At 44.8% G+C, this 57,671-nt stretch carries 57 protein-coding genes (1 of these 57 running past the window's edge); 28 read left to right on the top strand and 29 right to left on the bottom strand.

The annotated features are described in order from the left end of the window. The 11 genes from HMPREF1536_RS16745 to HMPREF1536_RS16695 form a co-directional block, all read right to left on the bottom strand. A protein-coding gene (locus HMPREF1536_RS16745; RefSeq protein ID WP_028727583.1) for an HU family DNA-binding protein crosses the window boundary here: on the bottom strand, positions 1 to 215 show its 5' portion. It extends 58 nt beyond the left edge of the window; only the first 215 of its 273 coding nucleotides appear in the window; the start codon lies at positions 213 to 215; its stop codon lies off the left edge, out of view. 59 nt (positions 216 to 274) lie between these two features. After that, a complete protein-coding gene (locus tag HMPREF1536_RS16740) occupies positions 275 to 3,301 on the bottom strand; it encodes a BACON domain-containing protein (protein ID WP_028727584.1) in 3,027 nt (1,008 codons plus the stop codon). 15 nt (positions 3,302 to 3,316) lie between these two features. Further along, complete coding sequence (locus HMPREF1536_RS16735) at positions 3,317 to 4,477, bottom strand: BF2992 family fimbrillin-A clan protein (RefSeq protein WP_028727585.1); 1,161 nt, start codon at positions 4,475 to 4,477, stop codon at positions 3,317 to 3,319. A 30-nt stretch (positions 4,478 to 4,507) separates the two neighbouring features. Further along, positions 4,508 to 5,644: a fimbrillin family protein gene (locus HMPREF1536_RS16730; protein WP_028727586.1), complete on the bottom strand. Its 1,137-nt coding sequence runs from the start codon at positions 5,642 to 5,644 to the stop codon at positions 4,508 to 4,510. Between the two features lie 21 nt (positions 5,645 to 5,665). Continuing rightward, positions 5,666 to 6,985 carry a fimbrillin family protein gene (locus tag HMPREF1536_RS16725; protein WP_181988925.1) on the bottom strand — a complete coding sequence of 440 codons (1,320 nt, stop codon included), beginning with the start codon at positions 6,983 to 6,985 and terminating at the stop codon, positions 5,666 to 5,668. Between the two features lie 53 nt (positions 6,986 to 7,038). Continuing rightward, a complete protein-coding gene (locus HMPREF1536_RS16720; RefSeq protein ID WP_028727588.1) occupies positions 7,039 to 8,007 on the bottom strand; it encodes a fimbrillin family protein in 969 nt (322 codons plus the stop codon). A 12-nt stretch (positions 8,008 to 8,019) separates the two neighbouring features. Further along, positions 8,020 to 8,973 (bottom strand): fimbrillin family protein, encoded by a 954-nt coding sequence (locus HMPREF1536_RS16715; protein ID WP_028727589.1) that lies wholly within the window; start codon positions 8,971 to 8,973, stop codon positions 8,020 to 8,022. A gap of 32 nt (positions 8,974 to 9,005) precedes the next feature. Next, the gene (locus HMPREF1536_RS16710) at positions 9,006 to 10,412 is read right to left on the bottom strand and encodes a DUF3575 domain-containing protein (protein ID WP_225607914.1); all 1,407 of its coding nucleotides are present in this window, start codon (positions 10,410 to 10,412) and stop codon (positions 9,006 to 9,008) included. Positions 10,413 to 10,875: 463 nt separating this feature from the next. Then, positions 10,876 to 11,790 carry a tyrosine-type recombinase/integrase gene (locus tag HMPREF1536_RS16705; RefSeq protein ID WP_028727591.1) on the bottom strand — a complete coding sequence of 305 codons (915 nt, stop codon included), beginning with the start codon at positions 11,788 to 11,790 and terminating at the stop codon, positions 10,876 to 10,878. A 642-nt stretch (positions 11,791 to 12,432) separates the two neighbouring features. Next, on the bottom strand, positions 12,433 to 12,840 hold the full coding sequence (locus HMPREF1536_RS16700; RefSeq protein WP_044192086.1) for a DoxX family membrane protein: 408 nt from the start codon (positions 12,838 to 12,840) through the stop codon (positions 12,433 to 12,435). Between the two features lie 96 nt (positions 12,841 to 12,936). After that, positions 12,937 to 13,596, bottom strand: coding sequence for a hypothetical protein (locus HMPREF1536_RS16695; protein WP_028727592.1), 660 nt, complete (start codon positions 13,594 to 13,596; stop codon positions 12,937 to 12,939). Between the two features lie 193 nt (positions 13,597 to 13,789). On the opposite strand from HMPREF1536_RS16695, the gene HMPREF1536_RS16690 reads away from it, so the two are divergent. Further along, complete coding sequence (locus HMPREF1536_RS16690; protein WP_028727593.1) at positions 13,790 to 14,269, top strand: YdeI/OmpD-associated family protein; 480 nt, start codon at positions 13,790 to 13,792, stop codon at positions 14,267 to 14,269. 22 nt (positions 14,270 to 14,291) lie between these two features. Here the strand turns inward: HMPREF1536_RS16690 and HMPREF1536_RS16685 are convergent, their stop codons facing one another. Next, the gene (locus HMPREF1536_RS16685) at positions 14,292 to 16,673 is read right to left on the bottom strand and encodes an ABC transporter permease (RefSeq protein ID WP_028727594.1); all 2,382 of its coding nucleotides are present in this window, start codon (positions 16,671 to 16,673) and stop codon (positions 14,292 to 14,294) included. 12 nt (positions 16,674 to 16,685) lie between these two features. Then, positions 16,686 to 17,384, bottom strand: coding sequence for an ABC transporter ATP-binding protein (locus HMPREF1536_RS16680; RefSeq protein WP_028727595.1), 699 nt, complete (start codon positions 17,382 to 17,384; stop codon positions 16,686 to 16,688). 213 nt (positions 17,385 to 17,597) lie between these two features. On the opposite strand from HMPREF1536_RS16680, the gene HMPREF1536_RS16675 reads away from it, so the two are divergent. Further along, on the top strand, positions 17,598 to 18,950 hold the full coding sequence (locus HMPREF1536_RS16675) for a sigma-54-dependent transcriptional regulator (protein WP_028727596.1): 1,353 nt from the start codon (positions 17,598 to 17,600) through the stop codon (positions 18,948 to 18,950). Further along, positions 18,947 to 20,167, top strand: a complete 1,221-nt coding sequence (locus HMPREF1536_RS16670) for a sensor histidine kinase (RefSeq protein WP_028727597.1) — start codon at positions 18,947 to 18,949, stop codon at positions 20,165 to 20,167. The genes HMPREF1536_RS16675 and HMPREF1536_RS16670 overlap by 4 nt, the downstream gene beginning before the upstream one ends. A 59-nt stretch (positions 20,168 to 20,226) precedes the next feature. Here HMPREF1536_RS16670 and rpmA read toward each other — a convergent pair whose 3' ends face one another. The 6 genes from rpmA to HMPREF1536_RS16640 form a co-directional block, all read right to left on the bottom strand. Next, complete coding sequence (gene rpmA / locus HMPREF1536_RS16665) at positions 20,227 to 20,493, bottom strand: 50S ribosomal protein L27 (RefSeq protein WP_028727598.1); 267 nt, start codon at positions 20,491 to 20,493, stop codon at positions 20,227 to 20,229. A 22-nt stretch (positions 20,494 to 20,515) separates the two neighbouring features. Further along, on the bottom strand, positions 20,516 to 20,833 hold the full coding sequence (gene rplU, locus HMPREF1536_RS16660; protein ID WP_007657805.1) for a 50S ribosomal protein L21: 318 nt from the start codon (positions 20,831 to 20,833) through the stop codon (positions 20,516 to 20,518). 138 nt (positions 20,834 to 20,971) lie between these two features. Continuing rightward, a complete protein-coding gene (locus HMPREF1536_RS16655) occupies positions 20,972 to 21,553 on the bottom strand; it encodes a Maf-like protein (RefSeq protein WP_028727599.1) in 582 nt (193 codons plus the stop codon). A gap of 16 nt (positions 21,554 to 21,569) precedes the next feature. Continuing rightward, complete coding sequence (locus HMPREF1536_RS16650) at positions 21,570 to 22,091, bottom strand: KdsC family phosphatase (protein WP_028727600.1); 522 nt, start codon at positions 22,089 to 22,091, stop codon at positions 21,570 to 21,572. Then, positions 22,084 to 22,851 (bottom strand): Rossmann-like and DUF2520 domain-containing protein, encoded by a 768-nt coding sequence (locus tag HMPREF1536_RS16645; RefSeq protein ID WP_028727601.1) that lies wholly within the window; start codon positions 22,849 to 22,851, stop codon positions 22,084 to 22,086. The genes HMPREF1536_RS16650 and HMPREF1536_RS16645 overlap by 8 nt, the downstream gene beginning before the upstream one ends. Next, positions 22,848 to 23,402: a nitroreductase family protein gene (locus HMPREF1536_RS16640; protein ID WP_028727602.1), complete on the bottom strand. Its 555-nt coding sequence runs from the start codon at positions 23,400 to 23,402 to the stop codon at positions 22,848 to 22,850. Before HMPREF1536_RS16640 ends, HMPREF1536_RS16645 begins: the two co-directional genes overlap by 4 nt. Positions 23,403 to 23,545: 143 nt before the next feature. Between HMPREF1536_RS16640 and HMPREF1536_RS16635 the strand changes: the two genes are divergently transcribed. From HMPREF1536_RS16635 to HMPREF1536_RS16610, 6 genes are all read left to right on the top strand, one after another. Then, entirely contained in the window at positions 23,546 to 25,954 is a 2,409-nt protein-coding gene (locus tag HMPREF1536_RS16635; protein ID WP_028727603.1) for a TonB-dependent receptor, read from the top strand. Positions 25,955 to 26,142: 188 nt separating this feature from the next. Continuing rightward, the gene (gene mce, locus HMPREF1536_RS16630) at positions 26,143 to 26,550 is read left to right on the top strand and encodes a methylmalonyl-CoA epimerase (RefSeq protein ID WP_028727604.1); all 408 of its coding nucleotides are present in this window, start codon (positions 26,143 to 26,145) and stop codon (positions 26,548 to 26,550) included. A 38-nt stretch (positions 26,551 to 26,588) separates the two neighbouring features. Next, positions 26,589 to 28,142, top strand: a complete 1,554-nt coding sequence (locus HMPREF1536_RS16625) for an acyl-CoA carboxylase subunit beta (protein ID WP_028727605.1) — start codon at positions 26,589 to 26,591, stop codon at positions 28,140 to 28,142. Between the two features lie 22 nt (positions 28,143 to 28,164). Continuing rightward, on the top strand, positions 28,165 to 29,049 hold the full coding sequence (locus tag HMPREF1536_RS16620; RefSeq protein WP_028727606.1) for a lamin tail domain-containing protein: 885 nt from the start codon (positions 28,165 to 28,167) through the stop codon (positions 29,047 to 29,049). A 22-nt stretch (positions 29,050 to 29,071) separates the two neighbouring features. Continuing rightward, positions 29,072 to 29,503 carry a biotin/lipoyl-containing protein gene (locus HMPREF1536_RS16615; RefSeq protein WP_028727607.1) on the top strand — a complete coding sequence of 144 codons (432 nt, stop codon included), beginning with the start codon at positions 29,072 to 29,074 and terminating at the stop codon, positions 29,501 to 29,503. A 4-nt stretch (positions 29,504 to 29,507) separates the two neighbouring features. Beyond that, positions 29,508 to 30,668 carry a sodium ion-translocating decarboxylase subunit beta gene (locus HMPREF1536_RS16610; RefSeq protein ID WP_028727608.1) on the top strand — a complete coding sequence of 387 codons (1,161 nt, stop codon included), beginning with the start codon at positions 29,508 to 29,510 and terminating at the stop codon, positions 30,666 to 30,668. 75 nt (positions 30,669 to 30,743) lie between these two features. Here HMPREF1536_RS16610 and HMPREF1536_RS27935 read toward each other — a convergent pair whose 3' ends face one another. From HMPREF1536_RS27935 to HMPREF1536_RS16590, 5 genes are all read right to left on the bottom strand, one after another. After that, a complete protein-coding gene (locus HMPREF1536_RS27935; protein WP_167331499.1) occupies positions 30,744 to 30,884 on the bottom strand; it encodes a hypothetical protein in 141 nt (46 codons plus the stop codon). Positions 30,885 to 30,962: 78 nt separating this feature from the next. Further along, positions 30,963 to 31,532 (bottom strand): Crp/Fnr family transcriptional regulator, encoded by a 570-nt coding sequence (locus HMPREF1536_RS26690; protein ID WP_028727609.1) that lies wholly within the window; start codon positions 31,530 to 31,532, stop codon positions 30,963 to 30,965. 399 nt (positions 31,533 to 31,931) lie between these two features. Further along, positions 31,932 to 32,537: a Crp/Fnr family transcriptional regulator gene (locus tag HMPREF1536_RS16600; protein WP_028727610.1), complete on the bottom strand. Its 606-nt coding sequence runs from the start codon at positions 32,535 to 32,537 to the stop codon at positions 31,932 to 31,934. Positions 32,538 to 32,767: 230 nt separating this feature from the next. Next, entirely contained in the window at positions 32,768 to 33,184 is a 417-nt protein-coding gene (locus HMPREF1536_RS16595; protein ID WP_028727611.1) for an anti-sigma factor, read from the bottom strand. Next, positions 33,171 to 34,103, bottom strand: coding sequence for a hypothetical protein (locus HMPREF1536_RS16590; protein WP_150115630.1), 933 nt, complete (start codon positions 34,101 to 34,103; stop codon positions 33,171 to 33,173). Before HMPREF1536_RS16590 ends, HMPREF1536_RS16595 begins: the two co-directional genes overlap by 14 nt. A 465-nt stretch (positions 34,104 to 34,568) precedes the next feature. Between HMPREF1536_RS16590 and HMPREF1536_RS16585 the strand changes: the two genes are divergently transcribed. The 7 genes from HMPREF1536_RS16585 to HMPREF1536_RS16555 all read left to right on the top strand — a co-directional run bounded on the left by HMPREF1536_RS16585 (position 34,569) and on the right by HMPREF1536_RS16555 (position 41,416). After that, positions 34,569 to 35,126 (top strand): hypothetical protein, encoded by a 558-nt coding sequence (locus HMPREF1536_RS16585; protein ID WP_028727613.1) that lies wholly within the window; start codon positions 34,569 to 34,571, stop codon positions 35,124 to 35,126. 21 nt (positions 35,127 to 35,147) lie between these two features. Then, positions 35,148 to 36,503 carry a hypothetical protein gene (locus HMPREF1536_RS16580; protein ID WP_052349820.1) on the top strand — a complete coding sequence of 452 codons (1,356 nt, stop codon included), beginning with the start codon at positions 35,148 to 35,150 and terminating at the stop codon, positions 36,501 to 36,503. A 183-nt stretch (positions 36,504 to 36,686) separates the two neighbouring features. After that, positions 36,687 to 37,460: a DUF5683 domain-containing protein gene (locus HMPREF1536_RS26685; RefSeq protein ID WP_052349821.1), complete on the top strand. Its 774-nt coding sequence runs from the start codon at positions 36,687 to 36,689 to the stop codon at positions 37,458 to 37,460. A gap of 24 nt (positions 37,461 to 37,484) precedes the next feature. Further along, positions 37,485 to 38,846 carry a carboxypeptidase regulatory-like domain-containing protein gene (locus tag HMPREF1536_RS16570; protein WP_028727614.1) on the top strand — a complete coding sequence of 454 codons (1,362 nt, stop codon included), beginning with the start codon at positions 37,485 to 37,487 and terminating at the stop codon, positions 38,844 to 38,846. A gap of 77 nt (positions 38,847 to 38,923) precedes the next feature. Beyond that, positions 38,924 to 40,348, top strand: a complete 1,425-nt coding sequence (locus HMPREF1536_RS16565) for a hypothetical protein (protein ID WP_150115628.1) — start codon at positions 38,924 to 38,926, stop codon at positions 40,346 to 40,348. A 123-nt stretch (positions 40,349 to 40,471) separates the two neighbouring features. Then, positions 40,472 to 41,008 carry a porin family protein gene (locus tag HMPREF1536_RS26680; RefSeq protein WP_052349822.1) on the top strand — a complete coding sequence of 179 codons (537 nt, stop codon included), beginning with the start codon at positions 40,472 to 40,474 and terminating at the stop codon, positions 41,006 to 41,008. A 12-nt stretch (positions 41,009 to 41,020) separates the two neighbouring features. Continuing rightward, entirely contained in the window at positions 41,021 to 41,416 is a 396-nt protein-coding gene (locus HMPREF1536_RS16555) for a hypothetical protein (RefSeq protein ID WP_028727616.1), read from the top strand. Positions 41,417 to 41,578: 162 nt separating this feature from the next. Here the strand turns inward: HMPREF1536_RS16555 and HMPREF1536_RS16550 are convergent, their stop codons facing one another. Both HMPREF1536_RS16550 and HMPREF1536_RS16545 read right to left on the bottom strand, forming a co-directional pair. After that, positions 41,579 to 43,660, bottom strand: coding sequence for a BT4734/BF3469 family protein (locus tag HMPREF1536_RS16550; RefSeq protein WP_028727617.1), 2,082 nt, complete (start codon positions 43,658 to 43,660; stop codon positions 41,579 to 41,581). Then, a complete protein-coding gene (locus HMPREF1536_RS16545; protein ID WP_028727618.1) occupies positions 43,657 to 44,046 on the bottom strand; it encodes an HU family DNA-binding protein in 390 nt (129 codons plus the stop codon). Before HMPREF1536_RS16545 ends, HMPREF1536_RS16550 begins: the two co-directional genes overlap by 4 nt. Before the next feature lie 457 nt (positions 44,047 to 44,503). On the opposite strand from HMPREF1536_RS16545, the gene HMPREF1536_RS16540 reads away from it, so the two are divergent. Genes HMPREF1536_RS16540 through HMPREF1536_RS16530 form a run of 3 tightly spaced genes read left to right on the top strand, consistent with a single transcriptional unit; the run spans position 44,504 to position 47,445 of the window. After that, a complete protein-coding gene (locus tag HMPREF1536_RS16540) occupies positions 44,504 to 45,616 on the top strand; it encodes an SPFH domain-containing protein (RefSeq protein ID WP_028727619.1) in 1,113 nt (370 codons plus the stop codon). A 22-nt stretch (positions 45,617 to 45,638) separates the two neighbouring features. Next, positions 45,639 to 46,316 carry a hypothetical protein gene (locus tag HMPREF1536_RS16535; RefSeq protein ID WP_028727620.1) on the top strand — a complete coding sequence of 226 codons (678 nt, stop codon included), beginning with the start codon at positions 45,639 to 45,641 and terminating at the stop codon, positions 46,314 to 46,316. Positions 46,317 to 46,344: 28 nt separating this feature from the next. Next, complete coding sequence (locus tag HMPREF1536_RS16530) at positions 46,345 to 47,445, top strand: hypothetical protein (protein ID WP_028727621.1); 1,101 nt, start codon at positions 46,345 to 46,347, stop codon at positions 47,443 to 47,445. A gap of 109 nt (positions 47,446 to 47,554) precedes the next feature. On the opposite strand, the gene tsaB is transcribed toward HMPREF1536_RS16530, so the two are convergent. Further along, positions 47,555 to 48,250, bottom strand: coding sequence for a tRNA (adenosine(37)-N6)-threonylcarbamoyltransferase complex dimerization subunit type 1 TsaB (tsaB, locus tag HMPREF1536_RS16525; RefSeq protein ID WP_028727622.1), 696 nt, complete (start codon positions 48,248 to 48,250; stop codon positions 47,555 to 47,557). Positions 48,251 to 48,461: 211 nt separating this feature from the next. Between tsaB and HMPREF1536_RS16520 the strand changes: the two genes are divergently transcribed. The 7 genes from HMPREF1536_RS16520 to HMPREF1536_RS16490 all read left to right on the top strand — a co-directional run bounded on the left by HMPREF1536_RS16520 (position 48,462) and on the right by HMPREF1536_RS16490 (position 54,830). Further along, the gene (locus tag HMPREF1536_RS16520; RefSeq protein ID WP_028727623.1) at positions 48,462 to 49,334 is read left to right on the top strand and encodes a YicC/YloC family endoribonuclease; all 873 of its coding nucleotides are present in this window, start codon (positions 48,462 to 48,464) and stop codon (positions 49,332 to 49,334) included. Position 49,335: 1 nt separating this feature from the next. Beyond that, the gene (gmk, locus tag HMPREF1536_RS16515; protein WP_028727624.1) at positions 49,336 to 49,905 is read left to right on the top strand and encodes a guanylate kinase; all 570 of its coding nucleotides are present in this window, start codon (positions 49,336 to 49,338) and stop codon (positions 49,903 to 49,905) included. Further along, positions 49,902 to 50,081: a hypothetical protein gene (locus HMPREF1536_RS16510; protein WP_028727625.1), complete on the top strand. Its 180-nt coding sequence runs from the start codon at positions 49,902 to 49,904 to the stop codon at positions 50,079 to 50,081. Before gmk ends, HMPREF1536_RS16510 begins: the two co-directional genes overlap by 4 nt. Then, a complete protein-coding gene (gene nadD, locus HMPREF1536_RS16505; RefSeq protein WP_028727626.1) occupies positions 50,063 to 50,662 on the top strand; it encodes a nicotinate (nicotinamide) nucleotide adenylyltransferase in 600 nt (199 codons plus the stop codon). The genes HMPREF1536_RS16510 and nadD overlap by 19 nt, the downstream gene beginning before the upstream one ends. An 83-nt stretch (positions 50,663 to 50,745) precedes the next feature. Further along, a complete protein-coding gene (gene lysS, locus HMPREF1536_RS16500) occupies positions 50,746 to 52,476 on the top strand; it encodes a lysine--tRNA ligase (protein WP_028727627.1) in 1,731 nt (576 codons plus the stop codon). Between the two features lie 12 nt (positions 52,477 to 52,488). Beyond that, complete coding sequence (locus HMPREF1536_RS16495; protein WP_028727628.1) at positions 52,489 to 53,484, top strand: NAD(P)H-dependent glycerol-3-phosphate dehydrogenase; 996 nt, start codon at positions 52,489 to 52,491, stop codon at positions 53,482 to 53,484. Positions 53,485 to 53,486: 2 nt separating this feature from the next. After that, positions 53,487 to 54,830 (top strand): glucose-6-phosphate isomerase, encoded by a 1,344-nt coding sequence (locus HMPREF1536_RS16490; protein WP_028727629.1) that lies wholly within the window; start codon positions 53,487 to 53,489, stop codon positions 54,828 to 54,830. Between the two features lie 87 nt (positions 54,831 to 54,917). Here the strand turns inward: HMPREF1536_RS16490 and HMPREF1536_RS16485 are convergent, their stop codons facing one another. After that, a complete protein-coding gene (locus HMPREF1536_RS16485; RefSeq protein WP_147337516.1) occupies positions 54,918 to 55,523 on the bottom strand; it encodes a hypothetical protein in 606 nt (201 codons plus the stop codon). 119 nt (positions 55,524 to 55,642) lie between these two features. Between HMPREF1536_RS16485 and HMPREF1536_RS16480 the strand changes: the two genes are divergently transcribed. Next, positions 55,643 to 56,371 (top strand): inorganic diphosphatase, encoded by a 729-nt coding sequence (locus HMPREF1536_RS16480; RefSeq protein WP_028727631.1) that lies wholly within the window; start codon positions 55,643 to 55,645, stop codon positions 56,369 to 56,371. A 57-nt stretch (positions 56,372 to 56,428) separates the two neighbouring features. On the opposite strand, the gene HMPREF1536_RS16475 is transcribed toward HMPREF1536_RS16480, so the two are convergent. Further along, positions 56,429 to 57,316, bottom strand: coding sequence for a sugar phosphate isomerase/epimerase family protein (locus HMPREF1536_RS16475; RefSeq protein WP_028727632.1), 888 nt, complete (start codon positions 57,314 to 57,316; stop codon positions 56,429 to 56,431). Between the two features lie 154 nt (positions 57,317 to 57,470). On the opposite strand from HMPREF1536_RS16475, the gene HMPREF1536_RS16470 reads away from it, so the two are divergent. After that, positions 57,471 to 57,671 (top strand): phage integrase SAM-like domain-containing protein (locus tag HMPREF1536_RS16470; protein ID WP_199884260.1); only part of this gene is annotated, 201 nt, incomplete at its 3' end.

Raw genomic sequence — 57,671 nt, 5'->3', positions numbered from 1 at the left:
GCCTCTATCACACAGGGAGTACCTGTATGGGGATTACGCCCTCCCCGCCGCTTCTGCTGCCAGGGCTCAAAGCTTCCAAATCCCTGGAGCATGATGGCCTCATGCCCCAATGTTTCTTTCAGTATATCCTGAAAAGCATTGACAAACTGCCGGGACTGACTCTGAGAAACATTCATCTTTACTGCTAATTCGTTTACTAATTCAATTTTGTTCATAATTCATTTTCTTTGATTTTTGATAAATAATTTCTGTTCCTTTATATTATAGCAATTTCTTACCTGAAGCGGTTCTGGAGATCACGGACGCAGCGAACACTGCCACCGTTGTTCGAGGTCTTGGTGAAGAAGAATCTGCTAGCATCAAAGTAGTGTATGCACCGATTATTACCATCACCTTTGTAGACCGAACTACTCCAGTACCATCTCTCGAACCCGCTGGCACCCTCTGAGCTCTCTATTTCCTCTTTGTTATTATAGATAGCACGTAACTCTATCAAAGTAGGTAAACGCCAACCGGTACCATCCTCATCCAATTCAGAACAATAACTTTGCTGTACAGAATAAATACTAGTACCAGTTTTTTGCCCCTTTTGTATTTGTATAGAATAAGAACCTGTCATTGTAGGAGACTCGGATAAATTGACATCCGTGATACCATGAGAGGGCGCTGTATCTGTTCCATCAGCATCAAACGGAGGATGTGTTGTCCAAGTGTATTTATCTCCACTCATTTGAGTATAATAATCCTGTAATAAATTCTGATCGATTGTTACAATAAACCCAGTCAGAGCAGCCGCCTGATTAACCTCCACTGTTTTTGAATGATCACCACCGGGTACAGCAATAGTAAATGTAACAGAACGGGCACCAAACGAATTCGCAGTAGCTGTAAACGTCAAAGTCTGCTTTGTATTCCCAATTTCAGATGATATAATATCAGGTGTAATACCATCAGTCGTCACAGATGGGCTCACTGTCCAAGGCAAACCGTTTGTGCCTTCCACCTCTACTGTGCCAGAACCGCCTGTTTTTTCAAACGACAATTCCGTTGGGAACACGGTAAATGTAGACCCCGATCGCTTTACAGCCACTGTTTTCTCTATATTCCCTGCTTTTACTGTTATATCACCCGACAATTCCGTACTATTGAGATTCATTCCACTCGCTGTATATCCTACAGTCTGACTACTGCCATTCGTTGTTCCCGGAGTCGAGCCTGTCAGGGATAACCAATCAGGGGTGGTAATAGAAAAGGGTAATCCTGAAGTTCCTTTAAACGTCAATATTCCACTGGCGTCAGCCGTTGCAGCCAATGTAACAGGACTGCCTGAAGCAGTCAGCGACGAAGCTTTCTGGCTTACCGTTATTTTCGCAGTCGGCCCCGTGGATGGGTCTCCCGCACGGACTGTTATTTCATCACTTCGGGACTCGGCATTCGGATTTACCGGCACATTATAATTTATATTCTCGGCAGAACCGGTTGTCGGGCCACCGGAACTTTCAGCTAAGGTAATCCAACTGCCATCCGTTACGCTGGCCGCCCAGTTCAATCCGGCGGTAGCCGTAAAGGAAGAGGTCAGACCGTTAGCAGCCTCGGCATTTACCTCTTTTGAAGAACCCGTTACGGTAGAACCCGCCTGGGTAACATTGATATCTTGTTTCAATCCGGTATAACTCACATTCCCCACCGATGCCCCGGCTTTTACCGTTATTTTTCCTATACGCTCCGTTGCCGACGGGTTACTGGTTTTCGCCCTGACAACCAGCGTTTGTGCCTCTGCCGGAGCTTCAGCACCCGATGTAGCCGGATTTGCCGTTGCCCAATCCAACCATTCTCCGTCACTTAAAGCAGCCGACCATTGCAAGCCACTCGTTGCTGTAAAGGAAGAAGAGCCTTCCGAGCCAGAGGCAGCCTCCAGAGATATATCCTCCCCTTTTGTCAAGGTCGAGCCACTTTGCGTAAGGGTGATATCCTGATCCACACCGTTCACTTTCAAAGAAAACGTCACACTTCTATCCTCCGCTTCCGGATTGGCGGATGCAGCCTGAAAAATCACCTTATAGGGGCCATGATAAGAAAACGTGGCACCGGCCGAAACAGCAGTTCCGTCTAATAAAGCCGACAACCACTGGGGCATATCGAAACTCCACGGTTGACCCGGACGGGCTGTGATCTGTACCTCTTTTGTTCCACCTTTCTCCGCCGGCATCTTTCCCTCGTCAACGATAATGGGAGGTATTTTTCCCACCGTGATACGTTCGTCGGAAACATCGATACCAACCAGGGTGACACTCATCGTATAATGTGAGTTGCGTATAATATCATAATTATTCATACTACTGCCCGGATAGAACCGGAAGGTAACCTCCTCATACCTCACCCCGCCCTGCACTGCCGTTCCGGTCAGTTCGATACAGGTTGCATTCGTTACACCGGTACCGGTCTTTTTCTTTTCCGAGTCGACAGCATCCGGGCCACTGACCGTTCCTGCCATGTTTTCAGGCAGATACCAGTAGATCGTTGCTCCATCGGCACTGGCCGTTCCACTATACGTGCCATAACTAAGGCCGGATAATTGTGTTGTCGGAGCTGTTACCTGCGATTTATCAGGGACGGATCTCAGCGCCACCGAGATCGGAGTAAACGTAAACCCCTCTCCCATTGAATAAGTAAACGTGATCTTGGCCAGGAGACGGGTCAGCTCCACTTCGATATCTTTCATACCGGTGGCAACCACCTTCCCCTCCCACATGCCTACCATCCGGCATAAGTTATCATTCGGTAAGCCTTCATCGGTAAAAGTATAGGGTAACGCATGTATTTTTAATGTAGCTTCATCGACTATTTCACCCAGGTCGCCCGCGTTAGATATGAAATACACATGGCTATTGCTCTCGTCCTGAATCTGTTTCAGTTTCAGGTTAACCGTAGTGCCGGTCATCGATTCGAAGTATTGGTTGAACAGACGCACCCCCGTTGTTGCATTATACTGCCCGACCCATAGGTTGGCGATCAGGTTTTCCCGGTCGGCCTCCAGTGCCGTTGTTGCACGTGTCTGTAGCGTATCAGCCACACCGGCTACCGCCAGTGTATCCGACTCGACCGTGCCGTTGGGGGTAAAAATTATGCTACGGGTAACGGGAGTCCGGCTAGCCAGCACGTTCAGGTTGAACCCGGCCTCCACCTCCTTCAAGGCATGAGGCGGAATATCCTCTTCTTCCACCTCCGTCTCAGTGCAGCCACCAGCAACAGTAAGAAGCAGCCACACCAGCAACCATATCGTTTCATTCGTCCGTCTCATTGTATTTCATTTTATTTATTCCTCCGCTCCTACATTGCCATTCCCACTCCAATCGATGTCATCCCATTGGGCCACCGTTATAGTCGTTCCTATACCTTCGTTGATATCCGGATCGGTAGGGGACTGGTCGGAACCTCCTACACCGGAGTCCGTAAAAGTGATCGTATTCCAGTTGAGCACCTTCATCAACAGGGAACTTTCGTTGTTCTTTACCTCAAGGGTGAAGATATAGCGCTTACCGGCATCGAAAGTAATATGCTGATCGATCGTAGCCCGCAAAGTAGCCGTTTCCTGATTCCTGACTACGGTTATCTCCACATCGAACGCCTTATTGTCTTTGGGAAGGACAACCCCTTTCGTCTTATTCAGCCCCATTCCGTCAGGGTCGGATGCAGCCTCCACCGATTCAAATTCTCCACTTTCAAACGTCACGGTTGCCTCACTGCCCGTGCTGCCGCCGGTAGGTGTTATCCCCGTATCTTCTCCGGCCAGTAGGCTCGCTCCCGAAGAAGATATCCCACTAACCGCCAGCTTCGTCCCGTATAACGTATTAAAAGGAAGCGCATTCTCCGGCAAAGGAGCCACATTGAACACTACCAACGCACATTTCCGGCAAAAAGTAGCCAAAGTCACCAACCGGGAAGTGGCCGATATGGTTACGCCACGAACAAAAGAGGTCATCACATCCTCTTTATGGGGAATATCGGTTATCTGATAGGTATCGTCTATGCCTTTTGCCAATATCCGTGCAGGTGAAACGGCATAGAAGTCGTACATACCTCCCTTCACTGTCAAACCATTGGCTTTCCCTTCTATCTTTTTGCCTGTCGCATCGACCAGGCAGGGCGACAACAAACCGTCGGCTCCGACCACATAGGTAGCCTCAAATGAAGGAGCCGATGCGGAGAATAAGACCGGTTCTTGTACACTTTCCACACTTCCTCTGAAGTAAGCTCCGATCCGTACCGTCGTACCTTTGGGAAGCGGCGTAGGGACAGCAGTCTCTCCTGTACGGGTCAAAAGCTCCGGCACTCCCAGATCGGGTTTGCCGAAGCTGAGGGTTACCGGCCGGCTCTCCTCCGGTACGATCTCCTCCACCGGCCCCGCCGTACACCCCGCCAGCAGGCCACCGGCCAGTACCCCCAACAGAAACACTTCTACTCGACTCCGTTTCATCTTATTTCGTTTTGCTCTTTAATTGGCACATTATTCCATCGGCACCTCAGTAGTCCCTCCTTCATTCCAACCGGCTACTACCACATTGGCTATTTCGATTCCCTGCGGGGACATGCCGATGTTGTAGATGTAATTATTTCCCTTTTCCCAGTTTACCGTAAAGGTTCCGGGAGCATCGGTATCTCCGGTGGGCGACATGGTGAAGATACGCTCATCTTCGAGCGTCAGCTCCAGGGTGACATCGTCGGCCACTGCCGGGATCACCAGACCGAATGCCAGTACCGGAATGCCGGCCACATCGGCCGGTTCACTCACACCGGTTCCTATGGTACGCATATCGCCACCGGCCGTAAACGACAGTTCACCTGCAACGACCACCGTATCACCCAGTTCACCCGTAAAGAGGTTCAGTGTAGCAGCGGCGGACTTTTTCAATCCCCCACTGCTTTTCAGCACCACCTTTTTCACCTTACATCCGGCAAAAGCCGTACCGCCTTCTTTTTCCACCACACGGAAACTGACCTTCGCCAGCGCATGATTCATCAGGAGCGACACGGCCGGATTCCAACGATCCACCTCTGTTGGAACTTGGCAATACAGGTAATCAGCCTGATCGGTATCCCACTCCACACTGCCGGTAACCTCCGCTGCTCCAGCAGCAGGTACAGTAAATTTGAACGTCTGCCGGTCGAGCACCTCCACGTTACCCATTACAGGTACCTTTAGTATACCCGATAACGACACACTCTTTTCCGCCGGAGCATAAGCATACACCGTTCCTTTCACAGATGACAACAGAAGGGCCTCTTGTCCGGCTGCCGGCTCCCAAGCCGCCGGAGTAGCCGCCGCATTGTAAATAAACTGTACTGTCGTATTCCCGCTGTCATAGGCACTGACTGTCCCACTCCCGTCCTTCTTCGTAACACAAAGTCCCACCTTTGTGAGCGGATTAGGATTTGTACCGGCTATATCGTCACCCGGGCCTCCCGTGGCAATACTTCTCGACTCCACCTCTACCGACAAGCCCAGGTTCTTTACCCCGAGGGGAACCTCCGCTCCGCCTTTACCATCGTCCCCACCGCCACCCACGGAGATCATTGCTTCCGTACAGGCATTGGCCAGCAGAAGAAAGACGGCTGTCGAAAATGTATAGATGAACTGTTTCATGGGCTTTGTTTTTGAGAATAATTAAAGAGGTATTTCAGGTTGCTCCTTGTCTTCCCACTGTTTTACACTTACATCCACAACCGTCAGCTTAGTACGACTGGCCGAGAAGGTATAGATATAATTCAAACCGGCTGCCCAGGTGTTACCCGGCAGAGTGATGGTATAGTCAACTGCAGGCTCAGCACCTTTCTGCAAAGTAATCACTACATCAATCTGATCATCTCCAAAACCGTCGATCGGATAGACAACAGCACTGACTGTTTTAGAAACGGTCTTACCGTTTGTTGAGGTTGGAGTGGTTCCCGTCGGGATAAAAGCATGTTCACCTTCGGCTTCGCCCTCCTTGAGCTGTCTCATCAGTATATAATCGGTTATCATACGAGCCATAGAGGTAGTGGTAGTCGTTTCTGTGATCGCTCCGTCTTTCAAGGCCATCTTACCGTCTCCGGTTTTGAACAGATTGGAGCTACCGGCATGATTCTTAATCTCGAACTTCGTGAATTTCACGTCACTGTCGCTTAGATTTCCGCCGTCGTAAACACGGAAGGAAACCATCGCCATCGCATGTTTCATATCCAGGTTAATTTCGTAACCGGGGTTGGTGGTACTGGTATTATCCCCGTGACCCGGAGCAACAAGCGGCTGGCCGTCGGCACGTCCGTTATTTACGTTACGCCCATTCGTTCCGGCAAAATAGAGATAATCATTTTCGGTAGATGAGGACAGATTAACCAAGTCGTCAACATTTACTGCAACCCATGCGTTTGCGCCATTCCACTTTTTCTTCGCATTGTTAGTCGAAGCATCGACCGTTTCTCCCGTGGCAGGAACGGTTACAGGGATTTTAAGGCTGGATTCATTGCTGATGCCTGCTAGGCCATTTGCCGCATCCGCTTTATACGGATAATAAGCATACACCTTTCCAATCTCTTTTGTCAGATAATACGGGACTTCTTTCGTTGCCTCATACGTGCCACCTCTCTCCGTGATTGAAATCCAATTGGCTCCCGCTTCATCCCCCATATACCATACATGATGTTTTGCGGTAGCATCGTCAGGAGTATACCAGCCGGTTACATCGCTGTTGGTTATCAGCACGCCTATACCAGACGCAGTGGCATAGTCGGTATAAGTAATAACCTCACCGTTTACCACCGATTTACTAACCGATCTGGCTCCGGCCTCCACCTTCAGATTTGCCGCAACACCTAATGCGACCGGATCGTCATCACCATCCGGCTCCGGATCTATTGCAGTCTCTGTTTCCGAACAGCCTATCGCTGCCAGGAGGGCTATCAGCATGCCCCACATAGTCACAGTCTTTTTCATTTTTGTTTTCATTTTGATTGATCTTTATTGTTATTACTTTTATCTTGACGCAATTTCTATGGATTCTAAATCGGCCATTCGCCGGCATCATGTTCTGTCCAGGCCTCTACACGGACAGAGGATATCCGTACCACACCGTTTCCGCTGAAAAAAAGCGAGACGACATGACGCCTGCCGGGTTGAAAGCCGCCTTCCACCGTGACGGATACAGGGGTTACAGTTTCCACTTCATTTCCCCGGCCGTCTTTTGTTGTCGTGATCTGCAAATGCAATGGATGTTCCGCCGTACCGTCGTCCACCGGAGAAACCGGAAGCAGGATATACCCCTGGGGGTCGGGAAGTTCCTCTCCTTCCGCAACCTGAGGAACCGTCAAATCGGCGACATCCTGCACGAGGAGATCCTGTATTTCGCCTTCGGAAGAAATATCCGCCAGCGACGGAGATTCGAGCCGGCAATCCAGCTCCTGCCGCGTATGTACCCCCACTACCTCCATCTTCGTGACCGCTCCCCACAACTCCGCCCGGTCGCCGTAACAGGCCCATGCGACCTGCGTCAGCAGATGGCGGAACGTACAGGTGTGTACCGGCTCATATATGCTGCCCGAAAGGCAGCCTGTAGCCATTATATCCGTCTTTCCGTCTACAGTAAACGTCGCCTTCCCTGTTTGCAGATCTAGCATACCGTCTCCTACCGGGTAATACCCATGTAAATGGATCATTCGCCCGTCCGGCGGATACCATTGGGGCTCGTCAAACACGATCAGCCGGGAACCGGCACCTCCCTCACGTACCGCTTTACAGACACTCCACGCACCATAACTGTCCGCAGATGCTGCTGTTTCATCCTGCCGGGCAAAGCCAACTTCCAATTCTCCTTCGTAGCCGGAGCCGATCACCCCGCGGGTGGACAGGCCGATCATCCCTTCCAATCGAACCGCCGGTTCAGGTTCAGGCAACTGCACAGGATTACCGTCCGAGCAGGCGGCAAGGGCCGACAACAGGAAAACGGAGGCTATTTGTATCAATTTATTCATCGCTGTTCGTTTTTACTGTGGAGTCACAACCACACTGCCCCTGTTACCCGACACCCATTCGGCGATGCCGGCTTCCGCCAGTATCTTACCGTCTTCCGTAAAAGTGAGTGTAACCAGGTGCGATTGTCCGGCTTTGACGCCATTGCTAATGTTATTTATAGCAAGAGCCTGCGTCCTTTCCCGCCCCTTATACGTCGCTGTTATTTCCAGGTCGATGGCCGCTGCCTCCGTTCCCATATTTGGAACCGGAAAAAGCATCAGGTAACCGATCAGCGGGTTTGTCGCGGTAGCGACTGAAACGGCTTCCGGACAGTTCTTTACTGTCAGTGTTTGATTCTGTAAACCGGTAGCTGTCAACTTAGCCCCATTCGTTTTATCCAGCGACAGGGTCAATGCGGTGTACGCATTCGTTACTTTTATAGAAGTAACCCCCGTCCACTGGGTGACGGCGCCTGCAGAGCCTATGCATTTGAATTGCAGCTGGGTAAGCAGGTGCTGAAAAGTAAGTGAGGTAAATTTCTGATCCAGTGAACCCGTCTGCACCTCCGTTGCCATAATGTCCTCTCCACCCGTTATCGTATAGTTTACGCTCACCGGATTTGAAGTAGTGCTTCCCAACGCCTTGCGGGGATAATAACCGATCAGGGCCGATTGGACGTTCCCCGACAGATAGTTTTGTTCCGGATTAAAGGTAATGGATGTCTTGCCCACACCGCCGGTGCGAACGGCTTCGATGGCCGGACTTTCCCAGTCGGAAGCTGTAGCCGAATGATCGATGCGGGCGAACGACACATCCAGGTTTTCGGCATAACCGGCATCGATCACCGTGCGGGTGGTTTGTCCGATACCGGCGGTGATACGGATCGCTTCCCCGCTGTCTGCCACCACCGGGGCTTCCAAGTTGGTACAACCGGCCAGAAAAGCGGCGGCCAACAGGCTTGCCTGTAAAATCTCAGTTGTTCTCATATTATACCAGTGTTACATTATTACTCTCTTTCTTATCTGATCTGAAAACGATACACCAGGCAGACTTTCAGGCCGGCCATAAAGCCCGTTGAGACAAAACGGGCCTCCAGATAATTCCTGTCGTCTATCTTATCGTAACGGTATTTCTTTCCGTCCGAAACCGAACGGTAGCCTGTCCTCACATTCACTTCGGCACAGAAGCCCCTGCCCAAAGGAACCAGGCAACCCACGGAAGCACCCATCGACCAGAAACGACCGGTACGGCCATAGACCACTTCTGTATCCGGATCAATCGCGCTGCCGCGCACATCAAAATCACCGTATTCACCGAACAGTCCGGTGGTAAGCCACGTAAACCTGCCGGAGCGCAACGGCCAAAGGCGGGGTTCGACTGATAATTCGGACACCGACCAGCGGTCGCGCGTTTTATTCTTGTAGGCAAAATTGGAATACATGCCCGATACCACCACCGACCAACGGCCGGCAAAATACCATTCCACCTCCAGGTTAGGCATAAACGAGCCGGAGTGTATCTTCGTTTCGCCTGCTCCCAAGAGGACGGAAGGTACTACCCCGAACCAGGGAAGCAGGTTGGTCTTGATCGACATATAGGCAGGTGACCCTGTGCGCTCGTTTTCTACCACCGGCATTTCCTTCATCGGCTTCTCTTCCGCTGTATTCTCTTCAGTAGCCGGCTTCTTTCTGACCAGCCGTACCGTTTCGCGCGTCGTCACGACTACCGACGACGGGATATTTCCTCCCAATGTATCCACAACCGAAGCCAGGCAGTAGTCTTCCAGCTCCGAAGGATCGAACAGCGGATCGTCGATACGATAGACCACACGGTCGTAACCTCCCGCCTCGCCCCGCCGGAACAGATCGACATAAGGGATGGCTCCATATTTGGTTAATGCTTCCCTGACGGCTTTCGGATAGCGGCTTTCGCTATACCGGATGGACGTATTGGCAAACCAGGGTAACGGTGATTCCACCAGATAGACATGTACCCGGTCGCGGTAACTGCCGCTACGGTCGATATAAAATGCCACGCATTCACCCCAGATATCCAACCGGGTTTTCAGATAGGCACGGATACGGTTCGCACGGAGCGACGCTTCGTTGACTACGGCATCTTCTCCCGCATCGTAAGCGTTTACATGCGAGATGATAAGCAGATGGCAACTACTGTTCAACAACCGGTTTCGGAAAGCAGAGAGCAACAGCCCCATCCGTTCCAACTGGTAGGCGTTATCGCCGTAATCAGCCAGGAACATATCGTTCATTTCCTTAAAAGAGAATAAAAAAGATTCCGCTTTCGTATAAGAGGTGGTCTGTGCATTTGCCACCGGAAAGAAAAGCACGGAAAGCAGGAACAGGCAAAGTGTCGTTCGCTTTACTTCCTTGATCCTTTCAGATATTTGCCGGTTCATCCTATACATACCCTATCTTCTCTTGATAATCAGTTTTTTCAATTTTTGCCTCCCTTATTTTATAAATAAGGGAAAGCCGTTAGAAAACACCTTCGAAGAAGAAGGATTTTAGCCTTAGAAATGGCAAAAAACACAGGATTGGAATCTTTTTAAGATACTTTTTCAGGGAAAATAAAGAACTTCAGTAATCAATTTTTTCTAACAGATATTAAAGAGATGGCATTCCCAGCCCCCTTTATGCCTACATCTCAAAAAATCAGGTTGTAAGACTATAAAGCAAGCTCGTGTGTAAATATACATTAAAACAATGTGCATTTTTTAATAAAATGCGGGAAAAGCCTTGTTTATTAGTAGGAATCTATCTATGTTTGCATAGTAGTCTACCTCATTTCATCATTCAGAGAGATTATAACGGTCTGTGTTTGAGATAGAAATACAGCCTTTTACCTTATTTATAAAATAAGGATATTCCCTACGCTCTCATCATAGCCTCCACTCCTTCCGTCACCACATGAATTGCTTCCGTCATCTTATCAAGATCAAAGGCGGACAGATAAATACAGGTTGTTTTTTCCGAGGTATGCCCCAGCGCCTGGCTGATGATGGCGATCGGCACTCCCCGGTGGTAGGCCTCCGAGGCCCAGGCATGACGGAACACATAGGTGGTAAGCACATCCAGCAGTTCCAAGTCGAGACAGATTTGTTTAAGGTACTGGTTTTCCATAGCCAGACAATGCTTATACTGTTCGTGGGTAGCATCCTCCGGCAAGACAGGAAAAAGATAATGCGTATCCGTACAGCTATACCGGTCTATCAGCAACCGCATCCCGGGATTCACCTCCATCCGGATCAGCACACCCGTTTTTTGCCGGTGATAGGCCAGTACCTTACCGCCATCTTCCAGATTAGCCTCCGTAAGATGCGCAATATCGACAAAAGGAATACCGCAAGCCAAAAACGAGAACAGGGCCATATCGACAGCGAGTTGTTTACGGGGCTCCTCTTTCAGATCGAGCAAAGCCAGTTTCTTGATCACTTCGGTCGATACAGCCCTTTTCACCGTCTCCTCCCGCTTCAAACGAATACCGGCAAACGGCGATTCCACCGGACGGCCTTTCCATCCCATGCAAGCACGGTTATACATGGCGCGCAGGTTACTGATATAACTGTTTACGCTATTTGTCCTGAGCCCTTTTTCCTTCAGCCATTTCAGAAAGGCATGTACCTTCTGTGGCGTAACATCCTTTAGTGAAAGTTCACCTCCGCCCATGAAAGATTCAAAATGGTTCCGTACAGTCCTGTACAGGTCTGCCGTACTTTCATCGCCTGCAGAGCGTTTCTCCTGTTCCTGCCAGCGCATTTGTTTACTAAAATCCTTATGTTTCATAACTTTTCCCCATTTTTAAGAAGGGTAAAGTTACAACAATTGCCGGGAGATAAAGGTTACCTGCTACAAATACAGAAAGATATCGATAACCCCTTTTTACTTTCATAAAGTCTTATATTTCGGATTGCAAATAACAGTCATTTTCCTTAAAAAGGATATTACAGAAAAATATATGACCATTTTCCCTCCTTTTTGTTTCCCTTCCCCAGATTCATCACAATGATTTTTAAAATCATCACAATAGTTTGCTACAGTCATTGTAATAACTCCGGACAGTTATTGCAATAAATCCCGGAGATCATCACGATCATTTTTTTAACATTGCGAAAAAAGAGGAATAAACACCCTCAAATACCCGATCCTTACAACCAAAAACCATCTGTACATGGCTGAAAGTCCCATCAGTGCATCCATTTTCAGAGTGACATATTGCAAGCTATTATAACTTATTTCCATCATTCTCTCTGAAATCATCACAATAACTTTTTTCTCACTTATCCAAAGTCAGCCCTCACCCGCTTTCCTTACTCTTTTCGTCACTTCTCAACTTCGTATATAGCGAAAAGAATCAACCCCTTATCTCTTTGCCTTCAAATAGAGCAAGGAAATAAGGGGTTGATTAACAATATGACAATTAACTATTTATTTGCTATTCTTATAGAGTAAAAATGAACATGCAGATGCCGTAAACACACTATAGTCCAATGGGGCTTTTATACTTGAAAAGAACATCATTGAGAAAGCAAACGTTAGTAATAGAATACCACTGAGAAGAGCTACTATACGTTTCTGGTAACCGATTATCAGTAACACCCCGAGAACAACTTCTGCAATAGTAACCGACCAAGCTAATAACGGTAAAACTTGTTTCGAAATCCACGGAACTAAAACTCCCGTATACGCAATAAAGTTTCCCATATTCCCCCACACTACATTTTCATTTCCCAATACAGGAGTCCACCATCCGAAACGATCAGCAACCGCTGACAAAAAACTCATAGCAATAGCTATGCGTGCAAACAAAACAAAATAATCTGTTTTTATATTCATATCAAACTACGCATTATGTAAACCGGGAGATAATCCATTTAATAATTTAACACAATGGATATATAGAATGTTTCGTATACTCCTTTCTTCTTCCACTTACTCCGTCTTTATCACCGGATTAGCCCCTTTCAAATTACTCAATGATAAATCTCTTATTACATTCAAAAGACGTTTAAAGCGCCCAATCTCAAAAGAGCTATAATACATATTTCGAAAAAAATGAAGAATAATTAGAATAGCTACCATAGAAAGAGTTAAAACAATTTTATATGGCCATGATAATTCATCTAAAGCACTATCATACAAAACTATAAGAATACCAAATACTGAGAATGTAATTGAATAAGATAAGATACTGCTCTTTTCTTTACAATCATCAATCAGCCTCTCATAAAATCTATCATTATCTGCTATATTTGATGACAAAAAATGTTCTTCCTTTAAATAATTAAGCAACTCTTTCTTTTTATAATCGTATAACAAATATTCAATACTATCCTCAACAACAAAAATCTTACCAAAATCCTTTATCCTAATTATACAAGAAAAATAAGCAACCAATAAGACTAAGATTAAGATAGATAACCATAGAGATTCCCAAAACACCAAAATCAGCGTTAAAATAAAGAATACTATGAGAGGCATTACCAATGCCCAAAAAGGACTTTCTCTAACAGTTATCCCCTTTCTCTTTTTCAACTCACTTAAAGACAGCGTTTTGGTGAAAAAATCACAAATAACTTTACTTTCACTCATAATACATCAGATTTAAATTAATACAGCCAAAATACATTAATTTATTTTATGACGATTCTTTTTATTAATATTTTTTCTCTAATGAACTAAATTTATCTCCATTCAACAGATACTAGCGTAGACCTTATAGCTACTGACATACAGTTGTCACCTTAATGGTATATATTTGCAATTTAAATAGTAATATTGCAGGATGAAAACAGAAAAGCCATTAGTAGATAAAGAGTATGTATTAGAAAAAACGGAAGGAAAAGGAGCTTGGACATTTGTCGAAATCCCGGAAATACCTATGCCTAAGACTCCTTTCGGGATGTTGAAAGTAAAAGGAAAGATAGATGATCATGAGTTTTCCAATGTACATCTGATGCCTATGGGAAACGGACATCTGGGTCTGGCTGTCAAGTCGGAAGTAAGGAAGAAAATTAAAAAACAAGCTCCTGATACAGTACACATTACGCTATACGAAGATAAAACACCATTGATAATTCCCGAAGAACTATTATTGTGCATGGAAAATGAGGATGGCCTCTTAGAGAAATTTGAAAAATATAAACATGGTCAAAAAAAAGCATTTATAGATTGGATTAATTCTGCAAAAACAGAACAAACCAAAGCCAACCGCATTGCCAAAACGATAACAATGATACAGAAGAATGAGATGATTTTGAAGTAAAAGTAAACGGGATTAATCCCGTTTACTCCGTTTTTATCGACTTCACCGGATTGGCCAGAGCCGCCTTTAGCGACTGTAAGCTGACTGTCAGCAGGGCAATCAGGGTAATCAGTAAGGCTACTCCTGCAAAAATATCCCAGCTAAGTGTTATCCGGTAAGCATAATCTTTCAGGTAATGATTGGCGGCATATAATGAGATAGGAATACCTATCACAAAAGAGATCAGTAAAAGTACCATATATGCTTTGCCCAATAAGAACAGTATATCGATTATCTTAGCTCCCAACACTTTGCGGACACCGATCTCTTTAGTCCTCTGTTCGGCAGAGAAAGCACTTAAGCCCAATAACCCTAAACAGGAAATAAAAATGGCCAAAGCAGCAAACAAGGCCGACAGTTTTTCCACCAGATGCTCTTCTTCAAACATGCGGTCGAAACGGTCTGTCATAAAGTTCGGTTCAAAAGCATGATAAGGCGTAAAAGAACGTAATACAGTCTGTATCCGGCCTATCGCTTCATACCTATTGATATCCGGTTTCAGGCGGATAAACAAAAAACTGGTTCTCTGGGGTGCATAGCTAAATAATACCGGGCCGGGTTGAATGGCATAAAGATCTTCGAATACAAAATCTTTCATAATGCCGACTATCTCCCATTTATTATCCGGTGACTGGCCGAGTTTTCCTCCCACACGACCTTCTTTCCCCATCCTTTTTGCCAGGGTTTCATTGATAAGAACGCCTCTGCTTCCTCTACTATTTTTCTTAGCCGGATCAATATCCGTTCCATCGATCAGCTTTATCCCGGCAGCATCAACCAGACCGTCCGAAACGAAATTGAAAAAAACAGATGTATCGTCATCCGGATCTTTCCCATTCCAATACCAGGGATTTGTTCCTAAATAAGCCTTTAAAAGCGGACTGCTTGAAAAACCGCAACTTTCAACCAAACCGGTATTTATCAGTTCATTCCGTACAGACGAAGAGGAATTACATAGTTCCGTCGTAACAGGGAAACTAACCAGGTTTTCTTTTTTCATTCCAATATCACGGTTTTGTGCCAATTGTATCTGAAGATAGATAACCAAAGTGGTACAAATCAAAATAAATGCCATCGTAAACTGAAAAACAACCAATCCCTGACGAATCCAGACAGCACTCCCCGTCTTGGTTACTTTCTGCATTTTCAATGTGGTCAACGGATTGAAAGAAGATAAAAACAATGCCGGATAACTACCGGCCAGGAAAGTACAGAACAAACCGATCGCCACCAACCCAAGCAAAATTGTCGGATTGAAAATACTGAAAGTTAATTGGGTTCCTATAAACTCGTTAAAGAAAGGCAGGCTCAACCAGATCAGCCCGATCGACAGCAGGAGAGCGATTCCAGTAATCATTCCCGATTCAACCAAAAATTGCCTGATCAGGTATTTCCGTTTAGTCCCGAATGTTTTTCTGACCCCGACCTCCAGTGCCCGTTTCTGCGAACGCGCTGTCGAAAGATTCATAAAATTGATACAGGCGATACACAGGATAAGTATACCGATAAGAAAGAAAAGGGAAACGGTTTTAATATATCCGCCACCGGTTTCCACACCATTGACAAACTGCCCGTACAATAGTTTTTTGTTGAGCGGATACAGGAATATGTGTAAAGAATTATAGTCTCCACCCTCTTTCCGGTAAGCCAACCCTTTCAACTTCTCATTCAATTGGTTCAGATCCACATCGGGTTGCAGTTCAACATATGTTTGTAGCCAGGAATAACCCCAGCCATTCAAATCGAAATTTTTACTCTGAGCCAACTCCTCGACGCGGAAAGGAATCAACCATTCAAACTGAAAGGAAGTATTACGCGGCATATCTTCAAACACCCCTGTCACCTGATATATGACTCCCTCATTGAGTAAGCCTTTTCCTATGGGATCTTCCTCTCCATATATCTTCCGGGCCATCGAACGGCTGAGAACGATGGCCTGCTGAGGTTCAAAGACCGAATGCATATCACCGCTTAAAAACTTCACACCGATCATATCGAAAAGAGTGGAATCGGCGTATGCTCCTTTTTCTTCGAAAGAACTGGTTGTATTTTCAGGTATAAAAATCAGTGTTTCATCATTATACCTTGCACAGCTTTTCACCTCGGGAAACTCGTCATCCAGTGTTTTCTTCAACGGATTATTCGTTTCAAAATAAGTTTCACATTCTCCCGAAGCGGAAAAATAGTGGAGTGCACCGACATATATATTCCGGGAATTGGGAATCGCCTTATTGAAATTCACTTTACTTTCCACCCAAAGAAAAATAAGTGTAGCCGATGTGATACCGATTGCCAGTCCGACAATGTTCAGCAGGCTGTATATTTTATTCCGGAAAATAATCCGGAGAGATTTACGTATATTCATGGGGGCAATATTTTAGTTTGTTGTGTAAGCCAATTCTTTCAGAAAATTTTCTGTCACAGGTTTCCCATCCAGCATGTGAACGATCCGGTGGCTGTAACGGGCATCATGTTCGCTATGAGTCACCATAACGATTGTGGTGCCTGCATCATTGAGGGCAGTTAGCAGATCCATGATCTCCAGACCATTGCGGCTGTCCAGGTTACCGGTCGGCTCATCTGCCAGAATAAGTTTCGGATCGTTCACAATAGCCCGGGCAATAGCTACACGTTGCTGCTGACCACCGGAAAGCTGGGATGGGAAATAATTACGGCGATGACTCAGTAAAACGCTTTTCAATGCCTTTTCCACTTTCATTTTCCGCAAGGACGCTTTCATTCCACCATTCTCTAGGGGCAATTCAATATTCTCAAATACAGTAAGCTCTTCGATCAGGTTGAAATTCTGGAAAACAAATCCTATATTCTCCCGTCGTAAATCGCAGCGTTTGTTTTCATTAAATCCGGTCACTTCGATACCATTAAGAAGATAAGAACCGGACGTCGGATCATCGAGCAATCCCAGAATATTCAGCAAAGTAGATTTGCCACATCCCGAAGGCCCCATAATTGCGACAAATTCATGTTCTTTTATATGGAGCGACATGTTATCCAGTGCGACCGTCTCTACCTCGTCCGTCTTGTAAACCTTCCTCAAATCATTTATTCGAATCATTGTTTTATGAATTATTTAGCATGTTACGTATAATCAGAAACAAGCAATGTGCCAACCATATAATTTATTAATTACCAAATAATTAACAAAAGCAACAATTCCAAATAGTGTCCATAAACGGACACCTTATGTCTGCTTACAGACAAAAAACAGGAACAACTTGGGCATTCACTTCATTCTTGATATATTTGCAATCTACTAACAAAAGTAATTATGAACTTACACCAGGCAAATATACTGATTGTTGATGATGATAAAGACGTTCTGACTGCCGTACGTTTCCTGCTGAAGATGGAAGTAAAAACGATACTGACAGATACGAACCCTGAAAATATCCATAAGCTGATCATGGGAAATGACATCGACATCGTTTTGCTGGATATGAACTTCAGAAGTTCCATCAATACAGGCAACGAAGGGCTGTTCTGGTTGAAAGAAATCAAGAAATGGAAACCTTCCCAATCTGTTATTATGATCACGGCCTATGCGGATATAGACCTGGCAATCAAAAGCCTGAAAGAAGGGGCGGCCGACTTTATCGTCAAACCCTGGCATAATGAGCATCTGCTGAATATCTTGTCGGAGACACTCCGGAAACAGGCGACCCCGGATAAAAAGGAGATAACAACCGAAAGGAAAACCGATATAAATATTGTAGGGGCTTCGGAAAGTATGCAACTCCTGTTCCACAAATTACAAAAGATTGCGCCTACCGACGCCAATATATTAATACTGGGAGAAAACGGAACAGGAAAAGACCTGGTTGCCCGCTATATCTACCAGTTATCCCTTCGGCGGGATCGTCCGTTTGTAAAAGTAGATGTCGGCTCCCTGACGGAAACCCTTTTCGAAAGCGAACTTTTCGGTCATAAAAAGGGGGCATTCACAGATGCGCGTGAAGACCGTACAGGACTGATTGAAGCAGCAGACAAGGGTACGCTTTTCCTGGATGAGATCGGCAACATCACTTTACAGCAACAGGCGAAGTTGTTGACTGTATTACAAAACCGCGAAGTGACCCGCCTGGGAGCCAATACGCCGACACCGGTAGATATCCGCCTACTGTCGGCAACCAACCTCCCATTACGAGAATTAGCCAATGAAACCCGTTTCCGTAAAGACCTGGTATACCGGATCAATACGGTAGAAATAACCGTGCCGCCTCTCCGTGAGCGAGGCGAGGATATTATCCTGCTGGCTGAACATTTCCTGACAATGTATGAGAAAAAGTACTTCAAGCAAAAGTTCCGTTTAGCCGATTCGGCCAAAAAGAAACTGATGTTATATCATTATCCCGGTAATGTTCGCGAACTGCAATATACGATGGAAAGAGGCGTGATCATGGCAGACTGTGAGGTGTTAAAAGCAGAAGACATTACCTTCTCCCCCCTGGAACAACAGGAAGAAAATATCCAACCGATACCGACACATAATCTGGACGAGCTGGAAAAGGTGGCTATCGAACAAGTCATTCAAAAACATAACGGAAACATATCGCAAGCGGCAAAAGAACTGGGACTAACCCGGGGAGCTTTATACCGACGGTTAGAAAAACATGGCCTATGATCATTCTCTTATCCATCCTGATTGCTATACTTCTTGTATATATAATATATGTACGAAGAAAGACGAAACAGGATATCGACGAGTTCGCCGAGTCAATTATAAACAAAGACTTCTCAAGAAAACATCCCCGGTACCAATCCATTACGGATGCTTTCCTAACCCTGGCCGGCGAGAAAGAAGCCCAGCAACATTACCTGAAGGAGATGCTGGAGCTGGTCGACACCGGTATTCTGGCTTATGATGTAGAGACGTACGATACGCTGTGGATGAACGACTCCTTTACGACGATGCTCAACATTCCCCATATCAAAAACATCAACTGGCTGAAAAAACAAAACGAGGCTCTTTTTAATGAATTGCTTAATATCCCGGTCAATAACAGCTCATTGCTAACCATCCATGCCCGGAAGCAAACCATCAAAACAATGACAAACGCTTCCGTCTTTCAAACCGGAGGAAAAACCTACAAACTGATTGCATTCCATAATGTAAGCGCAACGATGGAAGAAGTCGAATCGGGTGCCTGGAAAGGGTTGCTTAATGTGATGACTCACGAGATAATGAACTCGATCGTACCTGTCTCCTCTCTTTCGGATACGCTCAAAAGAAAAATACATACCTTAAAAGATAGTTCATCCGAACTGACTGAACCGGATCTGGAAGATATGGAACTGGCGTTAGATACAATCCATCGGCGAAGCGAAGGTCTGCTGCGTTTTGCCGAGACCTACCGCAACTTAAGCCAGAAAATAGTGCCCGACATGAAATCCTACAACCTCTACGACCTGCTGTGTTCCATCCATTCCCTGATGAATCCATCCCTGCAACAGAAAGGGATCGCTTTCACGCTGAAAACGGAAGATCCGGATGTAACCGCTTGCATGGACAGGGATCTGATCGAACAGGTAATAATCAACTTCGTAACCAATGCCACCTATGCCATAAGCAAAAAGGATACTCCGGAGATACATCTCTTCTCCGGCTGCGATGCCGAAGGACATCCCTACATCACCGTTGCCGACAACGGATGCGGTATATCCGACACGATACGCGACAAGATATTTATCCCATTCTTCAGCACCAAGAAAAACGGCAACGGCATCGGTTTGAGTATCTCCCGGGAAATCGTCAAATTACACAACGCCAAACTACACGTACAAAGCCAGGAAAAGGCAGGAAGTGCCTTTACTGTTTTATTCAGCCCTCAAAGCAAATAAAAAAAGCGGAACATCCTTTCGGACATTCCGCTTTCCTTATTCTTTCGAGTAAAGCTATATTATGCTTCTGCTACAACTTCCTGAATAGAAACAAAAGATCTGTTTTCTTTACCTCTGCGGAAAGTTACAATACCATCTTTCAAAGCATACAACGTATGATCTTTACCGATACCAACGTTTTCACCCGGATGATGAGCAGTACCTCTCTGGCGAACCAGAATGTTACCAGCTTTAGCAACTTCACCACCAAAAAGCTTAACACCTAATCTTTTACTTTGTGATTCACGGCCGTTCTTAGAACTACCAACACCTTTTTTATGTGCCATTTCTTTTTTTCTCCTTTAAACGTTAAGCAACAATTTCTTTAATACTCACTTCAGTGAACTGCTGACGGTGACCGTTCAGTTTACGATAACCTTTTCTTCTCTTCTTGTGGAAGATCAGCACTTTATCACCTTTTACCAGCGGAGACAGTACTTCGCATACTACCTTTGCGCCTTCTACTGTAGGAACACCTACTTTAACTTCTCCGTTGTTGTCAACCAACAACACTTTGTCAAACTCAACAACAGCACCGCTTTCTGCGTTCTGAATGTGATGAACGAACAACTTCTTTCCTTCTTCAGCTTTGAACTGCTGTCCGTTAATTTCTACGATTACGTACATCTGTCTTTTTATATTTAAACAGGTTATGTCCCGGGGGTGGATACATATTAGGTATCACTTGTTTACCCTCTGCAGAATTTCAGACCGCAAAATTACTGTTTCCGAATGTATTATGCAAGAATAACCCGTATTTTTTGATCAAAATTTCTTCAATTCCTGATATAATCGCTGTACCGGCAAACCCATCACATTATAAAATGATCCGTTGATGGCTTCTACACCGATATAACCGATCCATTCCTGTATCCCGTAACTACCGGCTTTATCGAAAGGACGGTATTTATCTACATAATAGATGATGTCTTCTTCTTCCAGACGGCCAAAACAAACTGCCGAGGCTACGGAAAAAGAAACAGTCTTATCCTTGGTTGTCAGACAAACACCGGTTATTACCTCATGCACATGGTCGGACAGGTAACGAAGCATTTCAATAGCCTCCTCCCGGTTGGCCGGCTTACCCAGAATGCGGTCGTAAGTGGCAACGATCGTATCGGCTGTGATAAGCAGTTCGTTGTCGGACATTTTGTCAAGATAGGCTTCGGCTTTTTTGCGTGCTATATATAAAGGTATAGCTTCAGAGGTCAGAGTATCAGGATACGATTCGTCAATACCGGGGATTGTCTCCACTTCAAACTGAAGGTCGAGTCCGGCAAGCAATTCTTTTCGGCGGGGAGAGTTAGAGCCCAGCACGATTCGATATTTTTCTAAATTGTTCAGCATATTGTTTTTCCTATTATTACCACCCGAAGGCGTCATCGCTCATCCAGTGGCCTTGTGCTTTCATTGTTTGTTCGATTACATCACGGGCAACCCCCTCGCCACCTTTGCGTAAAGAGATATATTTTGCTATCTGCTTGATTTCCGGAGCTGCATCGGCAGGAGCTACAGGCAAACCGACTTGTTGCATGACTTCATAATCGGGGATGTCATCACCGGCATACATGACCTCTTGCGGTGTCAATCCGGTTTTTTGCAAAAAATCGTTGAAGTCGTGTATCTTCACGGCACTACGCATATAAATATGTTCGATACCCAAGCGGGAAAAGCGGATCTGCACGGCTTCCGTATACCCTCCGGTTATAATTCCGACATGATAGCCTTTCTTTACAGCCAACTGCAGGGCATACCCGTCTTTGATGTTGACCGTACGCATCGGATCACCGTTGGGATGAAGCGAAACGACATCGCACGACAGTACACCGTCAACATCAAACACAAATGCTTTTATTCTCGTAAGGTCATAATTGATACTACTCATTTTGGGCCTCCTTATGTATGCTCCGGCTTAAAAGCTGGTAGATCTCTTTCATATCAGGATCGTCCAGCATAGCCAGATGTTTGTTTATTACATTTTCATCGTAACGGATAGCCGGCCCGGTTTGAGCGGCAGCCGGCGGCATGGCATGAATCTTTGCCGTCGTCTCATCGATCAGCGGTAAGAGGACATCGGCAGGGATCTCTTCCTGTTCGAGCAACTTATAGGACAGGGCATAGATATGATTGGTAAAGTTGCAGGCAAAGACAGCGGCCAGATGCAGGCTACGCCGCTTTTCAGACGACATAAAACGAACATTTTCCGATAATGCACTGGCTATCTTTTTCAGATAGTCGGCATCCTTCTTTGTGTTAGCTTCCAAGAAAATAGGAATCACGTCGAAACTGACCTCCCTTCCTTTACTGAATGTCTGCAAAGGATAAAGCACGCCATAACGTGCGGCATACCCCTCAAAAACATCCATCGGCATGCTTCCGGCAGTATGTATCCACAGACCGTTGTTCGGTTTCACCTGTGCGATCACATCCGCCAGAACCGTGTCTTTCAAAGAAAAGACATACATATCCGCATCGGCCTGCAAAGCAGACAAGTCCGTTGTCCAGGGACACCCCAGTTTAACAGCCAGTTGCCTGGCATTCTCAGAGGTATGACTGTACACCTGCCCTATCTGCATGCCTACCCGCTGCATGGCAAGCGACAGACGCGTTGCCAGATTTCCGGCTCCTATAAATACTATTTTCATGCTTCGTTAGTTTCTTCCGGCATCTTAAAAGTGCCCAGATGAATTTTCTCCCATTGCAAATGCGTTTCGTCAAACGGCTTACGTTCCTGGTCTTTATACCCGAAGCCTATGATCGAAAGCACTTCGAGCTGGTAAGGTATATTCAGCAGGTTGCGTACATATACATTGGCATCCGTATCATCTTCCGTCTGCCGGTTACGTATCTGGCACCAACAACTACCCAACCCCAGGTCTTCCGCCTGAAGTTGCATATAAATAGAAGCGATCGAGGCGTCTTCCACCCACACATCACTTTCCATTACATTCGCCATTACCACGACAGCCAGGGCGCAACCTTCAAGAAAAGACGAACCGGCGGGTTTACAGCCAGCCAGTTTCTTCAGCATTTCCTGATCTTCCACTACAACGAACTGCCAGGGATTCTTACGTTTAGAGGCCGGAGCCATCAATGCGGCTTTTAAGATCATCTCCACCTGTTCGGGCGAAAGCAACTGGTCGGTAAACTTACGTGTACTTCTTCTATTCTTGATAAGAGTTGCAAAGCTATCCATTTTTATCTTATTTTTGTAGCTGTTTATTAAATCATTCTTTTTGAAGGGAACATTTCCCCATAGGGCAAAGATAAAGATTTTTTACATGCTTAATATACGCTTCCTTTATTTTTCGCGTTAGTAAAGCTATAACATTATTAATTATGAAGATTCGTGCGATAGCTGCACTGCTATTTATATTAGTTTCTATCAGTGCTTTTGGACAAAAGCATGTTAAAATCACAGGATATGTTCGCGATGCCGACGGTAGCCCGCTCGAACTGGTTCTTGTTCAGATAAAAAACACTTTGAACGGAGCCATGACGAACGAGAAGGGGTATTATTCGCTGACAACTTCTCCCGGGGATTCCGTTTCCGTTATTTTTTCCTGCCTGGGATATAACAAGGCGGAACGTATCTTACCCAGTGTACAACAAGATATGCGACTGAACGTACAGATGAACTACACCAGTATCGACCTAGGGGAAGTGGTTGCCACGGCTATCCGTAAACAGACATCGACACTCGAAACACTCGATGCCAATCGTGTGAAACTCCTGCCCGACCCGGCCGGGGGTAGTATCGAAAGTCTGGTGGTGACTTTTGCCGGTGTTTCTTCCAGCAATGAGCTAAGTTCGCAATATTCGGTACGTGGCGGTAGTTACGACGAAAATATCGTTTATGTAAACGGGCTGGAAGTATTCCGTCCCCTGCTGATCCGTTCCGGGCAACAGGAAGGACTGAGTTTTATCAACCCCGACCTGACCGAATCTGTCAATTTTGCCGCCGGAGGATTTGAAGCCCGTTACGGGGATAAGATGAGTTCGGTACTCGATATTAAATATAAGAAACCAACTATGTTTGAAGGTTCGGTTTCCGCCAGTTTACTGGGGGCAAGCGCCTATGTAGGCAGTTCGATCGGTAAATTCACACAGGTTACGGGTGTTCGCTACAAGACAGGCCGTTCGTTGCTGAAAACAATGGACACGGACGCAGAGTATCAACCGGACTTCGTCGATCTTCAGTCGTATATGACTTACCAACTGGCTCCCAAATGGGAAGTTAATTTCCTGGGGAACCTGGCATTAAACTCGTTCAAATTCACCCCGCATAAACGTGAGACAACATTCGGTACGGTAGAACATGCCCAAAGATTCGAAGTAGCTTTTCCCAACAGCCGTGAACGCGATAAGTTCCAAACGATATTCGGAGCGCTGACTTTGAAGCACAATCCGAATGAGAACACGGAGCTGGGTCTGCAGGCATCCGCATTCTCCAGTAAAGAAATTGAAACGTACGATATAACAGGAGAATACTGGCTGGGAGAAGCGGCTGCCGAAAAAGACGAAGGTAATCTTGAAGTAGCCCGCTATCACGAACATGCCCGCAACCGTTTGAACTCAACCATTATGAATGTAGGCCATTACGGTAGCAGCCGTATCAAAAACAATACGATCAAATGGGGAGCAACCGTTCAGATGGAAAAGATCAACGACCGTATCAGCGAATGGGAAAAACGCGACTCGGCCGGCTACTCGCTTCCGCAGACAGGAACAGGGGTCAATGTGATCTCCAACCTCTACTCAAACAATGACCTGTCAAGCACACGGTTATCCGCTTATGTGCAGGATGCTTTCAAGTTCCGTACAAAACAGGGGATGTTCACTCTGATTGGCGGTCTTCGCGGGGCTTACTGGACTTACAACAAGGAATTTATCGTCAGCCCGCGTGTTTCTCTCGGCTTTATTCCGAACTTCGACCAGAACCTCACGTTCCGCGCGGCGACAGGTATCTACTATCAGTCGCCATTCTACAAAGAATTGCGAACGACCGTACAGGACGAAGCCGGCAACGATGTGATCGAACTGAATAAAAATATCAAATCGCAACGTTCCATCCACTTCATCGTAGGAGGTGACTATACGTTCCGTGCCGCAGACCGTAACTTCAAAGTAAGTGCCGACCTGTATTATAAGAAACTGGACAACCTGATCCCTTATACCGTCGACAACGTTAAGATCCGTTATTACGGAGAGAACTGCGCCAAAGGGCATGCAATGGGTATCGACGTCAAGTTCTTCGGTGAATTCGTCCCCGGAACCGACTCATGGATCAGCTTCTCACTGATGAAAGCCGAGCAGACGATCCGCGACATGGTAACCGTCCCCATGCCTAACAGCCAGGGATATAATGTATCACTTTTCTTCCAGGATTATTTTCCGGGATACAAACGGGTCAAACTGAACCTGAAAGGTGTTCTTTCAGGCGGACTACCCTTTATTGCTCCACGAACGAAATACGAAGACGTAAAAAGCACTTTCCGTACCCCTGCTTACAAACGTGTCGACCTGGGATTCTCCTACCAACTGGCCGGAGAGTCGGATGCCATCATGGACAGGGGCTTTTTCCGCCATCTGAAGAACATTTGGGTAGGGATCGACGTATTTAACTTATTCGATATAAAAAATGTTAGTTCCTATTATTGGATCACCAACATCGACAATCAGCAGTTTGCCGTACCGAATTACCTGACAGGCCGTCAACTCAATGCCCGTCTGATAGTTGATTTCTAAGAATATACTATTCATATAGCGTAAAAGAGCCAATAAAAGATTCCCCCTTTCATTGGCTCTTTTAATTATTGGCAAAATGACACATTATTACCTCTAATAATTAGTGAAAATTTTCTTGATTCTTCAAAAAAGAATGTACCTTTGCCTGCAAAACAAAAAGCATTATCAATTATTAAATTATTATTGACATGGAAATTACACATATTGAGCATCTGGGCATTGCAGTGAAAAGCATCGAAGCTTGTCTGCCGTATTACGAAGAAATTTTAGGTATGAAATGCTACAACATCGAAGAAGTTGCAGACCAAAAAGTAAAAACAGCATTCTTCAAAGTTGGCCAGACAAAAATCGAATTACTGGAACCGACCAGCGAAGACAGTACTATCGCTAAGTTTATCGAAAAGAAAGGCGAAGGCATTCACCACATTGCATTTGCCGTACCTGATGTACAGGCAGCATTGGATGAAGCTGAAGCAAAAGGCGTTAAACTGATCGACAAAGCTCCCCGCGGTGGTGCAGAAGGCTTAAACATTGCATTCCTTCACCCGAAATCAACTTGCAGCGTACTGACAGAGCTTTGCATGCCGGGTAAATAAGATAATAACTTCATTTCTAACAACAAATCAGAAATACAATGAGTAACCAACTTGAAAAAGTAAAAGAGCTTATCGCTCTTCGCGAACAAGCCCGTCTCGGTGGTGGAGAAAAAAGAATCGAGTCTCAACACAAAAAAGGCAAGTACACAGCACGCGAACGTATCGCCATGCTGCTTGACGAAGGTAGTTTCGAGGAGTTTGATATGTTCGTTCAACACCGTTGTACCAACTTCGGTATCGAAAAAACAAAATTCCTGGGTGATGGCGTTGTAACAGGTTATGGTACGATCGACGGCCGCCTGGTTTACGTCTACGCACAAGATTTCACAGTATTCGGCGGTGCTTTGTCAGAGTCATTAGCTATGAAGATCTGTAAAGTAATGGATCAGGCCATGAAAATGGGTGCCCCTGTCATCGGTCTGAATGATTCAGGTGGAGCACGTATCCAGGAAGGTGTTAACGCATTGGCCGGTTATGCTGAAATTTTCCAGCGTAATATCCTGGCTTCAGGCGTTGTGCCGCAGATCTCCGGTATCTTTGGCCCATGTGCCGGTGGTGCCGTTTATTCTCCTGCTTTGACAGACTTCAACATCATGACACGCGGAACAAGCTATATGTTCCTGACAGGTCCGAAAGTAGTAAAAACAGTTACCGGAGAAGATGTAACTCAGGAAGAACTGGGTGGAGCAAGCGTGCACACCACCAAATCGGGTGTGGCTCACTTCGCTGTCGACACAGAAGAAGACGGTCTGCAGTTGATCCGTAAATTAATCAGCTTCCTGCCGCAGAACAACCTGGAAGAAACTCCGCTGATCGAATGTAAAGATCCGATCGATCGCCTGGACGACGTATTAAATGATATTATCCCTGATAACACCAACCAGTCATACGACATGTATGAAGTGATCGGTACAATCATCGACAACGGTGAATTCCTCGAAGTACACGCTGATTATGCTAAAAATATCATCGTAGGTTTCGCCCGCTTCAACGGTCAGACAGTTGGTATCGTAGCCAACCAGCCGAAAGTGATGGCAGGATGTCTGGACAGCAACGCTTCTCGCAAGGCTGGCCGCTTCGTTCGTTTCTGCGATGCATTCAACATTCCTTTGGTAACATTGGTAGACGTTCCGGGATTCCTGCCGGGAACAGGCCAGGAATATAACGGCGTTATCCTTCACGGAGCCAAATTGCTTTACGCTTACGGCGAAGCAACTGTGCCTAAAATCACAGTTACCCTGCGTAAATCTTACGGTGGTGCTTACTGCGTGATGAGTTCTAAACACCTGCGTGGTGATATGAACTACGCATGGCCAACCGCTGAAATCGCCGTAATGGGCCCAAGCGGTGCTGTAGAAGTTATCTTCGCAAAAGAAGTTGCCGCATCCGAAGATCCTGCAAAAGCAACAGCAGAAAAAGAAGCAGAATACAAGAAAGCATTTGCAAATCCTTACAATGCTGCTCAATACGGTTATATCGACGATGTGATCGAACCGCGTAATACTCGCTTCCGTATCATTCGTGCTTTACAACAATTGCAGACTAAGAAGTTAAGCAATCCTGCTAAGAAACATGACAATCTGCCTCTATAATTCTTAAAACAGGAAAATGAATATGATTAAAAAAAGATTTGGAGTATTGCTGCTGTTCGTTTTGCTCGTTTCATTCGGGGCACAGGCGCAGCGTGCAGCCTCCATGCGAATAAATGAAGTGCTGGTCATCAACGACGATAATTTCGTTGACGACTATGGCAAACGCCACCCCTGGATAGAATTATTCAATACTTCTGCCGGAACGGTTAATATCGCAGGATGTTTTTTGACAGATGACAAAAACAATCCGAAAAAATATCCGATTCCAAAGGGTGATGTACTTACTCAAATACCACCCCGTCAGCATACATTATTCTGGGCTGACGGAGAACCGAGCCGTGGTACTTTCCATGTCAACTTCACATTAGATCCGTCCAAAGAGAATTATATCGGTCTATACGATGCTGACGGTAAAACACTGATCGATGAAATTACTATTCCGGCTGCACAAAAAAGTGACATTAGCTACGGTAGAATAATCGACGGAGGAGAAGAATGGGGTATACTTCCAAAAGTTACTCCCAGCACAAACAACCTGACGTTAGACTCTAACGAAAAGATTGAAAACTTCAAAACGAACGATTCTCTGGGTATTGGTATGACCATTACAGCTATGGCTGTTGTGTTCCTCGGATTACTCCTACTCTTCCTTATCTTTAAACAGGTAGGTAAAGCAGCTATCGCAGCTAGCAAACGTAACGCTCAGAAAGCCGGTGCTCCGGTTTCAGCCAGCGCTCCGGACGAAGTATCAGGAGAAGTTTTTGCAGCAATATCCGCTGCTTTGTATGAAATGAGCGACGACAACCACGATGTTGAGAACACCGTACTTACTATCCGTAAAGTTGCCCGTACTTATTCCCCGTGGAGCTCAAAGATTTATAGCTTACGTGATGTACCCAGAAAGTAATTATCTCTAAAAACAAACAAGAATGAAAAGTTTTAAATATACCATCAACGGTAACGTATATAAAGTACACATCAATTCAGTGGTTGACGATATCGCTGAAGTAGAAGTAAACGGTACTCCCTATCAGGTAAAGATGGAAAAACCGGCAAAAAAACAAATGGTAACTCTGAAACGTCCGGCACAGGCTCCAACTACCCCCAGTGGCGAATCAGTTATTACCCGCCCGGCTGCATCTACCACACAGGGTGCCATCAAATCTCCGCTTCCCGGCGTGATCCTGCAATTGAAATGTAATGTAGGCGATACTGTCAAAAGAGGACAGGTTCTACTTATTCTCGAGGCTATGAAGATGGAAAACAACATCAACGCAGACCGCGACGGAAAGATTATTGAAATTAAAGTACATAAAGGGGATTCTGTACTGGAAGGTGCCGATCTCGTTGTAATCGGATAAGAGTATGCAAGAGAGTTTTATGTCATTCCTGGGTGACAACCTACAGTTGTTCCTCACCTACACAGGAGTATATAATGCAACTCCGGGGCATCTCGTTATGCTACTGGTTGGTTTGCTCTTTATATTCCTTGCGATAAAATACGAGTTTGAACCCATGCTTCTGATCCCTATCGGATTCGGTATCCTGATCGGTAATATTCCTTTCAAAGATGCAGGACTTCAGGTAGGTATTTACGAACAGGGATCTGTACTAAACATCCTCTATCAGGGTGTAACCTCCGGATGGTATCCACCATTGATCTTCCTCGGTATCGGGGCCATGACCGATTTCTCAGCTTTGATATCCAATCCAAAGCTGATGTTGATCGGTGCTGCTGCCCAGTTCGGTATCTTCGGAGCTTATATTATTGCTCTTCAGATGGGATTCGAACCGAACCAGGCCGGTGCTATCGGTATTATCGGTGGTGCTGACGGTCCTACGGCTATCTTCCTATCTTCAAAACTGGCTCCGAACCTGATGGGTGCTATTGCGGTGTCGGCCTACTCATATATGGCGTTGGTACCAATTATCCAGCCACCATTTATGAGACTGCTTACTACGCAGAAGGAACGTTTGATCCGCATGAAACCGCCGAGAGCTGTATCTTCTACCGAGAAGATTATTTTCCCGATTATCGGTCTGTTGCTGACTTGTTTCCTGGTACCTTCCGGTCTGCCTTTGCTGGGTATGCTGTTCTTCGGAAACCTGTTGAAAGAAAGTGGTGTAACACGTCGTCTGGCTGAAACAGCCCGCGGCCCGCTGATCGATACGATCACGATCCTGTTGGGTATCACTGTCGGTGCTTCTACGCAGGCTACTCAATTCTTAACACTAAACTCGGTTAAGATCTTCGGTTTGGGTGCATTATCTTTCGTGATCGCAACCTGTGCCGGTATCCTGTTCGTTAAATTCTTCAACCTGTTCCTCAAAGAAGGTAACAAGATCAACCCGCTTATCGGTAATGCCGGTGTATCTGCCGTACCCGACTCGGCACGTATCTCTCAGGTAGTAGGTTTGGAATATGACCCAAGCAACTATCTGTTGATGCACGCTATGGGTCCGAACGTAGCAGGTGTGATCGGTTCTGCCGTTGCAGCCGGTATCTTGTTAGGATTCCTCGGATAATCAATCAGATTATATACTCAAAAAGGGACTGTATCAACAACGATACAGTCCCTTTTTATTTACTCGTACTTTCTATTAAACATTCTGTTCGATCATCATCGGATCTGTTTCAGGATTAGTGACTTCTTCCAGCGTCGTTCCCACAAACAACCATACCATCAGTAGGATAATAGCAATAATTACACCGATGACCAACCATAGATTTTTCTTTTTCATACCTTATCTGCAATTTCTGTTTATATTGTATTGGGTTAAAACAGCACAAGATGTTATTTAGTTTAAAAAGAAAAGTATCTATCTTTTATTAAGCTGGCTTTGCAGCTTGGCATAATGTTCTGCCGTCATCTGTAAATAAGAGGCAATCAGGTATTGGGGAACTCTTTTGAGAAGCATCTGAATCTCATGGTTTTCTATATAATACCGGATGCGCTCAGCCGGAGACAGACTCCTCATCCTAAAATACTTCTCCTCATACTCTATGGCATGTTTTTCCAGAATGGCATAGATTAGACAGGCAAAATCGTCAAAACTCTTCCACAAATATTCAAAATTCCTCCGGCTAACACAAAGAACTGTTGTCTTTTCACTTGCCCTCACACAAAGGAAAGACTTCTTATGCCCCAGAAAACCATGAAACGAGGTACAGAAATCGCCCTCTTTAAAGAAACGGACAACATGCTCTCTCCCATCCTTTTCAAAATAACATATACAAAAGCCTTCCGATATAAAATATAAATTATTACACGCTGACCCGGCAGAGATCAACAATTCCTTTTTAGAAAATTCTTTTTGTTCGCAGCAGGTTAACAAAGCCTCACAAAGCTCGTCAGATACCGGATAATATTGTTTCAAATATTCATACATAAGCCTGACTGTTTGGTATCCATCAGTTCCCGGAGTGGATGTATCAAAAAAAAGAAGGCGCAGGAACTGTAATCTACACTCATTCTGGAGGCTCTAGACTGCCCACGATGATAAGTATAAACAACAGCCCACGCCCTTTATCTTGATCATACAAAACAATGTATGTAATTAACAAGAAAAGAAACGTGAGCGTTTGCTGCCTACTATCCTTACCATCGTTAGAAAGTGTCTAGATTTCCAAAATGAGGATAATATTTTTTAAACGCTTCTCGTTTATTCATATATTGCAGACCTTGCAACTCTTTGCATCAGACACTGCATTCAATACAAAGATACATGAAAAAGGATATAATCAAAAGAGAAACGCCTGTTTCGATAGAAAAAAACTATTTATGTTATTTATATATTTTTATTTCGACGGGCCAATATCTTGGCAAAAGTCTCGGGAGTCATATTCAAATAGGAAGCTATACAATATTGGGGCACATGTTTCATTAAATGCTGGATCTCATGTGTTTCACTATAATGTTTTACCCGGTCTTCCGCACAATTGCTACGCATCAGGTAATACATTTCTTCACGCTCTATTGCGTAATTTTCAAAAACCTTATAGAAGAGCAATACAAAATCATGATACTCATGCCAGAAATAATCAAAATTATCACGGCTAACGCAAAGAGCAAGTGTATCTTCTGTTGCTTTCAAATTCAAAAATGCCTTTTGACGAGAAAGGAAAGTATGAAACAACATTCCAAAATCGCCCTCTTTGAAAAAATGAAGTATATACTCCTTACCGTCCTTTACATAGAAGCAAGAGCAGAACCCTCTCATTATAAAATAGATATTATGACATTCCCGGTCTTCACTGACAAATAGTTCACCCTTTTTAAAGTGAACAAAAGGACACTTGTCGAATAATTCATCACACAATTTATCAGATACCGGATAATATTCTCTCAAATAGCGACACATCAAATTATAGGTTTCATCGTATAAGTCTTCCATATTCCTCTTTATTGGCTTTTGTTGGATCAATCATCAATCCTTTAGATAATACTTACTATTTCTAATTGACACAAAGCCATTATTTGTGACAGTTTAGATTAACAAAACACCTCAAGAACCTTTATTAGCCAAAAGCCGATAAAAACCAGGGCATTGTTTATTTACAAAGTTAGAGAACTGTCAACAAATATTTCTTAATCTAAAATAAGATCAAACCAGGGAAGCCAAAGTTATCGGTGGATAGAAGAATTCATCTGTAAACTATCCCACACCTGTATGCTATCTTTTTGACGTATACTATCCGAATTTATTCCTATCGAATCGGTAGCGTGAAATACCGGCATCTTATCCATATCCAAATGATGATCCGTTCCTTCCGGAATATTGAAATACAGATAGCTTCCAATTGAACTAACTATAAGCAAGCCTATCGCCGCAGCATACCATTTATACAGTTTATGCCGTTCAAACCGAATTACAACAGGAGTACTTTCTTCCTCAATCATCAATCTCATGCGTTTCAAAGTATCCTGACACACTTTACAATGGATTAAATGAAACTGAAAATCCTCCGTTTCCCCCCGGCTCATCTTATTTTTCAAATAAGCCAGTAAATCTCCCTCTCTATACTCTTTACATGTATCCATTCAAATCCCCCTTTCCTTCTTTCAACAGCATTTCCAGAAAACGCTCTTTCAATATTTTACGTACCCGCGACACATCCTGACGCAATTTAACCTCCATTTTTCGGATCTCATCACCGGATAATTCGGGGGCTACTATTACTGCGATCTCCCGATAGGTCTTTTTTTCGATATAATATAATTGCAAAGCTTCCACTTTATTCTCCATACCACAAACCAGTCTGCTATACCAAGGTTCGCACCTATCCCATAAGATTGTCAAAAAAGCACATTTCACCTCATATTCGTTTTGTATATCTACTCCCCAAAGAGGATTACCCCTATTCATACCCTCCTCAAACAAATAACTTATATCGGTCGGTTGAAAGATTACGTCAGACATAACAGCCGGATCATCCAATGAGAGTATTTCTTTTCGTGCCGTATTCCTACGCTCCGCTTCATAACACTTATTTATACAAATACGGCTAATATAATGCCTGAAATGGGTAGCCGTTTCAAACACCGGAAGTAAACCGGCAACTGTCTTATCGTGTAATAACAACGATGCATCACTCCACACATCTGCAATAGTCTCCTCTTTATACTGTTGGTTAAAAAGATGGCCGGATACAATATATTCCGCCATCTTTTTGACCAACAAATAAATAACAGACCATAACTCTTCATCCTCCTTTTCCAGATAATGGAATACTCCCCTCAAAGGTAAAGGATAACGCTTATTACAAGCTGCTTCGCACCTATCTTCCAAATCCCAGGGCGACTTGATGGAGTCACACGCACAAAACAAAAGGAGGTTTTCATCCTTCGATATCATTTTTGAAAGTTTATAGGCCAAAGTATGGGGAGGGACTGCCAAGTCAGCATCAATAGTCGGCGAGATATTATCCTGCCACAAACGATCAACAATTCGCTTTCTCATAAAAAACAGATAGCGTAGAAATGGCTCCATATCTTTTTGCTTCCGAATAAAACCTGCATAATCCATTCTTGAATAAAAAAGATTCAGAAGCCTCCTCCTCCACTGTCTGAATTTCTCCCGATCTTCCCAGGCATCATCCGGAGGTTGCGGCAACAAAGAACACAAAACATCCGTTTCCTCCTCTACCGATGAAAGTAACTTCCATTCAATAAGCCGATACCGCTCACATTCCTTTCTGATTATCTCCGATATAATTTTTTTTATTGTGCCAGTCATAGTTATCTGTTTTAATCTACATGCAAATAGTTTCAACACCTGAATTTCAAGACAAATATAACAACACACATCGCTAGAATATCTTAATCTATATCAAGATTTATCACAAATAAGAGCTATACATTTGTCACAAAACGGCAAAACACGACAAGTATAATAAACAATCATACTAATTAAATACAGAACAATATGAAGAACATCTATTATTTACTGGCAGCAACATCAATTTCCATAGCAACTTTTACTGCTTGTGGTAGTTCCAAACCACTCCCTCAAGGTGATGTAGAAATAATTGTACCTTGTTCTGGTTCTAACTATTCGACGAACAACGAATATGTACGTGCCAGTGCTATGGGATTATCGACAGATATGAATATCGCCAAGAAAAAAGCATTATCTTCTGCACGATCGGAAATAGCGACAGCGATCGAAGCTAAAGTTAAAATATTAACAGAGGATTATATCTCATCTTATCAGAACGGAGAAAATGATGAAAGTAAAAGGCGTTTTCAAGAAATGGCACGCACAGTAGTCAACAGGAAGTTAAACGGAGTACGCACTATATGCGAACAAACCATGAAAAGCCCGGAAGGGAATTATAAGGTGTACGTTGCCGTTGAATTAGCCAACAATGAGCTATTAAAGGATATTGTGAAAAACATACAGGAAGACAAAACGCTAAGAACTGATTTTGAATACGAGAAGTTTAAAAAACTTTTTGAAGAAGAAATGGGCAAAACAGAATAACCATCTTACAATTCACAAATAATGAAACGGCTTCATCCTCTTTTATACTTCTTATGTTTGTTGACAACTTCTCTTCTCCAGGGACAATCCCTTCAAGAGGAGTATATACACTTTGCACAGAAACAGCAACAGGAATACGCAGACTTCAGAAGAAAAGAGAATGAAGCTTTTTCTAAATTTCTACAGAAAGACTGGACTGGTTATCATCAGGAAAATCCGGTAGAACGACCTGCCAAGCCAAGTCCTAAAGAACCTCTACTCACACAAAAGCACCCGGGATATAAACCGGTCGATATTCCGAAAGTTGTCGACAGACCAGTTAATAATCCCAGTTCCGCACAAGAGAAAGACGAATGGTTGAAAGAGCCGTTCATCCTATCCGGCATATCGGAAAAAGAGATTGCTTATGCCTGGGAGTCACTCAGTCAAACCTCGTATGAACCTTTTATACGCCATTCTCTTCAAATGAAGAAAGAGAACCATTGGTGCGATTGGGCCTATGTCCTGTTCATTCGCCAGTTAGCCGACAAGTTATGCCGAGAATCCGACAACAATTCAAAAATTATCATACAAATGTTTCTTTTATGCCAATCGGAATATAAAGTCAGATGCGGACGCAGTGGCGATCAGCTGGTGTTACTTATTCCCACTGATTGTATGCTCTATAATAAAATGTACCTGAACATTGATAATGAGAAATATTTTATATTTGGCTACGAAACATATAATCGTCAACCGGTTTATACTTTCCAAAAAGATTTCGACCTGTCCAGTCGAAAAGTCAGTATGTATATATTACCCGGACAAACAATGTCGGCAGAGACTCTTTACTCCCGGGTTTATTCAAACCGGCAGATCACTATAAATGCAAATACAAATAAATCTCTGATCGATTTATATAAAGAGTATCCCCAATGTGATTTTAGTGTTTACCTGAAAGCACCGGCCAGTCAGGAAGTAAGCCTTTCGGTTCTTCCATCCTTAAAGAAAGCTATTCACGGGAAAACAACAAAAGAAGCTGCCGGTATTCTATTGCATTTCGTACAAACGGCATTCAAATACCAAACAGATCAGCAACAATTCGGTTTCGAAAAACCATTCTTTATCGATGAATGTTTCTACTATCCGGCCTGCGACTGTGAAGACCGTGCCGTACTATACGCTTTCTTAATACGTACACTTTTAAATCTGAACGTAGTTCTACTGGACTACCTTCAACATATAGCTACAGCTGTTTGCTTCGATGAAAATATACCCGGGGATCATTTGGATATAGATGGCAAACGATATATGATCTGTGATCCGAGCTATATTAATGCAGGAATAGGGATGGCTATGCCGGCATTAAAAAATACAGAAGCGAAAATAATAAGATAAGAGTCTTAATCTATATTAAGATTTATTTGAAACAACAGAAATATATTTGCACTCAACTAATACGCTCACAGCATGAATAACTTTACTTATCGAATAGTCTTATTAATCTGCATGTTAACCATATTCACCAACATACAGGCACAAAAAACAACCGGGCACTCCGAAAATATACGTCCATCGTGGATGGACAATCCTCCTATCCCCGGAAACAATACTTTTTATTATCGCACCATCGTCAATCAATCATCGACGCTGGAACAGGCACGCAATAACAGTTTGACAGACTTGTCCGAATATATTAAAAAGGAAATGGATATTTCCGGCGAAATACGGATACGTACCACATCAGATATGGTAAACGACAAAGAAGATATCCAGTCTTACTTCGAATATAATTATGACATAAAAAGCCAGCCTCAAAAAATCATTTACAACAAAGTAGACGAATACTGGGAATACATCTGTTATCCGGACGGTTCCTGTAAATATAGTTTACATACCTTATATATGATCGCGAAGGAAAGCAACAAACGGGCCGTATTCGACCAGATACGCTTCACGCGTAAATACGGGATCAGTGCCGTTGCACGTTCGATCATACCCGGCTGGGGACAATTATACAAAGGCAGTACAGCCAAAGGATTATGTATCATGGGAGGAGAAGTAGCTCTTGCCGGAGGTATTATCTCTTTCGAAAGCATGAGAAGCAATTACAGGAAGAAAATACGGCAAACGCAGAATGCCGATCATATTCGTAACTACTCTACCAAAGCCAATAACTGCACTACATTCCGGAATATCTGTATAGGAGGAGCCGCTGCTCTATATGTCTATAACCTGGTCGACGCTCTGGTAGCAAACGGAGCTAAACGAACAATTATCCGGAAAAACAAAATAACCTATTATCCGGTAGCCTCTCCCGATTGTAATGGTGTCGGTTTATCCTATCGTTTTTAATTCACATAATAAACAACTATAAACATGAACAGACTTAAGTATTTGATTTTTATTTGCTCTGCGATTCTTTTTTGCGGAGTGACCTCTTCCTGTACGGAAGACGAAGCGGAAGTAAACGGTAATGTACATGGATACGTTTCGGATGAAACTACCGGTGAACCAATCCGCACAGCCAGCGTCACCCTAAATCCGGGAGGTAAAAAAACTGCGACCGGCAGTGACGGACGTTTTGAATACAACGACCTGGAAGCCGGACAGTACACCTTACAGGTTTCTAAAGACGGTTATCAAACCAATACGGCCGGAGTTACCATCATCGCTGGACAAACGGCACAATGCGATATCTTATTAAAACCTGGCACCGGCAATCTGGCAGCCAGTAAGACAGAACTCAACTTCGGAAAAGACAATACCATTCTTGCTTTCGAAGTAGTAAACACCGGAAAAACAGAAATTCAGTGGAACATAAAAAAAGATTGCAGTTGGATTAAAGATATAGACCCTATATCCGGCACTACTGCCGCTGACAAAAAAAGTCCGATCAGCATCACAATAGATCGTAGCAAACTGGAAGCCGGAAAAACTAATGCAACGACAATCATCATTACCTCCAATTCCGGAACGGCAGAAATAAATGTACTTGCCGAAAGTAAAAGTACGACTCCCGATCCGGACGATCCGGAAACTCCCGGCGAAGATATCAATATCACAGCCGGTCTGCTGGCCTATTACACTTTCGACAACAGTGATGCAAGCGATATCAGTGGAAACAAAATGAATGGGGTAGCCCTGAACGAACCAGAGTTTACAACCGACTCACCATCCGGAAAAGGAAAAGCCCTTTTCCTCAATGCAGCCAAGGAACAACTAGTAAATATACCATACAATCCGCTAAAGGGTAAATACAGCTACTCTATCTCTTTTTGGATCAAAGATTTCGGATCACTTGGATACATCATCGGAGGTGTCAGTAAAAGTTGGATCGGAGAATGCTATCCGCGAATTTACGTGGCAGATAACAAATTCGGATTTTCTCACGAAGGTTTCAGTATGCCACTCATGGGATCTATAGAACCTGATCCATTTACTTACCCGGTGAAACAATTACAAAACGGGAAATGGTATTCTATTGTCTTCACTGCTTCTGCCAACAAGGATAACAAAGTGGAAAAACTATTGTACATAGACGGGAACCTGGCGGACAACCTAACCGCCAAATATAACGTCGGTAATGATGATTCCAGCACTAAAATACAGATAGGCGGTACACTTGACGGTCAGGCTACAGACGCCATGAATATGAAAATAGATAATGTACGTCTCTACGACCGGCCACTGACAGCTGCCGAAGTAGAAACTATTTATACTTCTGAAAAAGCACAGTAAAAACAAACAGATAATCAACTGAAGGTGTGCTACCTGCAATAGCGAAGGTAACACACCTTTTTATTCTTTCTATAGCCATGAGACCAATACGACTACTGCTCTGTTTCATATTATGTACGAGTTATATCCATGCACAGCAATCCGAATCCGACAGAGAGCTATTGGAACAACTACGTCAGGAATACAAAGACTTCCGAAGACAAAGAGAACAGGAATACGCAAAATATCTTCAACAAACATGGATTGATTTCCAGCTTTACAAAGGGCTGAATCGATTCAACCAACCTAAGCCGGATACAATACCCGATGCATTACCGGACCAATCTATTTACTCCGATGAAATAACTTCATACAAAATAAGTGATACGCCGGGTAACACATTTATTCCTCCAATAGAAATCAACTCACAACAACAGGAAAAACAGACATACCAGGCAATCATACCTTTTTATGGTACCACTTTTCCTCTAACTCATACCCCACCCCCATCCGTACTTAATGGAACCGGGAAAGATAAGATCGGACATTTGTGGAAAAGTTTCGGATGCAAAGAAACCGATCAGCTAATAGCTGATATCTTCTCATTCAAAATAAAGCATAAACTCAACGACTGGGGATTATTTTTACTTGTCAAAGAAGTCTGCAACCACCTGCCTCAACTTTCTGACGAAAATGTATGCACTCTGTTCAGGCATTTCATATTATTCAGTTATGGGTATAACGTACGTCTCGGCATCATCGACCGGACTATAGTACTACTTGTTCCTTTCCGGGAAACTGTTTATAATCAACCTTTTCTGTATGAAGATAAAAAAAAGTATTTCTTGTTTACCGATAAGGCACTCCAATCTTCTACGATCGTCAGGACACTTCCTCTATTTAAAGATAAAACCGAAAAAGTCCTTTCATTGGAAATCAAAGAGAATATGGATCTGGGAAATGATTCATTCGACATTACCCATACTTATCAGGATACCAGCTTTAACATAACAATAAATAGAGAGCGTACCCGCTTCTTTCAAAATATCCCTTCTACCGATTTAACCATTTATACAAATGCCGTGGCTGACCCTATATTCGAGGATAGTCTTTTCTCCTTTCTGAACCAATTCAATGATCTTGAAAACGTACCGGAGACATTAAACGATCTGCTCCATTTCTGCCAATCAACTTTCACTTATAAGACAGACGAAGAACAATTCGGATACGAGAAAACGTTCTTTCCCGAAGAAACATTCTTCTATCCCTTCTCCGATTGTGAAGACCGGGCGGTTTTATTTGCCTATATAGTTCGCAAGACACTGAAACTCGATACTATTTTATTAAAGTATAGCAGCCACGTTGTAACAGGAGTTGCCTTAAAAGGGAATATCCCCGGTACTTATATACAATTTGACAAAAAACGCTATCTGCTATGTGATCCCAGTTACCGCAAAGCCGATATCGGGCAATGTATGCCTGATCACAAAAATGAAATACCACAGATTGTTCCATTACAATAAACCCGTCAACAAACCTTTCTTACTTTGATTTTCTTAATCTAAGTCAAGATTTACAAATAAACAACTATTTACCTTTGTGGAAAATATAACTTTCAATTATAAACACTTAAAAAACAAACTTGTATGAAAAAAGTATTATTATTTTTCGCATTTATCATGTCAGTCTTAACTATTCAGGCGCAAGACGTTTTCAAAAAAGGAGATAATATGGTAAGTGCCAGTGTAGGAGTCGGTAACGGTATTCCGGTTGCCGTATCATACGAACGTGGTATTGTCGATAATCTGTTTGGCGGAAACGGTTCCATCGGACTTGGTGGTTATCTGGGATATTACTCGGATAAAGACGAAATCAATTATGAAGGGATAAAAGCTGGTTGGAAATACAACGACATTATGATCGGTGTAAGAGGAAACCTGCATTATCAATTTATTGAAAAGTTAGACACTTATGCAGGATTAATGCTCGGTTATGAAATTGTAAAAGCAAAAGCCATAACTGAAGGATATGACGAAAAATATACCGGTAGTGCAGACGGAAGTGGAATAGGTTTCTCCATTCACGTGGGTGGCCGCTACTATTTCACTGACAATTTCGGAGCATTTGCCGAAGTTGGATACGGAATTGCTTATGCAAATCTGGGTGTCAGCTTAAAATTCTAACATAACCGGAAGATGAAACAAACCCTGATTGTTTTATTTCTTTTAGTCACGTTCTTCGCCTCTGCACAAAAGTCAGCTTTTAACGGAACATGGTACGCCAAAGAACCAGATCCTTCTACAGGCAAAACCTTTGCTGTCAGTCTGAAAGTCAAAGACGGAGAAATAAAAAAAGGACAAGTAGCTTCTATTTCCATGAAAGATAACAAGGGAGAAAACGGGAAACTGGAGTCTGCTGTACTGGAAGGAAACACGGTCATGATCACCTATTCGACTAAAGATGGCGGAATACACAAAGGTTCACTGGTCTACAACGAAAGCGAGAAAACCGTATTCTGGAAATTATTGTCATCTGAAAACGGAAAGACACTGGCACCGGATGAACTTAAACTTGATGCTCATCATTATTGATGGCATCATCTTCAATAATAACAAAGGGGCTCAAAAACCCCTTTGTTATTTTCTATTATTTTAACCCCCAATATCCGGGATATACTAAAAATTACATTGTATCTAACAACTACAAAAACATTAGTCATATCTTTCATTGATACTTATCATCCAAGCGGATAATCAACTCATTATCACCTCTACATAATAACAAGTCCCTCTATTCGTCCGCTTATTCGGTACGTTATTTCGCTTTAAAAGCTTGCCGAAGTTGAGTATCATCGTTTTTGTGATGATAAAACCGGGGTGTTTTTCGGCTATAATATCCAATATTTCGGTAGCGAGCAGCGGTTTCAAGCCCTCCGTATCTTCCGGGATCGTGAAATAACGAAGGAACAATTGCTCTTCGGCCGGGACTTGCTGGAAACGCTGGTTGTTCTCCACGATTGCCGCTTCCTCCTCGTGCGTAAACCAGAAACGCTCGCCACGGCGCAACATTTCTTTCGCTTCGGCGTAAAGCAGTCCGTAATCGATCGGCTGAAGATAATCGATCAGGCCTTCGATCTCTACACAGACGAAACGACGGCTTCCGGTCGGATCGGTCAGCAAATCAAAATTATTACTGGTAGCGATAAAAGTAGCATAACGACGAAGGCTGCGCGTCGAACTCTGATAAGGCAAGCGGGCATTGACCACCGCCTTCTGCAACACATGCTTCAGAAAACTCTGGTGTGAAGCCTTCACCGAGTCGAACTCGTCGATATTGATCAGCGCATAACGGTGCAAAGCCAGTTCCGCCTCCTTCTTATTGCCGAAATCGATGCTGTCCGTATAAAAAGGACGGAGCGCCGGCGGTAATAAGTTCAGGCAAAAAGTTGACTTTCCGCACCCCTGGTCACCCACCAGCAAAGGCGTCGTACTGTTCCCGTGATCCTTATCCATCTGCATCCAATGGGCTACCATGCTCAGGAACCAACGGTAAAAACAATCCTGCCACAGCGGATTACTGTTAGGCACCCGGTCTGCCAGCGCCCGGATATGTGGTTTACCATCCCAGGCCGGAAGGTTAGCCAGGAACGACTCGATCGGATGATACGACGGGATCTGGTCGGAATGCACATACCGGTCGATGTCCTTATCCCACACATTCAGCCCCTCTTTCTGCGCCTCCAGGCAGATAGTATTACGAACCTTCTGTGTATAAGGATGATAAACAAACTGGATAACCGATCGATCCAGATATTCCACCTCCCCGTTCATCTCATTCAAACGGAAATAATAACGTCGCGACATAAACTCTTCCAACTGCATCACCAGCGAAAAACATTCCGGCAAAGGTAATTTGCCTTCCCCTACCTTCTTCAGCAAATAAACCGAACGGAATACACTGCGTATCAGTACCTTCTGAGGTTTCAGCAAGTCATACCGCAGCATCCATCCTACCGCTTCCTCCTCCGGTATTCCCAGACGGCAACAGTTTTGCGCCATCTCTGTAAATAATGCCTGAAGATCGTTACCGCCGATAGCGGCAAATTTACGGACAACCTCAACCAGCGCCACACTGAAAAGCGTAGCAACCTGCGAGTTACGCTCCAACCCCGGCAGCAAGCGGTCGACCGGATCGACCGGAGCATCCTGCACGATACGCAGTTCACCCTCGGAAGGCATCTGCAAAGGTTGCTCTATCCGGATAGCCACCGCATCCGGATTATAATACAACCCGGCATCGTAACTGATCCGGGTACCCCGCGAAAGCACCGGCTCCTTCAACGTGACCATACTGCTCAACTGAGGCTGGTAATACCTGACAGCCAACTGGTAAGCTGCCGCATGAAATAATTTCGCCTTCACTTCCGAGCGGGGTAACTTTCCGTCCGGCAAGGTAAACGGCACGATTATCTTCACCGACTTGCCGCTCAACCCGATAAAAGCCAACAACGTCTGCGGCATGGCGGAAGCTTCTTCGCGCACACGAGCAGCCTCTGCCATATCCGACAAGCCGTTCACTTCCAAAACTATACATCCCGTATAGGTCTTTATCCGAACCCGCCCCTCTTCTTTTCGATAAGTGGCGCCCCAAACGATAACCGGCAATTTTCCAGTCCATTCATTAAGATATCCAGGCAATGTAAAACAGAGCCTGTTACGTACTGCTGCAATCTGTTCTGCCAGACTGTCGGAACGCAACGTTTCCACAACCGCTTCCAGGTTGCGGATCTGCACCATTAGTTGCTCTTTCTTATAACGGTATTGTGTAACTTTCATTCGAACGGGTATCTTTCAAATTTAAAATACTTCATTTCTTTACGCAGGCGCGGACTCATCCTGAAACAAACGCGTTTCGCTTTCACCCGATGGGGAGTACAATCCTTTTTGTCCTCATATCCTTCACTGGCAGCCGAAAGATATAAATCACCCATATCCTTGAGTTCTACGGAATATCCGTCTTTAAGGCATTCCCTAATCACATCGCTCAGCTCGCAGACGGTTGCCAGCACATCTCCGCGCGTCAATGAACAACGGTCGGCTATCACTTCAGCCAACTTTTCGGTTGTAACTCGTCCCGTACTAACCGGAACACCATAAAACAGCTTCTTTTCTACCGGACCTGTCTTATCCGTTTTTGCTCGGACTACATAGAAATGTGCCATAAATAAGGAGTTTTTATTAATAATAATACTAGTAAACTTCACCAAGACGGGCATTTCAGCCCATTTTACACCCGGATCTGAACGATGCTCACACCCGGGTGTCAATCCCCTCGACACCCGGATGGCGGCAACTTTATCTCCTTACAAATATAAGAAAAGTATTGCATACAAACAATGTTTTTCAATAGTTTATTTCATTTTTTCTTATTATATTATTCATATAAAAAGGAGTAAAAACCGGGCGTTCCGGCAAATAAAAAAGTGATAGTATGGTGATAGATAGTGATAGTTTATTTTACATACTATCACGCTATAAATAGGTAATAATCTTATATTTATAATAAAAAGTGATAGTGTGATAGTTGTTTTTTATAAAATCTATGTATATTTGTCAGATATGAGAGAACTACTTTAGTAAAAATAAAAGGAGTATAGAACCACTAAATTGAATATAAAAATGGGACTTTTTAGCAGACCTACAGTACCATCGCCTTCCGGCGGGCATTCGTTCGTTGATGTAATTCAAAATGAGGGCAACAATACGGGACGCGGACTTATCGCCTGGCGACATCCCAGCAGTGACTTCAACACCCATTCAAAAATACTTGTCCGCAAAGGAGAAGAGGCCATTTTTGAAAACGGAGCCAGCGAGTGGGCGGTCTTTCCCAGTGGGACGGAATGCGAATTGAAGACACAGAACATTGCAGTGATACGGTCTTTCCGTGAGGCATTGTCGGGTGGAAAGAGTTATTTCCCTTGCCGGGTTTATTTCGTTTCCGTCGAAGAATTTGAAATTCCCTGGGGTACCATAGATCCCATCGGATACACATGCCCTTTGTTGGGTGCCGGTGCCCAGTTGAGAGGCGGCGGTATTTATGTCATACGCGTTATCGATACGGAAACTTTTGTTAAGAAGGTGTTACGCGACAACAACAGCTACACAATAGATCATTTGAAAGAAAAGCTGTTCGAACGTGTTTACCAGGAAATTGCCGACATCATTTCTTCGGTATTGGAGAAGAACGGCATCAATTCGATGGAGTGCTCGAAAAAGAAAAAGGAGATAGCGCAACTCAGCCTGCCGGACATTCAGAAGTTACTGGAAGCTTACGGTATCATGCTGGTCGACTTCACCGTCAGTCTCGAACTGGACGAAGAACAACGCCAGATGTACGAACAAGCTGTCCGCCTGCAACGCATGAGTGCACAAGGCGAAGCACAAGCCCGTATCATCGGCGCACATAGCAAAGTGGAAGAACTCCACACGATGGGGAATGCCTACGCCACCATCAAGGGGATGGATATGCTTCAGACGATTGCAGAAAACCCGGGAGCCGGCGGTATAGCCAGCGCAGGTGCCGGCCTGGGAATGGGCATGGCGGCCGGTGGAACGTTTGCCAATATCACCCAATCCGTATTTCCCGGCAACCAGGTTCAGCAACCCACACAGGCACCGGTACAGCCCGATCCGATGGAGTCGTTGCAAAAGATGAAGCAAATGCTGGATGCCGGATTGATACCGCAAGCTGCCTACGACCAGAAAGTGGCAGAGATTTTAAGCAGATTGTAATACCCTATATCTAATCATATTTATGAAAACAACATTAATCCGTATTGTTTTTACATTGGTGTTCCTGGTGGTCTTCAACACTTTGTTTTTTCTGCTGAGTGGCACAGACAATCCTACTTCCGTATGGGTTTCGTATGCGTATATCCATGTGGCGTATTTCACCATACTCTTCCTGCCCGTATTGAAAACGAAGGGGGATGCCTCTTACTACCTGTCTTCCGTCCTCTACGGACAGGCCATAACGTATTTCATCCTGGAGTTGATAGCCGGTGTGGTTTTCATTATCTACCGGATGGAATCGCCTGTTTGGTCGCTGGTGGTACAGACCGCTCTCTGGCTGATTTTCGTAGTCCTCATTTTAGGAAATGCCTGGGCGAATCAGGCCACCGCGCAATCACTTGAAAAACGCAAGCAGGATATAGATGCTTACCAATCGATGCGGATGAGCCTGAAAAGACTGATGGCGAAAACAGACAAACCAGAACTTAAACGACTGATCGCCGATTGTTCCGATAAACTGGAAGCCAGTTCTTCGCGGCAAACCCAAGAGTCTGAAAAGATCGACATCGAGATAGAACAGGCGATCGCTTCCCTGCGACAATCCATAACGGATGGTGATGTTGAAGAATCCACGTCATTAGCCAGGCAGTTGGCAGGCCTGATCGAAGAAAGAAAAACAATATTAAAATATTCTCATTAACTTATTAACTCATTTAATATTTGATATTATGGCAGAAACTATGCAATTGCAGATCGTGAAGTGCCCGGCATGTAATCAGACGCTCACTTCATTCAGTGCTTTTAAGTCGACAGCAACATGTCCCCGTTGCGGCACCGTGATGAAGAACCCGTTGGCGACTGCTAAAGAAGAAGTTCGCCCTGAACGTATCATCCCGTTCACTACACAGGAAGGCGATTTTGAAAAATGCTTGGTGAATACCCTGATCAATCAGGATTTCGTTCCCAAGAACATCTTCGAATCCATCAACACCGACAATGTGTTCCGTGCTTATTTGCCGATGTATCTTTTTGAAGGTACTTACCAATCTTCATGGAGCTGCGAATCGTCTTACGAAGACCAGAAAGTAGATATTTCGAGAAACTGGACAGACAGCGGCAAGACTATTTCGACAAAGACCGTAAAGAAATGGCGTCCGCAAAACGGTAATGCAGCAGGCAATTTTGCATTTTTATGCCTTGCCAATGAAGACAGTGAAGATTTACCGGTAGAACTCCGGAATTTCACCTATCAGTTCCCCTACGACGTGATGATGTCAAAACAGTTTGACGGTGATATGCTGAACGATGAAGATGAACGCATGATAACCATTCCCCGTAATGCCGACACCAATATAGTATGGCAGAAACACGGGAAAGATTTGGTAGACGACACGGCACAGGATGCTGCACTCAACCAAATCGGCGATCAGGAAATCCGTAATTTCCGCGCGTCTTCCAGTTTCAACCTGGCCACGAAAGGGGAATACATCCTGGCCCCGTTCTGGTTTGTGTACTACACTTACAACAACCAGCGGTATAATTTCATGATGGACGGAACCGGACAGCGCACCTCTTACAACTATCCGATAGATCAGGACGAAGTAGATTTTGTCAATGGAAAAGAGAAGATCAAGAAAATCGTCAAATGGCTTTGGTTACTGTGCTTTGTGTTAATGTACCTCATCAACATCACAGCTGGTATTGTATTCCTCGCCATCTGGTTCGTCGGCAAGTTTATCGTGAACAAGATGATGGATAATCAGATCCAGGCTCATTTACAGGAATCGAAAGTTGCCCGCCAGGCTAGTGCGGCCAGACTGGGAGTATAACAAAGAATATTAGTCCGACACAACTGCTTATCGGGTTCGCTTAAATGCCCGATAAGCAGTTTTTGTTTTATTTATAGCAAAGACAGGAACGACTGCTTTCGAGCCGCCGTTATCCCAACACCTTATTCTTCGCGATCGTAGCCTGGAATTCTTTCAGGTAGAACGGTTCGAAATAGGCGACATCTTCAAACTGTCCGGCAGCAAAAGCCTTTTCCGCCAGGGGAATCATATTGACAGCCAGGGGATGGATACCGTCGATAAAAACGGCATTCGGCGAAGCGATCACTTCGCGGCACTTTGCGGCACCGTTGCCAAAGAAACAGACAGTTCCTTTTTCCAGGTAAGCGGCATAAGTCTGCTCATCCACGACATCGGCCGATGTTGCACGTATAGTGTTCAGGCCGGCATCATAGATGGTGGCATACACTTCCATACGGCGTGCATCGAGCATGGCGCAATACAGCCCGCCGTCAGCCAGCGGTTGTTGACGGATAGCGGTAGCAGCCAGAATATCGAGCGTATGGATACCGATCAGCGGAATGCCAAAACCGAAACATAACCCTTTCGCTACGGAAACGCCGATACGCAGGCCAGTATAGGAACCGGGGCCACTGCTGACGGCCACTGCATCCAGCGTCAATGCTTTTGCTTTCAGTACAGCAAGAGCTTCTTCTACAAATACACCCAGTAAGGCAGCATGCGAAGGTCCGTCGAAAGAGGTCTTTTCAAAAAGCACCTCCCCGTCTGCCGATAGGGCCAGGGAACAGACCAATGTTGAAGTATCAATATTTAAAATACAAGACATAACAGTTGATAGTTGACGGTTGATAGTTGGCAGGTATTTTTTGATCGGACACTGCCGGTTATCAACCGGATTAATTGGTCGCAAAAGTACTAAATCGTCTTTACACGAATGAGAAAATAACGAACTTTTTATACATAGAACCAAATAATTGTCAACTGTCAACTGTCAACTATCAACTGAATACCCTATCTTTGCACAAATTTTTAGAACAATGATACAATCAATGACTGGATTCGGTAAGGTTACAGCCGAACTTCCTTCAAAAAAGGTAACCGTAGAAGTAAAAGCGCTCAACAGCAAACAGCTGGATTTATCAACCCGCATTCCGTCTATCTACAAAGACAAGGAGATGCAGATCCGCAGCCAGTTGCTCCAATCGCTTGAACGGGGTAAGGTCGATTTCAGCATTTACATTGAATATATAGGGAAGGATACTCCCACGCAGATCAATCTGACAGCTTTTGAAAGTTACTACAGCCAGATCAAAGAGATAGCCGACAAACTGAATATCGCACTCCCCACCGACTGGTTCCAGACACTGCTGAAGATGCCGGACGTAATCAAGTCGGAAATCGTTGAAGTGGACGAAAGCGAGTGGGAAGTTGTTTTCACTGCGGTAAAAGAGGCCATCAAGCATCTTTGCGACTTCCGTATCCAGGAAGGTGCCATGCTGCAGAAGCTGTTTGAGGAAAAGATCGGCAACATTGCCCGCCTGCTTTCCGAAGTGGAAGAATACGAAGGCGAACGTATCGAAAAGATCAAAGCCCGCATCATGGATAACCTCGCAAAGGTTGCCAACCAGGATTACGACAAGAACCGCTTCGAGCAGGAAATGATCTACTACATCGAAAAGCTGGATGTAAACGAAGAAAAGAACCGCCTCGACAACCATCTGAAATATTTCATCAGCACAATGAAGGACGGACACGGACAGGGTAAGAAACTCGGTTTCATTGCCCAGGAAATGGGACGCGAGATCAACACTCTCGGCTCGAAAAGCAATCATGCGGAAATGCAGAAGATCGTCGTTCAGATGAAAGACGAACTGGAACAGATCAAAGAACAGGTATTAAACGTTTTATAATATGGCTGGTAAACTAATTATATTCTCCGCCCCGTCAGGCTCAGGTAAATCAACCATTATCAACTATCTGCTGAAGCAGAACCTGAACCTGCATTTCTCTATCTCGGCGACAAGCCGTGCACCGCGCGGAACTGAAAAGGACGGTGTGGAATATTATTTCCTGACTCCCGACGAATTCCGTGCCCGCATCGCTGCCGATGAGTTTCTGGAATACGAGGAAGTATATACCGACAAATATTACGGCACACTGAAAAGCGAGGTGGAGCGCCAACTGAACGAAGGCAACAACATCATATTCGACGTTGACGTGGTAGGCGGCTGCAACATCAAGAAATTCTATGGCAACCGTGCCCTGTCAGTTTTTATCCAACCGCCTAGCGTGGCCCATCTGCGCGAACGCCTGGAAGGACGCGGCACCGATGCCCCGGAAGTGATCGACAGCCGTATCGCGAAAGCGGAATTCGAACTGGGATTCATCCCCCACTTCGATGTCTGCATTGTGAACGACGACCTTGCCACGGCACAGGCCGAAGCTTTTGAAGTAATAAAAAACTTCCTGTCACAACCATGAGTACCAACGGTAAATTATCCCGCAAATGGGGATACATCTTTGCCCTGACCGGCATAGCCGCCCTGGGTACCTGCATCGCAGGCCTTATTTATAAAGAATATCTGATCGCTTCTGCTACCGGGCTCGTTTTCGGTGCACAAGTATTCAACTTTATCAAGTGGTTCAAACAACGGTAAAAGAAAACAGGATACTGAAAACCGGAATCTTCTCCGGTTCTTTCAACCCGGTTCACATCGGTCATCTGGCTTTGGCCAACTGGCTGTGTGAATTTGCAGGGTTGGATGAGGTCTGGTTTGTCATTACACCGCATAACCCACTGAAAGAAAAAGAGGAACTGATGGACGACCAGCTCCGTTATGAACTGGTGGAAGCCTCCATCGCCGGTTATCCGAAATTCCGTGCCAGCAACTTCGAGTTCTCCCTGCCCCAGCCGACTTACACGATCGACACGCTTCGCGCGCTCGAACAGGCCTACCCCGACCGCCGGTTCCACTTTATCATGGGAGCCGACAACTGGGCTTTTATCGGACGCTGGAAAGAATCGGAAGCACTGGTATCCGGCTACCCTATCTTGGTCTATCCCCGCAAAGGATATGAGATCCATATACCAGACAGTCTCCCCTCCGTCCGTGCGGTAGATGCCCCACTGATGGAAATATCATCCACTTTCATCCGCCGGTCACTGAAGGCAGGCAAAGATGTACGCTTCTTCCTCCCCGAAGCGATACGTAATCATAAGTGCCTTTTAAATATATAATTAAGTAAACTACTCCCTACTTTTAGCCGATAAATAAGAAAAGTTTTGTACTTTTGCGCCGTATTATACAAAATAATAGCGTAATGAATCTATTAGAACTGAGTGAACAGGAAATCATAAGACGCAATAGCATGGAGCAATTGCGCCAAATGGGGATAGAACCTTATCCCGCTGCCGAGTACGTAACAAACGCATATTCCAATGAAATAAAGGCATCCTTTAAAGACGATGCAGAACCCCGTCCTGTAACCATTGCAGGCCGTATCATGAGCCGCCGTATCATGGGCAAGGCTTCCTTCATGGAGTTGCAGGATTCGGAAGGCAGAATACAGGTGTATATCTCCCGTGATGATATCTGCCCGGACGAAAACAAAGATTTATATAACGTCGTTTTCAAGAAGCTGCTTGATATCGGAGACATTGTAGGAATCAAAGGTTTTGTATTCCGCACACAGATGGGTGAAATCTCCGTACATGCACAAGAGATAACAGTATTATCCAAATCACTCAGACCGCTGCCTATCGTTAAATACAAAGATGGTGTAGCTTATGACGGATTTAACGATCCCGAACTACGTTACCGTCAGCGTTATATCGACCTGATCGTAAACGATGGCGTAAAGGATATTTTCATGAAACGTGCAAAAGTGATCAAAACAATGCGCGCTGTGCTCGACGAAGCCGGATATACGGAAGTAGAGACTCCGATCCTTCAGTCTATCGCCGGTGGTGCAAGTGCACGTCCGTTTATCACGCATCATAACTCATTGGATATTGACCTTTATCTGCGTATCGCTACCGAACTGTACCTGAAAAGACTGATCGTCGGTGGTTTCGAAGGAGTTTACGAAATCGGGAAAAACTTCCGTAACGAAGGTATGGACCGGACGCACAACCCGGAATTTACCTGCATGGAGTTGTATGTCCAATATAAGGATTACAACTGGATGATGAGTTTCACGGAACTATTGCTCGAAAAGATATGTATGGCAGTCAACGGCACATGCGAAACCGTAGTCGACGGCAAGACCATCAGCTTCAAGGCTCCTTTCCGTCGCTTACCTATCCTGGAAGCCATTAAGGAAAAGACCGGCTACGACCTGGAAGGCAAGAACGAAGATAAAATCCGTGCAATTTGTAAAGAATTGAAGATGGAGATCGACGATACGATGGGTAAAGGTAAGCTGATCGATGAAATCTTCGGAGAATTCTGCGAAGGTACATTCATCCAGCCGACATTCATTATCGACTATCCGGTTGAAATGAGCCCGCTTACTAAGATACACCGTAGCAAACCGGGACTGACAGAACGTTTCGAATTGATGGTGAACGGTAAAGAGTTGGCAAATGCTTATAGCGAGCTGAACGACCCGATCGACCAGGAAGAGCGTTTCAAGGATCAGTTGAAGTTGAGCGAAAAAGGGGATGATGAAGCGATGTTCATCGATCAGGATTTCCTGCGCGCACTGCAATTCGGTATGCCTCCTACATCCGGTATCGGTATCGGCATCGACCGTTTGGTGATGTTGATGACCGGTCAGACAACCATCCAGGAAGTATTGTTCTTCCCGCAGATGCGTCCTGAAAAGACTGTAAAGAAAGATGCAGCCGATAAATACGTGGCATTGGGTATCGACGAAGCCTGGGTTCCCGCCTTGCAGAAAGCCGGCTATCTGACAGTTGACACCCTGAAGGAAGTCAACCCCAATAAGCTGCGCCAGGAGCTTTGTGAAATGAACAAGAAGTATAAGCTGGAACTGCAAAATCCTGCGGCCGAAGAGGTCGAAGCATGGATTGCAAATGCAGCCAAATAATAAGGTGGTACCATGAATTTACCCGGAAAAATTGCAATAATGGGAGGTGGTAGCTGGGCTACCGCCTTAGCCAAGATTGTACTTTCTACACAGGATAGTATTAATTGGTATATGCGCCGGCAGGATCAGGTGGACGATTTCATTAAGATGGGACATAACCCCGGTTATCTGTCTGCCGTTAAGTTCGATACCGACAAAATAAACTTTTACACTGATATTAACGAGGTAATTCAGGACTCCGATACACTGATCTTTGCAACCCCCTCTCCGTTCCTGAAACAACACCTGATGAAGGTTACGACGCCGTTGAACGAAAAGTTCATCATTTCGGCCATCAAAGGGATCGTTCCGGACGAGAACATGCTGATTGCCGACTACTTTGCCGAATATTACAATGTCCCGATGGAGAACATTGCCGTAATAGGCGGCCCGTGTCATGCAGAAGAGATCGCACTCGAGCGTCTTTCCTATATCACGCTTGCCTGTTCAAATATCGAACATGCAAAGGCTATTTCATCCGTCTTTCAAAATCCATACCTGAACAACTCCTGTTGCAAGGATGTCAGAGGGATAGAGTATGCATCCGTTCTGAAGAATGTCTATGCAATCGTAGCAGGTATCTGCCACGGCATGAAATATGGTGATAACTTCCTGGCTGTTTTCATTTGTAACGCCATCGAAGAGATGCGCAACTTCCTGAACTCGGTACACAGCCTGGAACGGGACGTGACCGACTCGGTATATCTCGGCGACCTGCTGGTGACTGCTTATTCACGCTTCAGCCGCAACCGTACTTTCGGCACCATGATCGGAAAAGGATATTCGGTCAAGATCGCCCAGCTGGAAATGGAAATGATCGCCGAAGGGTATTACGGCACCAAGTGTATCCACGAAATAAACGAAAGATATAAGGTGAAGATGCCGATCCTGGATGCCTTATACGATATATTATATGAAAGAAAATCGCCGACTACCATCATACGGCAGTTGACAGAAACATTTAAATAGGTATGAAAAACATCAGTCTTAACATCGACAAAGCACTGGGCGCTGTTACAAAGGAACAGGTGTACGCACAGGAAGCGAAGGCAAACGAATGTATTGCCACTTTACATAATGGGAACGGAGCCGGTAACGACTTTCTGGGTTGGTTACATCTTCCTTCTTCTATCACCGATGCAGAGTTAACAGACATCGAAAATACAGCAAATGTACTTCGTTCCAAATGCGAAGTGGTTGTTGCCATCGGTATCGGAGGTAGCTACCTGGGTACAAAAGCTGTAGTTGAAGCCTTGAATAATAGTTTCGACTGGTTGCAGTCTGACCGTAAGAACCCGGTTGTTCTATATGCCGGACAGAATATCGGCGAAGATTATCTGTACGAATTGTGCGAAGTGCTGAAAGGCAAACAGTTCGGTCTGATCAATATCTCCAAATCCGGTACGACAACCGAACCTGCTCTGGCATTCCGTATGCTGAAGAAACAGCTGGAAGATGCCGTAGGTAAGGAAGAAGCAAAACACCGCATCGTTGCTATCACAGATGCTAAGAGAGGTGCTCTTCGTACGTTGGCTGATCAGGAAGGTTATAAAACATTTATCATCCCCGACAATGTAGGCGGACGTTTCTCCGTACTGACTCCGGTTGGTTTGCTGCCTATCGCAGTAGCAGGTATCAGTATCCGCGACCTGGTGGCCGGTGCTGTTTCTCTGGAAAAGGCTACGGGTATCGAAGTACCTTTCGCTGAAAACCTGTCGGCTATCTACGCTGCTACCCGCAACGAATTATATAAGAGCGGTAAGAAGATCGAGATCCTTGCCAACTTCCACCCGAAATTGCATTATATCGGCGAATGGTGGAAACAGCTGTACGGCGAAAGCGAAGGTAAAGACGGAAAAGGTATTTTCCCGGCATCTGTTGACCTGACAACCGACCTGCACTCAATGGGCCAGTGGATACAGGAAGGCGAACGCATCATCTTCGAAACGGTTATCTCTGTTGAAGAACCGACCCATAAAGTGATCGTTCCAACCGATGAAGCCAACTTGGACGGATTGAACTTCCTGGCAGGCAAACGTGTCGACGATGTAAATAAGATGGCGGAACTGGGTACTCAGCTGGCACACGTGGACGGCGGTGTTCCCAACATCAAGATCACCATGCCGGAAGTAAATGCTTATTACATCGGCCAGTTGTTCTATTTCTTCGAAAAAGCATGCGGTATCAGCGGTTACATGTTGGGCGTCAACCCGTTCGACCAGCCGGGTGTTGAAGCTTACAAGAAAAACATGTTCGCGTTGCTGAACAAGCCCGGATATGAAAAAGAAAGCGAAGCGATCCGCAAGAAACTATAAGACGGATATTCAGTAATCATAAAAAGAGGGAGAATCGGTTCATTCCGGATTCTCCCTCTTTTTGTTTAAACGAAAGTCATTTCTTATTTACATACGGTACCGTATCCCGGCCATTGCCGTTCCCATATGTCCGAAACCGACCTCTACAAAGCCGGCCATTTGTCTTCCCAGCTCTATGCCGATAGGTGAAACCTGATACATAAAGAAAGCTTTTACGCGGGTATCTTCGTCCGGCTTATTCTCTTCATTGATAAAAGACGCTTTTGCCGTTGCAATAGCGATTCCGGCATTCACCCGGGAGTACAACGTGATAAAGTTATAATTATACCAGTTATATTTGAAGGAAGGACAAATAGAGTGGTATGAGTTGAAAAAGTCGCCGACTATTTTGTCGCCGGCAAGAATACGCTTGTCACTGTTCGTATAAGAATAGACCAGGCCGATACCCCAGTCTTCGTCCGGATAGAAGAGATAGCTGATATTTAATGCACCGAACTTACCCTTATCATCATACAAATCGACCGACTCGGCAGAGGGATCGAAATAACGCTCATAATGGTGCAGCAAATCGGCTACCGGAAGACCACCATAACTCAAAGAAACCTCATGCTGCATATCAGTCCAGTCCTGGGCTTTACTCTGGAAACACAGAGCAAACAGCATCATCGTAAACAATAGTACACTCTTCTTCATACTCATCCATTTTTATTCGTTATTACTGCACCCGCTTTTACGGGTTGTTCACACCAAAGGTAAAAAATAAGTACAAGATTTTTCGTAACTTTGCAAAGATTATTAAGAATAAGAACAGAATGATACAAGAAGCTGTCAACCGTTATCTGCTAAAGCGTAAGCAGACCTCTCTTTCACCCAAAGCCGTACTTTTCGATATGGATGGCGTACTCTACGACTCAATGCGTTTCCACGCCCGCGCCTGGTACGAAACGGCCATGAATCACCATCTTCAGGCTGTGCAGGCGGACTTCTATATGTTTGAAGGCCGTACCGGCGAAAGTACGATCAACGAATTATACCGGCGCACGTTCCAACGCGACGCTACCGATAAGGAAAAACAAGAGCTATACGACGAGAAAGCAATGCTTTTCAACAAATACAACGACGGCAAGGCGATGACCGGTGCCGGGGATGTGCTGAAACAGGCTCAAACCCACGGACTGCAAACACTGGTCGTTACCGGTTCCGGGCAGCATAGCCTGATCAATAAGTTGGAGCAGACCTATCCCGGTTGTTTCAGCCGCGAGAAGATGGTAACTGCCTTCGATGTGAAATACGGCAAACCGCATCCCGAACCTTACCTGATGGGACTGGAAAAAGCCGGCGTCCGTGCCAATGAAGCATTCGTCGTAGAGAACGCTCCGATGGGTGTAGAAGCCGGTGTTGCCGCTGGTATATTTACCATCGCCGTCAACACAGGCCCCCTGCCCGACAAAGTATTATTGGATGCCGGAGCCGATCTGCTCTATCCGGATATGGAGAGCCTGGCAAAGGATTGGGATAATATTATGAAATGTATGGGATAAACGCAAAAAGGCGGGTTTGAAACCCGCCCTTATGAAATATCGTCTTTTGGTTTACTTTTATTTCACATAATCCGCTTTGTTCAGGAAGTCGAAACTCTGCTGACAGCTTTCCACCGGATCGTTGTTAGTGTATTCTTCCACTTCAACATACCAGTCTTTTACCTTGTTAGCATACATCTGGTCGAAGATCGGTTTGAAATCGATCTTTCCGCTTGCACCGATCTCCATGTCGTCCTTGATATGGATCGTCTTGAACTGGCGCGGACGGGCTTTCAGGTAAGCAACCGGATCGGCACCTCCTTCTTTCACCCAATAAACGTCCATCTGGAAGAACACATGGTTCGGGCTGACATTATCCAGCAGGAAGTCGTAAATCAACTGATCGTCGATCTTACGGAATTCGAAAGCATGATTATGATAACCGAATGCGATGCTGGCTGCAGCCGTCTTATAACCTACCGTATTGAAATAGTCGCAATACATCTTCAGGTCGTCGAGCGTCGTCTGGTCGTTTACCGGCATCCAGGGCTGAACCATGTATTTAACGCCCAGTTCGTTGTGGGCAGCAATAGCCTTGTCCCACCAGCTCATTACTTCAGCTTCTTTTTCTTTTGTAAACTCCTGTCCCAGGTGGGCGCTGGTACATTTCATACCCAAGTCGTTACACATTTTCTTGAACTCGGCAGGAGCCATACCGTAGATCTTACCGTTGTCGTAGCCCGCTGTTTCGAGATTTGTATAACCCATTTTGGAAGCAGCTTCCAGTACCTTCTGAATTCCTTCTTCTTTTACAAGGTCTCTCAAAGAATACAACTGTAAACCGATATGTTTGGTCGATTCTGAAGTAGCTCCTTTCCCGGCACAAGAAGATAATAACTGAGGAGCAACCATACCTCCTGCAAGCATCATAGAGGCGCGCTTTAAAAAGTCTCGTCTGTTTTGCATAGTAGTAAATAAATTAAGTTTGATTGAGAATTTGTACAAAAGTAAGACTATAATCGAAGGATACTAACATTATTTCGTTAAAATCTGTCAACTACCGACTGAACTGTCAACAGGGAAATCTGTTATCTTTACAACATCTATAAACACGAACGAAATGACAACAGTAAAAACAAGAAAAGGTAAACACCTTCTCCTCACCGAATGTATCCGCAGGCGAGTCGAAAGCAAGCGGTCGATGGGGAAAGACAGTACGGCCGACCTCTACCAGGCAGCCGGCCACCGGTTCCTCGAGTTCCTGGGGGAAAAGGACATTTATCTCAGCGAGATCACCCCGACACAGGTGAGCGACTTCCAG

Source organism: Parabacteroides gordonii MS-1 = DSM 23371 (assembly GCF_000969825.1).
Taxonomy (GTDB): Bacteria; Bacteroidota; Bacteroidia; order Bacteroidales; family Tannerellaceae; genus Parabacteroides; species Parabacteroides gordonii.
This window is presented reverse-complemented; position numbering and strand designations above follow the sequence as displayed.

What these genes read in the sequence shown, in the direction of transcription:
- HMPREF1536_RS16720 (WP_028727588.1), bottom strand. Translation starts at nt 8,007, where the DNA reads ATGAATAAATTGATACAAATAGCCTCCGTTTTCCTGTTGTCGGCCCTT.
- HMPREF1536_RS16535 (WP_028727620.1), top strand. Translation starts at nt 45,639, where the DNA reads ATGAAAACAACATTAATCCGTATTGTTTTTACATTGGTGTTCCTGGTG.
- HMPREF1536_RS16655 (WP_028727599.1), bottom strand. Translation starts at nt 21,553, where the DNA reads ATGCTGAACAATTTAGAAAAATATCGAATCGTGCTGGGCTCTAACTCT.
- HMPREF1536_RS16495 (WP_028727628.1), top strand. Translation starts at nt 52,489, where the DNA reads ATGAATTTACCCGGAAAAATTGCAATAATGGGAGGTGGTAGCTGGGCT.
- HMPREF1536_RS16640 (WP_028727602.1), bottom strand. Translation starts at nt 23,402, where the DNA reads ATGGATAGCTTTGCAACTCTTATCAAGAATAGAAGAAGTACACGTAAG.
- HMPREF1536_RS16565 (WP_150115628.1), top strand. Translation starts at nt 38,924, where the DNA reads ATGAGACCAATACGACTACTGCTCTGTTTCATATTATGTACGAGTTAT.
- HMPREF1536_RS16580 (WP_052349820.1), top strand. Translation starts at nt 35,148, where the DNA reads ATGAAACGGCTTCATCCTCTTTTATACTTCTTATGTTTGTTGACAACT.
- HMPREF1536_RS16590 (WP_150115630.1), bottom strand. Translation starts at nt 34,103, where the DNA reads ATGAGAAAGCGAATTGTTGATCGTTTGTGGCAGGATAATATCTCGCCG.
- HMPREF1536_RS16620 (WP_028727606.1), top strand. Translation starts at nt 28,165, where the DNA reads ATGATTAAAAAAAGATTTGGAGTATTGCTGCTGTTCGTTTTGCTCGTT.
- HMPREF1536_RS26690 (WP_028727609.1), bottom strand. Translation starts at nt 31,532, where the DNA reads ATGTATGAATATTTGAAACAATATTATCCGGTATCTGACGAGCTTTGT.
- HMPREF1536_RS16725 (WP_181988925.1), bottom strand. Translation starts at nt 6,985, where the DNA reads ATGAAAACAAAAATGAAAAAGACTGTGACTATGTGGGGCATGCTGATA.
- HMPREF1536_RS16645 (WP_028727601.1), bottom strand. Translation starts at nt 22,851, where the DNA reads ATGAAAATAGTATTTATAGGAGCCGGAAATCTGGCAACGCGTCTGTCG.
- HMPREF1536_RS16670 (WP_028727597.1), top strand. Translation starts at nt 18,947, where the DNA reads ATGATCATTCTCTTATCCATCCTGATTGCTATACTTCTTGTATATATA.
- HMPREF1536_RS16710 (WP_225607914.1), bottom strand. Translation starts at nt 10,412, where the DNA reads ATGTATAGGATGAACCGGCAAATATCTGAAAGGATCAAGGAAGTAAAG.
- HMPREF1536_RS16510 (WP_028727625.1), top strand. Translation starts at nt 49,902, where the DNA reads ATGAGTACCAACGGTAAATTATCCCGCAAATGGGGATACATCTTTGCC.
- HMPREF1536_RS16735 (WP_028727585.1), bottom strand. Translation starts at nt 4,477, where the DNA reads ATGAAACGGAGTCGAGTAGAAGTGTTTCTGTTGGGGGTACTGGCCGGT.
- HMPREF1536_RS16680 (WP_028727595.1), bottom strand. Translation starts at nt 17,384, where the DNA reads ATGATTCGAATAAATGATTTGAGGAAGGTTTACAAGACGGACGAGGTA.
- HMPREF1536_RS16625 (WP_028727605.1), top strand. Translation starts at nt 26,589, where the DNA reads ATGAGTAACCAACTTGAAAAAGTAAAAGAGCTTATCGCTCTTCGCGAA.
- HMPREF1536_RS16595 (WP_028727611.1), bottom strand. Translation starts at nt 33,184, where the DNA reads ATGGATACATGTAAAGAGTATAGAGAGGGAGATTTACTGGCTTATTTG.
- HMPREF1536_RS16555 (WP_028727616.1), top strand. Translation starts at nt 41,021, where the DNA reads ATGAAACAAACCCTGATTGTTTTATTTCTTTTAGTCACGTTCTTCGCC.
- HMPREF1536_RS16545 (WP_028727618.1), bottom strand. Translation starts at nt 44,046, where the DNA reads ATGGCACATTTCTATGTAGTCCGAGCAAAAACGGATAAGACAGGTCCG.
- HMPREF1536_RS16550 (WP_028727617.1), bottom strand. Translation starts at nt 43,660, where the DNA reads ATGAAAGTTACACAATACCGTTATAAGAAAGAGCAACTAATGGTGCAG.
- lysS (WP_028727627.1), top strand. Translation starts at nt 50,746, where the DNA reads ATGAATCTATTAGAACTGAGTGAACAGGAAATCATAAGACGCAATAGC.
- HMPREF1536_RS27935 (WP_167331499.1), bottom strand. Translation starts at nt 30,884, where the DNA reads ATGAAAAAGAAAAATCTATGGTTGGTCATCGGTGTAATTATTGCTATT.
- gmk (WP_028727624.1), top strand. Translation starts at nt 49,336, where the DNA reads ATGGCTGGTAAACTAATTATATTCTCCGCCCCGTCAGGCTCAGGTAAA.
- HMPREF1536_RS16615 (WP_028727607.1), top strand. Translation starts at nt 29,072, where the DNA reads ATGAAAAGTTTTAAATATACCATCAACGGTAACGTATATAAAGTACAC.
- mce (WP_028727604.1), top strand. Translation starts at nt 26,143, where the DNA reads ATGGAAATTACACATATTGAGCATCTGGGCATTGCAGTGAAAAGCATC.
- HMPREF1536_RS16715 (WP_028727589.1), bottom strand. Translation starts at nt 8,973, where the DNA reads ATGAGAACAACTGAGATTTTACAGGCAAGCCTGTTGGCCGCCGCTTTT.
- HMPREF1536_RS16520 (WP_028727623.1), top strand. Translation starts at nt 48,462, where the DNA reads ATGATACAATCAATGACTGGATTCGGTAAGGTTACAGCCGAACTTCCT.
- HMPREF1536_RS16730 (WP_028727586.1), bottom strand. Translation starts at nt 5,644, where the DNA reads ATGAAACAGTTCATCTATACATTTTCGACAGCCGTCTTTCTTCTGCTG.
- HMPREF1536_RS16740 (WP_028727584.1), bottom strand. Translation starts at nt 3,301, where the DNA reads ATGAGACGGACGAATGAAACGATATGGTTGCTGGTGTGGCTGCTTCTT.
- HMPREF1536_RS16485 (WP_147337516.1), bottom strand. Translation starts at nt 55,523, where the DNA reads ATGAAGAAGAGTGTACTATTGTTTACGATGATGCTGTTTGCTCTGTGT.
- HMPREF1536_RS16530 (WP_028727621.1), top strand. Translation starts at nt 46,345, where the DNA reads ATGGCAGAAACTATGCAATTGCAGATCGTGAAGTGCCCGGCATGTAAT.
- rpmA (WP_028727598.1), bottom strand. Translation starts at nt 20,493, where the DNA reads ATGGCACATAAAAAAGGTGTTGGTAGTTCTAAGAACGGCCGTGAATCA.
- HMPREF1536_RS16690 (WP_028727593.1), top strand. Translation starts at nt 13,790, where the DNA reads ATGAAAACAGAAAAGCCATTAGTAGATAAAGAGTATGTATTAGAAAAA.
- HMPREF1536_RS16475 (WP_028727632.1), bottom strand. Translation starts at nt 57,316, where the DNA reads ATGCAAAACAGACGAGACTTTTTAAAGCGCGCCTCTATGATGCTTGCA.
- HMPREF1536_RS16650 (WP_028727600.1), bottom strand. Translation starts at nt 22,091, where the DNA reads ATGAGTAGTATCAATTATGACCTTACGAGAATAAAAGCATTTGTGTTT.
- HMPREF1536_RS16480 (WP_028727631.1), top strand. Translation starts at nt 55,643, where the DNA reads ATGATACAAGAAGCTGTCAACCGTTATCTGCTAAAGCGTAAGCAGACC.
- HMPREF1536_RS16600 (WP_028727610.1), bottom strand. Translation starts at nt 32,537, where the DNA reads ATGGAAGACTTATACGATGAAACCTATAATTTGATGTGTCGCTATTTG.
- HMPREF1536_RS16585 (WP_028727613.1), top strand. Translation starts at nt 34,569, where the DNA reads ATGAAGAACATCTATTATTTACTGGCAGCAACATCAATTTCCATAGCA.
- rplU (WP_007657805.1), bottom strand. Translation starts at nt 20,833, where the DNA reads ATGTACGTAATCGTAGAAATTAACGGACAGCAGTTCAAAGCTGAAGAA.
- HMPREF1536_RS16490 (WP_028727629.1), top strand. Translation starts at nt 53,487, where the DNA reads ATGAAAAACATCAGTCTTAACATCGACAAAGCACTGGGCGCTGTTACA.
- HMPREF1536_RS26680 (WP_052349822.1), top strand. Translation starts at nt 40,472, where the DNA reads ATGAAAAAAGTATTATTATTTTTCGCATTTATCATGTCAGTCTTAACT.
- HMPREF1536_RS16540 (WP_028727619.1), top strand. Translation starts at nt 44,504, where the DNA reads ATGGGACTTTTTAGCAGACCTACAGTACCATCGCCTTCCGGCGGGCAT.
- HMPREF1536_RS16695 (WP_028727592.1), bottom strand. Translation starts at nt 13,596, where the DNA reads ATGAGTGAAAGTAAAGTTATTTGTGATTTTTTCACCAAAACGCTGTCT.
- HMPREF1536_RS16635 (WP_028727603.1), top strand. Translation starts at nt 23,546, where the DNA reads ATGAAGATTCGTGCGATAGCTGCACTGCTATTTATATTAGTTTCTATC.
- HMPREF1536_RS16700 (WP_044192086.1), bottom strand. Translation starts at nt 12,840, where the DNA reads ATGAATATAAAAACAGATTATTTTGTTTTGTTTGCACGCATAGCTATT.
- tsaB (WP_028727622.1), bottom strand. Translation starts at nt 48,250, where the DNA reads ATGTCTTGTATTTTAAATATTGATACTTCAACATTGGTCTGTTCCCTG.
- HMPREF1536_RS16685 (WP_028727594.1), bottom strand. Translation starts at nt 16,673, where the DNA reads ATGAATATACGTAAATCTCTCCGGATTATTTTCCGGAATAAAATATAC.
- HMPREF1536_RS16570 (WP_028727614.1), top strand. Translation starts at nt 37,485, where the DNA reads ATGAACAGACTTAAGTATTTGATTTTTATTTGCTCTGCGATTCTTTTT.
- HMPREF1536_RS26685 (WP_052349821.1), top strand. Translation starts at nt 36,687, where the DNA reads ATGGACAATCCTCCTATCCCCGGAAACAATACTTTTTATTATCGCACC.
- HMPREF1536_RS16705 (WP_028727591.1), bottom strand. Translation starts at nt 11,790, where the DNA reads ATGAAACATAAGGATTTTAGTAAACAAATGCGCTGGCAGGAACAGGAG.
- HMPREF1536_RS16610 (WP_028727608.1), top strand. Translation starts at nt 29,508, where the DNA reads ATGCAAGAGAGTTTTATGTCATTCCTGGGTGACAACCTACAGTTGTTC.
- HMPREF1536_RS16675 (WP_028727596.1), top strand. Translation starts at nt 17,598, where the DNA reads ATGAACTTACACCAGGCAAATATACTGATTGTTGATGATGATAAAGAC.